This window comes from Emticicia soli (assembly GCF_037860775.1).
Lineage (GTDB): Bacteria > Bacteroidota > Bacteroidia > Cytophagales > Spirosomataceae > Emticicia > Emticicia soli.
The window spans coordinates 288,357-346,027 of sequence record NZ_JBBEWC010000004.1 but is presented as its reverse complement, the minus strand read 5'-3'; the positions used below and the strand labels follow the sequence as shown (position 1 = coordinate 346,027).

Annotated in this window: 42 protein-coding genes and 2 tRNA genes (2 of these 44 cut by a window edge); 23 read left to right on the top strand and 21 right to left on the bottom strand. The window is 38.9% G+C overall.

The genetic code is table 11. The features are described 5' to 3' along the window. From panB to WAE64_RS07205, 4 genes are all read right to left on the bottom strand, one after another. Nucleotides 1-238 carry the 5' portion of a 3-methyl-2-oxobutanoate hydroxymethyltransferase gene (gene panB, locus WAE64_RS07220; protein WP_340235580.1) on the bottom strand. The gene continues 578 nt to the left of window position 1, outside the view, so the window shows 238 of its 816 coding nt (coding positions 1-238); its start codon is at nucleotides 236-238; its stop codon lies off the left edge, out of view. A 121-nt stretch (nucleotides 239-359) separates the two neighbouring features. Then, nucleotides 360-1,637 carry a murein hydrolase activator EnvC family protein gene (locus tag WAE64_RS07215; RefSeq protein ID WP_340235579.1) on the bottom strand — a complete coding sequence of 426 codons (1,278 nt, stop codon included), beginning with the start codon at nucleotides 1,635-1,637 and terminating at the stop codon, nucleotides 360-362. Between the two features lie 32 nt (nucleotides 1,638-1,669). Beyond that, complete coding sequence (gene lolB1 / locus WAE64_RS07210; protein WP_340235578.1) at nucleotides 1,670-2,488, bottom strand: lipoprotein insertase outer membrane protein LolB1; 819 nt, start codon at nucleotides 2,486-2,488, stop codon at nucleotides 1,670-1,672. 99 nt (nucleotides 2,489-2,587) lie between these two features. Beyond that, nucleotides 2,588-4,312: a tetratricopeptide repeat protein gene (locus WAE64_RS07205; protein ID WP_340235577.1), complete on the bottom strand. Its 1,725-nt coding sequence runs from the start codon at nucleotides 4,310-4,312 to the stop codon at nucleotides 2,588-2,590. Between the two features lie 288 nt (nucleotides 4,313-4,600). On the opposite strand from WAE64_RS07205, the gene WAE64_RS07200 reads away from it, so the two are divergent. After that, nucleotides 4,601-6,652 (top strand): tetratricopeptide repeat protein, encoded by a 2,052-nt coding sequence (locus WAE64_RS07200; protein ID WP_340235576.1) that lies wholly within the window; start codon nucleotides 4,601-4,603, stop codon nucleotides 6,650-6,652. On the opposite strand, the gene WAE64_RS07195 is transcribed toward WAE64_RS07200, so the two are convergent. From WAE64_RS07195 to WAE64_RS07170, 6 genes are all read right to left on the bottom strand, one after another. After that, the gene (locus WAE64_RS07195; protein WP_340235575.1) at nucleotides 6,646-7,482 is read right to left on the bottom strand and encodes a Rossmann-fold NAD(P)-binding domain-containing protein; all 837 of its coding nucleotides are present in this window, start codon (nucleotides 7,480-7,482) and stop codon (nucleotides 6,646-6,648) included. The two genes, WAE64_RS07200 and WAE64_RS07195, sit on opposite strands and share 7 nt — an antisense overlap. A 42-nt stretch (nucleotides 7,483-7,524) precedes the next feature. Then, complete coding sequence (locus WAE64_RS07190) at nucleotides 7,525-8,133, bottom strand: Uma2 family endonuclease (protein WP_340235574.1); 609 nt, start codon at nucleotides 8,131-8,133, stop codon at nucleotides 7,525-7,527. A gap of 31 nt (nucleotides 8,134-8,164) precedes the next feature. After that, nucleotides 8,165-9,670 (bottom strand): lipopolysaccharide biosynthesis protein, encoded by a 1,506-nt coding sequence (locus WAE64_RS07185; protein WP_340235573.1) that lies wholly within the window; start codon nucleotides 9,668-9,670, stop codon nucleotides 8,165-8,167. Nucleotides 9,671-9,697: 27 nt separating this feature from the next. Further along, nucleotides 9,698-13,006, bottom strand: a complete 3,309-nt coding sequence (locus WAE64_RS07180) for a VCBS repeat-containing protein (protein ID WP_340235572.1) — start codon at nucleotides 13,004-13,006, stop codon at nucleotides 9,698-9,700. A 166-nt stretch (nucleotides 13,007-13,172) separates the two neighbouring features. Further along, on the bottom strand, nucleotides 13,173-14,048 hold the full coding sequence (locus tag WAE64_RS07175; protein ID WP_340235571.1) for a pirin family protein: 876 nt from the start codon (nucleotides 14,046-14,048) through the stop codon (nucleotides 13,173-13,175). Nucleotides 14,049-14,059: 11 nt separating this feature from the next. Continuing rightward, nucleotides 14,060-14,452, bottom strand: a complete 393-nt coding sequence (locus WAE64_RS07170; RefSeq protein ID WP_340235570.1) for a DoxX family protein — start codon at nucleotides 14,450-14,452, stop codon at nucleotides 14,060-14,062. Nucleotides 14,453-14,552: 100 nt separating this feature from the next. Between WAE64_RS07170 and WAE64_RS07165 the strand changes: the two genes are divergently transcribed. Beyond that, nucleotides 14,553-14,894, top strand: coding sequence for a winged helix-turn-helix transcriptional regulator (locus tag WAE64_RS07165; protein WP_340235569.1), 342 nt, complete (start codon nucleotides 14,553-14,555; stop codon nucleotides 14,892-14,894). An 83-nt stretch (nucleotides 14,895-14,977) separates the two neighbouring features. Here WAE64_RS07165 and WAE64_RS07160 read toward each other — a convergent pair whose 3' ends face one another. The 4 genes from WAE64_RS07160 to WAE64_RS07145 all read right to left on the bottom strand — a co-directional run bounded on the left by WAE64_RS07160 (nucleotide 14,978) and on the right by WAE64_RS07145 (nucleotide 26,288). After that, on the bottom strand, nucleotides 14,978-18,310 hold the full coding sequence (locus WAE64_RS07160) for a VCBS repeat-containing protein (RefSeq protein ID WP_340235568.1): 3,333 nt from the start codon (nucleotides 18,308-18,310) through the stop codon (nucleotides 14,978-14,980). Further along, nucleotides 18,307-21,657, bottom strand: coding sequence for a VCBS repeat-containing protein (locus tag WAE64_RS07155; protein WP_340235567.1), 3,351 nt, complete (start codon nucleotides 21,655-21,657; stop codon nucleotides 18,307-18,309). The genes WAE64_RS07160 and WAE64_RS07155 overlap by 4 nt, the downstream gene beginning before the upstream one ends. 96 nt (nucleotides 21,658-21,753) lie before the next feature. Beyond that, on the bottom strand, nucleotides 21,754-23,235 hold the full coding sequence (locus tag WAE64_RS07150; protein ID WP_340235566.1) for a RagB/SusD family nutrient uptake outer membrane protein: 1,482 nt from the start codon (nucleotides 23,233-23,235) through the stop codon (nucleotides 21,754-21,756). A gap of 38 nt (nucleotides 23,236-23,273) precedes the next feature. Next, the gene (locus WAE64_RS07145; RefSeq protein WP_340235565.1) at nucleotides 23,274-26,288 is read right to left on the bottom strand and encodes a SusC/RagA family TonB-linked outer membrane protein; all 3,015 of its coding nucleotides are present in this window, start codon (nucleotides 26,286-26,288) and stop codon (nucleotides 23,274-23,276) included. 754 nt (nucleotides 26,289-27,042) lie between these two features. Here WAE64_RS07145 and WAE64_RS07140 point away from each other — a divergent pair. The 5 genes from WAE64_RS07140 (at nucleotide 27,043) to WAE64_RS07120 (ending at nucleotide 36,472) form a co-directional block, all read left to right on the top strand. Then, nucleotides 27,043-29,973, top strand: a complete 2,931-nt coding sequence (locus tag WAE64_RS07140; RefSeq protein WP_340235564.1) for an FAD-binding and (Fe-S)-binding domain-containing protein — start codon at nucleotides 27,043-27,045, stop codon at nucleotides 29,971-29,973. 208 nt (nucleotides 29,974-30,181) lie between these two features. Continuing rightward, complete coding sequence (locus tag WAE64_RS07135; RefSeq protein ID WP_340235563.1) at nucleotides 30,182-31,273, top strand: alpha/beta hydrolase; 1,092 nt, start codon at nucleotides 30,182-30,184, stop codon at nucleotides 31,271-31,273. Nucleotides 31,274-31,364: 91 nt separating this feature from the next. Then, nucleotides 31,365-32,843: a leucyl aminopeptidase family protein gene (locus WAE64_RS07130; protein WP_340235562.1), complete on the top strand. Its 1,479-nt coding sequence runs from the start codon at nucleotides 31,365-31,367 to the stop codon at nucleotides 32,841-32,843. Nucleotides 32,844-32,939: 96 nt separating this feature from the next. After that, nucleotides 32,940-34,454: a serine hydrolase gene (locus tag WAE64_RS07125; protein WP_340235561.1), complete on the top strand. Its 1,515-nt coding sequence runs from the start codon at nucleotides 32,940-32,942 to the stop codon at nucleotides 34,452-34,454. Nucleotides 34,455-34,633: 179 nt separating this feature from the next. Next, complete coding sequence (locus tag WAE64_RS07120) at nucleotides 34,634-36,472, top strand: ATP-binding protein (RefSeq protein WP_340235560.1); 1,839 nt, start codon at nucleotides 34,634-34,636, stop codon at nucleotides 36,470-36,472. Nucleotides 36,473-36,477: 5 nt separating this feature from the next. Here WAE64_RS07120 and WAE64_RS07115 read toward each other — a convergent pair whose 3' ends face one another. Beyond that, the gene (locus WAE64_RS07115) at nucleotides 36,478-37,119 is read right to left on the bottom strand and encodes a response regulator (protein ID WP_340235559.1); all 642 of its coding nucleotides are present in this window, start codon (nucleotides 37,117-37,119) and stop codon (nucleotides 36,478-36,480) included. A gap of 452 nt (nucleotides 37,120-37,571) precedes the next feature. Between WAE64_RS07115 and WAE64_RS07110 the strand changes: the two genes are divergently transcribed. Then, the gene (locus WAE64_RS07110; protein WP_340235558.1) at nucleotides 37,572-37,958 is read left to right on the top strand and encodes a BlaI/MecI/CopY family transcriptional regulator; all 387 of its coding nucleotides are present in this window, start codon (nucleotides 37,572-37,574) and stop codon (nucleotides 37,956-37,958) included. A 30-nt stretch (nucleotides 37,959-37,988) separates the two neighbouring features. After that, nucleotides 37,989-40,337 carry a M56 family metallopeptidase gene (locus tag WAE64_RS07105; RefSeq protein ID WP_340235557.1) on the top strand — a complete coding sequence of 783 codons (2,349 nt, stop codon included), beginning with the start codon at nucleotides 37,989-37,991 and terminating at the stop codon, nucleotides 40,335-40,337. A gap of 79 nt (nucleotides 40,338-40,416) precedes the next feature. Here WAE64_RS07105 and WAE64_RS07100 read toward each other — a convergent pair whose 3' ends face one another. Continuing rightward, nucleotides 40,417-41,205, bottom strand: a complete 789-nt coding sequence (locus tag WAE64_RS07100) for a 3-keto-disaccharide hydrolase (protein WP_340235556.1) — start codon at nucleotides 41,203-41,205, stop codon at nucleotides 40,417-40,419. Between the two features lie 986 nt (nucleotides 41,206-42,191). Between WAE64_RS07100 and WAE64_RS07095 the strand changes: the two genes are divergently transcribed. The 3 genes from WAE64_RS07095 to WAE64_RS07085 all read left to right on the top strand — a co-directional run bounded on the left by WAE64_RS07095 (nucleotide 42,192) and on the right by WAE64_RS07085 (nucleotide 43,559). Continuing rightward, entirely contained in the window at nucleotides 42,192-42,566 is a 375-nt protein-coding gene (locus WAE64_RS07095; protein WP_340235555.1) for a T9SS type A sorting domain-containing protein, read from the top strand. Between the two features lie 110 nt (nucleotides 42,567-42,676). Beyond that, nucleotides 42,677-43,051: a T9SS type A sorting domain-containing protein gene (locus WAE64_RS07090; RefSeq protein ID WP_340235554.1), complete on the top strand. Its 375-nt coding sequence runs from the start codon at nucleotides 42,677-42,679 to the stop codon at nucleotides 43,049-43,051. 118 nt (nucleotides 43,052-43,169) lie between these two features. After that, nucleotides 43,170-43,559 (top strand): hypothetical protein, encoded by a 390-nt coding sequence (locus WAE64_RS07085; protein WP_340235553.1) that lies wholly within the window; start codon nucleotides 43,170-43,172, stop codon nucleotides 43,557-43,559. A gap of 168 nt (nucleotides 43,560-43,727) precedes the next feature. Here the strand turns inward: WAE64_RS07085 and WAE64_RS07080 are convergent, their stop codons facing one another. Next, nucleotides 43,728-45,002 (bottom strand): DUF349 domain-containing protein, encoded by a 1,275-nt coding sequence (locus WAE64_RS07080; protein WP_340235551.1) that lies wholly within the window; start codon nucleotides 45,000-45,002, stop codon nucleotides 43,728-43,730. A 199-nt stretch (nucleotides 45,003-45,201) separates the two neighbouring features. On the opposite strand from WAE64_RS07080, the gene ettA reads away from it, so the two are divergent. Further along, complete coding sequence (gene ettA, locus WAE64_RS07075) at nucleotides 45,202-46,866, top strand: energy-dependent translational throttle protein EttA (protein WP_340235550.1); 1,665 nt, start codon at nucleotides 45,202-45,204, stop codon at nucleotides 46,864-46,866. 68 nt (nucleotides 46,867-46,934) lie between these two features. Here ettA and der read toward each other — a convergent pair whose 3' ends face one another. The 3 genes from der to era form a co-directional block, all read right to left on the bottom strand. Next, nucleotides 46,935-48,245, bottom strand: a complete 1,311-nt coding sequence (gene der, locus WAE64_RS07070; protein ID WP_340235549.1) for a ribosome biogenesis GTPase Der — start codon at nucleotides 48,243-48,245, stop codon at nucleotides 46,935-46,937. A 201-nt stretch (nucleotides 48,246-48,446) separates the two neighbouring features. Continuing rightward, entirely contained in the window at nucleotides 48,447-49,346 is a 900-nt protein-coding gene (locus tag WAE64_RS07065) for a DMT family transporter (RefSeq protein ID WP_340235548.1), read from the bottom strand. A gap of 51 nt (nucleotides 49,347-49,397) precedes the next feature. Continuing rightward, nucleotides 49,398-50,300, bottom strand: coding sequence for a GTPase Era (gene era, locus WAE64_RS07060; protein ID WP_340235547.1), 903 nt, complete (start codon nucleotides 50,298-50,300; stop codon nucleotides 49,398-49,400). 86 nt (nucleotides 50,301-50,386) lie between these two features. Between era and WAE64_RS07055 the strand changes: the two genes are divergently transcribed. The 5 genes from WAE64_RS07055 to WAE64_RS07040 all read left to right on the top strand — a co-directional run bounded on the left by WAE64_RS07055 (nucleotide 50,387) and on the right by WAE64_RS07040 (nucleotide 51,954). Beyond that, nucleotides 50,387-50,459: transfer RNA gene (locus WAE64_RS07055), tRNA-Met, on the top strand. 288 nt (nucleotides 50,460-50,747) lie between these two features. Continuing rightward, nucleotides 50,748-50,966, top strand: a complete 219-nt coding sequence (locus tag WAE64_RS24775; protein WP_422706256.1) for an ISAon1 family transposase N-terminal region protein — start codon at nucleotides 50,748-50,750, stop codon at nucleotides 50,964-50,966. A gap of 76 nt (nucleotides 50,967-51,042) precedes the next feature. Continuing rightward, a complete protein-coding gene (locus WAE64_RS07050; RefSeq protein WP_340235718.1) occupies nucleotides 51,043-51,456 on the top strand; it encodes a transposase in 414 nt (137 codons plus the stop codon). Next, nucleotides 51,443-51,721 (top strand): transposase, encoded by a 279-nt coding sequence (locus WAE64_RS07045; protein WP_340235546.1) that lies wholly within the window; start codon nucleotides 51,443-51,445, stop codon nucleotides 51,719-51,721. The genes WAE64_RS07050 and WAE64_RS07045 overlap by 14 nt, the downstream gene beginning before the upstream one ends. Then, on the top strand, nucleotides 51,697-51,954 hold the full coding sequence (locus WAE64_RS07040; protein ID WP_340235717.1) for a transposase: 258 nt from the start codon (nucleotides 51,697-51,699) through the stop codon (nucleotides 51,952-51,954). Before WAE64_RS07045 ends, WAE64_RS07040 begins: the two co-directional genes overlap by 25 nt. A gap of 106 nt (nucleotides 51,955-52,060) precedes the next feature. Here WAE64_RS07040 and WAE64_RS07035 read toward each other — a convergent pair. Then, nucleotides 52,061-52,135, bottom strand: a tRNA-Val gene (locus WAE64_RS07035). A gap of 255 nt (nucleotides 52,136-52,390) precedes the next feature. Between WAE64_RS07035 and uxuA the strand changes: the two genes are divergently transcribed. From uxuA to WAE64_RS07010, 5 genes are all read left to right on the top strand, one after another. Beyond that, on the top strand, nucleotides 52,391-53,590 hold the full coding sequence (gene uxuA / locus WAE64_RS07030; RefSeq protein ID WP_340235545.1) for a mannonate dehydratase: 1,200 nt from the start codon (nucleotides 52,391-52,393) through the stop codon (nucleotides 53,588-53,590). Nucleotides 53,591-53,639: 49 nt separating this feature from the next. After that, nucleotides 53,640-54,647 carry a PfkB family carbohydrate kinase gene (locus tag WAE64_RS07025; RefSeq protein WP_340235544.1) on the top strand — a complete coding sequence of 336 codons (1,008 nt, stop codon included), beginning with the start codon at nucleotides 53,640-53,642 and terminating at the stop codon, nucleotides 54,645-54,647. Nucleotides 54,648-54,678: 31 nt separating this feature from the next. After that, nucleotides 54,679-55,347 (top strand): bifunctional 4-hydroxy-2-oxoglutarate aldolase/2-dehydro-3-deoxy-phosphogluconate aldolase, encoded by a 669-nt coding sequence (locus WAE64_RS07020; RefSeq protein WP_340235543.1) that lies wholly within the window; start codon nucleotides 54,679-54,681, stop codon nucleotides 55,345-55,347. Nucleotides 55,348-55,654: 307 nt separating this feature from the next. Then, a complete protein-coding gene (locus WAE64_RS07015) occupies nucleotides 55,655-57,031 on the top strand; it encodes an MATE family efflux transporter (RefSeq protein ID WP_340235542.1) in 1,377 nt (458 codons plus the stop codon). A 154-nt stretch (nucleotides 57,032-57,185) separates the two neighbouring features. Continuing rightward, nucleotides 57,186-57,671: the 5' end (the start) of an ABC transporter ATP-binding protein gene (locus WAE64_RS07010; RefSeq protein ID WP_340235541.1), read on the top strand. 1,338 nt of this gene lie beyond the right edge of the window; 486 of the gene's 1,824 nt are visible here — the first part of the coding sequence; the start codon lies at nucleotides 57,186-57,188; its stop codon lies off the right edge, out of view.

Sequence of the window (57,671 nt, the reverse complement as noted above, 5' to 3'; positions counted from 1 at the left end):
TTACCACAGCCTGTGCATGGTATATCATGTTGTCGACGGTGATAGGCAAAGTGGTTTCATGACCTGCCATAACGTTCGAAGCAGAATCGCCAACAAGTATTAGTTCTACACCGGCTCCATCAACAATTTTTGCCATTGAGTAGTCATAAGAAGTAAGACAAGCTATTTTTTCTCCTTTGCGTTTCAGTTCCTGAAGAGTATGGGTGGTTATACGCTTTATTTCAGAATGGGTAGACATATATAATTAGTAAATTAGCGATTGAGTGAATGAATGATTAAGAGTATAAGATTGCTACTTTAACATTTCTGTTACCGTATTAATTCTCAAAGCTTATTTTATTGAATAAATAATTGAAGTATTATCTTGGGACAAGCCATTTTTCTGGGTTCAGCCTTTCGGTATTATGCCATATCTGGAAGTTGATTTCGGTTGTACCGCCTGACGACCCGGCTGTGCCTATGGTTTCTTTGGCATTTATTTTTTGCCCTACTGAGGCAAAAACCTGATTAAGATTAGCATAAACAGTAAAATAGTCGCCATGCTGTACAGCAACTACTCTGCCCAGACCCGGAATCTCGGTTATATCTTTCACAACACCATTATATACCGCCCTAACAGTAGCATTTGAGGGAGTCTGAATATCAATGCCATTGTTATTGATTAGTACACCATGAAGTACAGGATGCTCTTTTACACCAAATCGGTCAGAAATGAAACCTCTTTGTACAGGCCAAGGCAAGCGTGCACGTGATGCGCCAAACGAACGGCCAAGTGTAGTTTCTTCGGCATCAAGTTCAATGATAGCTTTGTTGGGTCTCTTTGCTTTAGCAGGATTTGTTTTAGCCAGTTTAGCCTCTTTATCTTGTTTTAACTCTCTTTCTTTATTTTTCTTGGCAATTTCACGCGCTACAATATTAGTAATCAAGTTATCAAGTTTAGTAACCGAGCGATTAGTAGCTTCAATTTCACGCCTGAGGTCTTTTTCTTTTTTTGATAACTCGCCCACCATTTGGGTCTGTTGGGTTTTGAGTTGCTCAAGGTTTTTGGTCTCTACTACCTTGGCCGTAATCAACCGTTTTTTATCAGACTTTTTCCCTTCCAGATTAGTTTGTCTTTCACGAAGTAGCGCCGCTACTTTATTCATTTGTACTACCTGTGCTTTGCGGTTTTCGGTATATTGTTGCAGATATTTATACCGCATCAGCAATTGATTGAAGGAAGAAGACGAAAACAAAAAGCTAAGTTTATTTAATTTACCACTATCTTTTGATGCAGAATAAAGCATGGCTGCATACTCTTGTTGAAGCTGTTGAAGTTTGTCTTCAAGGTTATCTTTGGCAGCAACAATGTCTTTCATTTCAACATCAATCAGCTCCATGTCTTGTTCCATTAAGCCAATCTGCTCTTCCTGTGAGTTGATTTGCTCTTTAATAGCCTTGATATTACCAACTGTGAGTTCTTTTTTTGCTCTTGCGCTTTCTAGTGCCTTTTTAGTTTCAGCAATTTTTTCCAGATTTCTCTTTTTCTCGTTTTCTAACTGGGCACGTGTTTTGCGTGTGCGTTGTGCAAACGCTTGTTGGTTTATCAGTAAGCAGAAAAGAAAGCAAGTAAGAAAAAAATATGTTACACGTTTCAATGGCATTTGGTTTAGATTTTGGCTTAGCCACACTATTTAGGTGAATACCCCTTGGGAATGCTAAACGAAAAACCAGGGCTTTCGTCTAGAAACTCAATTTTATTATGCTGCAAATTTATTAAAGTCTGGCTGTTTTTATCATCTTTTGGTGCATCAATCTTAGCATTAATTGCCTGCGGGAACAAAAAACTGTTAATTGATAGAAAATTGCCGTAGTCAATTTCCATCTTGCTACCGCCTGTTGCATCAGCAGCTCGTAGTTTTTGTAACTTCAAATTGAGCTCAGCAATAATATTTTCGATTGTCACGGTACTTTCTTGTTGCTTAATCACAAAATTGTTTTCCTCCTTAGTGATAAGGTCATTTTCTCGTTTTTTTATAGGCATATTCCCAATTAGCATTGCCTGTACAAGGTCATAATTAATATTAAAATTGAACTGTCGGCTTAAAGTAGCAAAGTCAAACTTATAATAATTACGATGTAGCCTATCTAAGAAAATAATTGAATCTTGTGTAATTATGCCACGAGCTGCTTCTAAGCCTACAGCAATAGAGAGCCATATTTTTTTATCTTTTTCTATATGAACAAGTACCGGAAACGATTGTTTTACACTACCAGACGAAAAATCGACTTTTGATTTTATTTTCAAAAATTTAAAATCTATGTCAGCCGGAGTAACATCTACTTTGCTGGCAGGCGTAGTTGAAACATCATTATTAGACGCATCGGTTGGGCTAACTGCTACATTGGTAGTATCATCGCTTGATTTATGAATTTTCTGGCGCTTACACGAAGAAGTGAATAAGATTATGAGACAAGAAAAAATAAGAATACTATGGCGACTTGACATGTTTGTGTGAGTTTTTAAGTATTTGCTTAGAACGTATTTATTCCGATACAGAAGCGGAATCTTTCAGGGCAAAGTATCAACAGGTTTCAGGAAGGTGATTTATTCTATTAATTGACCAGATTGTATTTTTTTGTCTATATTAATGCTGTTTTCTCCCATCTGGCGTGCTTTTTTCCATTGTTCAATGGCTTTGTCTTTTTCGCCTAGCTGATACAATACATCGCCGTAATGTTCTACAATTGTACCACTTACACCACTTGGTAATTTAACAGCTTTCTCAAACACCTCACGGGATTTCTGATACTCTTTCATGGTATAAAGCACCCATGCATGTGTATCAAGATAAGTGGCATTGCTGGCAGCGTTTTCGGTAAGTTTGGTTGAAAGTTGCAAAGCACGGCTTAGTTTATCTTTTCTTAGTGAAAGATAATAAGCATAGTTGTTTAGCACGTGTTCGTCGTTAGGGTCAACTTTCAGTACAGCCTCATAGGCATCGTCAGATTTGCTATATTGCTTGGCTTCGTTGTAGGCATCGCCTAGCAGACCATTTACAAACTTAACCATTTCTTTGTTGTCTAATGCCAGGTTACGAGCCTCTTCGAGTGAAGAAATAGACTTTTCGAAATCTTTCTTTACAAAGTTAGCTACGCCGTTATGGTACCAGAATAAAGCCTGATTCGGGAAATACTCAATGGCTTCTTCCGAATGTTTAGCCAGACTTTCATTATCATTGAGTTTTGCATCAATTTCAACAATAGCCAGCCATACTTCAAAAACAGATTTATCAAATTCTGTTGCCTTTACATAGCTGTCACGAGCACCCTTCATGTCAGCTTTTTGTGTTAGCAAATCGCCTAATACTATATATCCTTTTGCGTCAGAAGGCGCTTGGTTAATTAATTCTTTTGTGAGACCAATAAGATTGTCAAGTGTTTTTTCGCTCTTATTGTCTTTCATCATCAGCATATAGCTCGATAAAATCTTGAACTTCACATCTGACGAAAGATTTTTATTTGTAAACGCTACTTGTAGTTCCTGGCTACATTTTTCGAAATCTCCTTTTTTGCGGTAAATCTCAGCCAGAAGTACATGAGCTTCGGCAAAATCAGGGTTACGTTTCAGCGAGGTTTCAAGCATTTTCAAGGCTTGGTCGTAGCGCTCATTCGAAATTAATATCTGGGCTTGTTGTACTACATATTCCGGCTCGGTAGGCTCCGAAGCAATCAGGCGGTCGCCTTCTTCTATGGCTTTTTCAAGCTTATTTTGTTTCAGATAAATCAATTGTTTCTGATGCGTTATTTCTTCGCTCATACCAATTGTTTTTTCTATTTTGTTATATACCTCTACAGCATCAGCGTATTTCTCCTGCATGATATATGCATTCGATAAATCGAGGTAATTGTCAACGTCTCTCGGATATTTAGAAGCTAGTTTTTCGTAAATCTGAGCCGCTTCTTTATAGCGTTTTTGTTTGGTATAAATATCACCTAGAAATTTCTTGTAGAATTTGTTTTCATCGTCTAGTTTTGATGCCTTTTCGCTGTAGAGTGTAGCATTGGCAATATCGTTGGTTGCTAAAAAAGATTTGGCAATCATAAAAAGACTACCCGAACTAGCCGGATTCATTTCTGCAGCTTTTTTGAAATGCGTAATGGCTTTGTCGTAAGTTTCGGCTATATAAAACTTCATGCCGTCGGTAAAAACTGCTTCGGCTTGTAGTTCTTTTTCAGAGATACCGCCATCGCTGGTCTTTTTATTTTTCTGCGCTACACCTACTGCAGGAAGCCAGAGAAATGCCCATAATATGATTCTTGATATTTTCATTCATCAACCGATTGTAGGTATTTTAACGCCCAAAGCCTTCAAATATTGCTTATGCACATTTTACAACATTGCTGCCAAATAATATTCAAAGTTCTTTAAATTATTCTGATATTACAAATAACAAATTTCGTACGGCTTATGGGCTTTGGCTTATTTAAGCAATCTAAGAATTTTATACGAAATTAACAAGATGGTAGAGGAGAAGTGGAAAATAAGCGACATAAAGAGCCTAAATATTGCTTTGACAAGATAATTAAAATATTTTTGTAGTCCCGACCAATCTAAAAAATGGCAAAACAAAAGTCTCAACCTAAACAAGGTACTAAAAAAGAAATAGCGCCACCGTCTTACTCTGCAAAAGCTATCGAACCCGCCGCTCCAAACAGTTTTTCGATTGACGAAAAATGGATTCCGGCCATACTAAGTGTGCTCGTATTTGTGAGTTATATACCCGTATGGAAAAACATTTTTGTGTGGGACGATAAACTCTACATCGTAACCAACGAGCTATTGAAAAACTTTGATATAAAAGGTATTTTTACTGAATATGTAGTTGGTAACTACCACCCGCTAACGGTATTGAGTCTGGCCATTGAATATGCTTTAGTAGGAGATAAAACATGGCTGTATCATCTCGACAACCTTATTTTACATATTCTGAATAGCTGGTTGGTTTTTAGAATAATTCAGAAACTGAATAGTAATGACTTAGTTTCTCTTGTTACGGCTGTTTTGTTTGCTATTCATCCGCTACACGTTGAGTCGGTAGCATGGGCGGCCGAGCGTAAAGATGTGCTCTATACATTTTTCTTACTTTTCTCACTTTGGTATTATTTGAAGTTCGACGAAACAAAGAATAAAGTGCAGTACATTGTCTCGCTGATTTTGTTTTTAGCTGCCTGTTTGTCGAAAGGTATGGCTGTTGTCTTACCTGCTCTTTTAATAATTACAGACTATTGTTTTCTGAAGAAGCCACTGAATTTTCAGTTATTAATCAATAAGATTCCTTATTTTGTTATCACAATTTTGTTTGCTTATCTGGCTACACATGCACAAAAAGATGCAGGTGCTGATGCCTCGAAGGTAATCGGGGGTGCTTACACAACGGGCGAGCGTATTTTAATGACGGCCTACGCCTTTTGTTTCTACTGGGTAAAAACCATTCTGCCATATAATCTTTATCCGTTTTATCCGTACCCAAGTAAAGAAACGGGAAGTATTCCAGCTATTTATCCATTAGCTTTTTTAGGGGCTTTGCTTTTGGTTGGTGCTATTGTATGGTTTGGCCGTAAAGACAAGCGTATCTGGTGGGCAGGGGCTTTCTTCCTGATTGCTATTTCAACCGTTTTGCAGATATTACCCGTAGGTAGTGCTTTGGTTGCCGACCGCTACTATTATTTGTCTTCGATAGGGCCATTGTTTCTGATAGGTTTATTAGTTAATAAATTTTATACGAGTTCTAAAGGTGCTTTAACAGGCTTTGGTATTATAGCATTGGTATTGTGCGTACTTACATTTGTGCAAACAGGCAAGTGGAGAAATGCACTGACGCTATTTACCGATGCCGAGAAAGCTTTTCCAAGAGATGCGATGGTTTTGAGTAATATAGGCTGGCATTACCTCGATAACAAAGATTTCCCTACAGCCAAGCAGTATTTAATTCGTGCCGATGAAGTAGGCTTTAAAAATGCTGATGTATGCCGAAGCATTGGGTCGATGTATCTGGATGAAGGAGACAATGCCACAGCCTTGAAGTATTTTCAGAAAGCTGAACAGTATTTGCCTATCTCTAACCGTACAAACTGGCTTTTTGCTACGGTTTATTACCGAATGGAAGATTATAAAAATGCTAACCGCTACTTTAAAATTACGCTCGAAAACGAGCCAGACAATGCCGAGTACTGGACTTCATACGGTTTATCGCTAATAGGCAGTGGTGATTTTGCAGAAGCCCGTAAAGCCTTTAAAAAATCAATGGAAATTAATCCTCAATATTGGGATGCTTACCTGAATCATGCTTATGCTTATAGAAAAGAGGGCAATTTCGAACAGGAGATTAAGGAGTTAAAAGAATTGATTGAGAAAGCACCACAATACTTGCCTGCGTATAAAAATCTGGGTGTAACCTATGTTGATTTGAAGCAAGATAATAATGCGGTAGAGATTTGGAAGCGTGCATCTGTAAGAGATTCTACAGGTGATTATGAATACAATATTGGCATTAACCACTCGCTTAGAAACGATATTGAAGCTGCTAAACAGTGGTATATTAAAGCCGCTCAGAAAGGAAATACCAATGCAAAGACGATACTTAAAAATAATGGCGTGCCCGGTTATTGATTAGTTTCAGGCAATTGATAGAAATAATCGAGCGGGTTTTTGAATAAAAAATGATACTCTGATTTTTCAAGCCATTTTTCGGGGCTAATAATTTTGTAAGGTTGTGGTTCGGCAGGGGCTACAAACTCTGGCATTTCAAAACCTAATTCTTCGCAGTTTCGGGTATAAATTTCTTTTCTTATGGGGTGTATCGGCGAAACAATGTTGAAAGTATCGCCCCATATATTTTGTTCTATAACGGTTTCAATGATTCTGATTACATCGTCTCTGTGTATGTAATTGACAGGAATATTTCCTGTAGTGAGGCCCTTCCAACCTGCAAAGTATTTGGCCGGAATGCGGTCATAGCCCATCAACCCTGCCGAGCGTAAGATAGTTACATCAGCAGCAAAATTTTTGAGTAGGTTTTCGGCCTTTACCATTGTTGGGCTAGCTGAGGTTTCTGGCGTTGAAACGTCTTCTTCTACTACCTCACGATTAAGCTCAGGATACACCGAGGTAGAGCTTATATAGATAATCTTTTTGATTGGATACTTTTCAACAGCCGCTAACAGATTAACTATCTGCTCTACATGCGCATCAGTTTTTTGCACACTGATTCTAGGTGGAATATTGATGATGAGAATATCAGCGTCGAGAAAGTTATCCACATATTCACATTCCAATTGTGGATTAAGTTTGAGCAAGAAAGGCTCAATGCCGTTTTCTTCCAGAATTACTAACTTATCCACATGCGTAGTACTGCCCTTGACAAGGTAGTTTTTTTCAGAAAGATACGCTCCTAAAGGAAGCCCTAACCAACCACAACCGATAATGCTTATTGTTTTCATGTTTGTGTCTATTATAATAAGGTAATTCGATTACCCTAAATATTATCCTTCAAAAACTTCTTTAACACTTATCTTGAAACCCGTTATTACTGCCGATTCTAGTATCCCATCTTTAAGTTTTTGAGACAATTCAAATTCCTTTTCCTTTAAAAGGTATTGTTCAATAGCTTGGCTATCTGTATCAACAATCCAGTATTCTTTTACATCATGCAGTGCATAATCTTGCATTTTTATTCCATAATCTCGTTCTCTGGTTGAGTCAGATAGAATTTCTATGACAAAATCAGGTGGTGGGAAGGCTGATTGCTTTTGTTCAAAATGCTGAGATTTCTCTTTTACCCAGAAACAAATATCAGGTTCATAGTCGTTTCGTGTAAGCCTAACCATTACTTTTTCATAAGCAACCTCACCTAGATTATTATCATAAACAAAAGGTATCAGATGCCGTGTGATTCGGGTAGATGCTTTCCAATGACGACCATATATAGGAGAATGATAGATGATTTCGCCTAAAATAAATTCAGCTTTTATGTTTTCGTCTACATTTGCCCAAAACTCATGCCTGCGTTTTTGCTCATCGGCCCAAATCTTTTCCAACTCGTCAAGCATTTCTCTTAGATTGGGTGCATGTAATAAATCTGTGATGCTCATGGATTTTAGAAATTATAAACGAATTTAACATTTAAAGACGAAAAAACTTACTAAGTCCCAGACTTTTACGCTCAACAAAAACAATCACAAATAAGAACATACAACTCAGTATTAACCTGAACGGAATGGCAATGTAAGGGTTCTCTATCTTGATTTGCCATGCAGCAAAAATCAGAATACCTGCACAAATAAGATACGCACTAACACTACTTAATTCGTAAGGAATAGGGTAGTACTTCTGGCCAAACCAATAGCATAGCACCATCATAACGAATGATGAAACAGCAAAGGCAAGAGCACAGCCGATGAAACCCATCTGCGGAATCAGGATTAGGTTTAGAATAACCGAAGTGAACATACCGATAAACGTCAGAATTGTACCAAAGTGTGTTCGGTTGCTAAGTTTAAACCAGATTGACATATTCTGATACACGCCAACAAACAAATTGGCTAGTAAAAGAATAGGAACTACTTCGAGGCCAAAACGGTAGTTTTTGCCCAATATAAGGCTGATTAAGTCTATATTGAGGCTTACACCTACCCAAATAAGAATACAGGCAATGGTAAACCATTTGGTAGCAAGCGCTATCATAGAAGGCGAGTTTTTGTCTTCGGCCTTTGAGAAAAAAAACGGGTCGGCAGCATAGCGGTAAGCCTGCACTACCAACAGCATGAAAATAGAAAGTTTATACACATTGGCATAAATACTATAAGCTGCATCGGTTGTTAGACCTTCGTAGAAACCGTCGGGTAAAATATCCCGAAACATAATGCGGTCGGCCAATTGATTGGTAGCTCCGGCCAAGCCCATAATTAATAGGGGATAGGCATAAATAAAAACCGGCTTGAACTTCTTGAAATCGAATGTGAATCTGAAACCGACAAATTCTCTCCATAAGAATAGCAAAGTAACTAAACTGGCAATAAAGTTGGCCCACACAATATAATCAGGCCCGATTTTCGGATTGTAGAAGAAATCGGCAAAGGGTTTCCAATCAGGTAATATAATACCCTCATGAATATATTTGCAGAACATCAGATAGAAAACATTGAGACCGATGTTAACAAAGATGTTAATCAGGCGAATGGCTACAAACTTTTTAGCTCTATTTTCGGCTCTTAGCTTGACAAAAGCAATGGCTGCCACGGCATCGGTAGCTAAAATAATAGCAAACCATACTACAAGCCGCTCTTTGCCCGGAAAATGCATGGCATTGATAATAGGCGTAGCCATGAAGTATATAATACTTGAAAAAATAACACTGGTAAGAATGACGTAAGATAAAATCAGGTTATAGTATTCTTGTCGGTTTTCTTGCTTGCTGGCATAACGGAAAAAAGCCGTTTCCATACCATAGGTATAAACTATATTCAGCAAAACGGCATATACATATAATTGGTTATTGTCGGCAAGTAAATTTTGTTGCTCAAAAACACGGGTGTGTACTGCTACTAAAAGCCAGTTAAGAAAACGCCCGACAATGCTACTAATGCCATAAAGGGCGGTATCGCTCGCTAATTTTTTTATTACGCTCATGTGTTAATTTCAGGGGAGAGGTTTTTCTCAGAATCCGATTATCTGTACCTTATCGTTATTTTTTGCCAAAATTAGTATATTTTTCTTAGCTCCTTTTACTAATTTCATTCGGCGTACTTGTCCGGTACTGAAAAAACCAGTGTCTTTTGATTTTAGCAGTTCAAACTGCCCCTTACCCTTGCCATGTAAAACCAATCCGTGATTGCTATCGTAACGACCAATTTCGGGTAATACATCGAAAAAATTACCTGTAAGAATAATATCTAATTTGCCGTCATTGTCGTAATCGCAGGTTTCGATACCATATATAGGCGAAAACTGTACTTCTATAGGAAGCGGCATGATGCTGAAATTCCCTTTCCCATCGTTGATAAAAAAAGAAGTTTGCGGCTGAACTACAGTTTTCTGTATCATTCCCTCTTTTTGCTCACTTGTAAATATTTCATCAACCGATTTGTTGGCGTAGTCTTTATGGTACACAAATCGCTCTTTGATAGATGGTATAACCCGCTGCAAGTCGGGCTTTTGCATCAGAGGCACTTGTTTGCCGTTGTTATACACACAAATGAGTTGTTCTACCAAACCGTTTTTATCAAAATCGTTTACACAAAGCATCGCTGGTTCAGCTTTTGAGGCTTTCAGTTTAGAATTGAGCCCCAGGTTACCCACTATTAAATCATCATCGCCATCGTTATCAATATCAGCTACTTTTATGGTATTCCACCAACCTTCCGAATCGGGTATTGTTAGCGGAGCAGCTAGTTTGCCTTTCTGATTTTTGAGAATCATAACGGGCATCCAGTCTCCGGCAATTACTAAATCTAGCCAGCCATCTTTGTCAATATCAGTCCATGCGGCGTCGCTTATCATGCCTAGTTCGCCTAAATCTTCGGCTGTAAATTTGCCCTTGCCATCGTTTCTTAAAATATAACTTTTGGGACTACGGCCATATTGGGCGCTAATCAAACGGGAACCCACAAATAAGTCTTCATCGCCATCTTTGTCAAAATCTCCGGCTACTACACATGAAGTATTTTCGAACAATGCAGGTAATGTACTTAATGAAAAATTACCTTTACCATCGTTTAAATATAAATAGTCACTAAGAAGCACGCTATTCTGTGGAAACTCGTTGCCGCCCGTAGCAATGTATAAATCTAGATCATTATCGCCATCAGCATCGAAAAATGTAGCTGCTACTTCGTCGGCTTGTGGCGTTATGCCAAAAGCACGTTGTTCACTTGCCCGAAAGGTGCCTGCACGGGTTTGTAAAAATAGTACGCCTTTAGCATTAGAGGCAGCTCCCAGATACACGTCTTCTAGGCCATCGCCGTTTACGTCGCCTACTGCCAGCGCAGGGCCTTGCCTTGAAAACATTTGTTTTAAAGTGGCATCTCTGTTATAATCCACAAAATCGTTTTCAACATGGGTATAGTTTATGCCCGACTGTGCGCTTATGTCTGTAAAATATCTGTTAGTAGCAGTTGGTTTTGAAATGTACGGCTGGTTTGCATTTTTTTGCTCCAATATCAGCTCTGTATCTGCTTTTGGATTTTTGATCGTCTGTTTTTTGTCGTTCTGCCATACAACAACCACAGAATCAATGCCGGGATTATTAGCTAAACCGAAAACCAATATGTGGTCGCTTGAAGACTGAAAACCATGATTTGGCATGGCTTGCAGATACTGCGTTTTGCCTTGTTGATAAAGATATACCTTTGCGCCGATGCCAAGTGTATTTTTATCGGCACCTTTTAGGTTTACTCTTAGAAAGTGCTTTTTCAGTTTTTCAGAAGTATGATTCCGATAGACCGACAATGGCATATTGTTGTTGTTGATAATCAAATCAAGGTCTCCATCATTGTCTAAATCGCCATAGGCCGCACCATTAGAAAATCCGGGTTGGCCAAGCCCCCAAACCGAGGCTTTGTTTTCAAATTTCAGATTACCCTTGTTATTAAAAGCATAGTTCGGAATAGGTTTAGATGGCATTTTCTCAACCATTTTATTGATATTGAGTTTGCCGTTCTGGTCGAGCATTTGTGGGACAGTGTTTTTATCGGCCAGAAAACTGATAAAATCCTGGTCTGTCAGGTCGTGGATAATACCATTGGCTACAAAAATATCTTTCATGCCATCATTATCCATGTCAAAGATTAGTGCGCCCCAGCTCCAATCTGTAGCATGAATACCTGAAAGCGCAGCTACTTCACTGAAAATCGGGACACCATCATGATTATCACCATTATTAAGTTGCAGGGTATTGCGTGTGTATTGGTGGTAGAAATCACGCTGAACTTTTATCTGCTCTAGTTCGTATGTTTCAAAGCTCGACGTAGTTTTTAAACGATAATCATCGTTGGGCAGCATGTCGGTGACAAAAATATCGGGATAGCCATCGTTATTAATATCACCAATATCGGCACCCATTGAGTTAAGGCTTGTATGCCCCATCGACTCTTCGATAGATTCTTTAAAAGTGCCATCTTTCTGATTGATATAGAGGTAGTCTCGCTCGTAGAAATCGTTAGAGATATAAATATCCAGCCAATTATCGTTGTTTACATCGCCAACAGTAATCCCCAACCCAAAGCCTATTAAGCTACCATAAATACCTGCTTGCTCGCTAACATCGGTAAACTTATTATTATCGTTTCTAAAGAGCTTATGCCCGCCGAAGGGGTCTCGCTGGTTGCGTAAGTTCTGATACTGAAGCTTGTTTACCTGTATAAAGCTATTGTTGAGCAGGTACATATCTAGGTCGCCGTCACGGTCAAAGTCAAAAAAGGCTGCATGAGTAGAGTAGCCCCCGTCGAAAAGCCCATATTCTTTGGCCATTTCTTTAAACGACGGAATACCATCTGACCCAATGCCCTGATTGATGAATAGCTCGTTGCCCCGTGTATCGTTGTGTAATTCGCCCGAATTACACACATAAATATCTAAAAGGCCATCGCCATTTACATCGGCAAGGGTTACACCTGTGCTCCATGCCTTTGTACCACCAACTCCGGCTTGTTTTGTTATATCTTGAAACTGAAATGACTCCCCGTTTTTAGTGCCCTTATTCAGATATAGTTTATTTTCACCCTGATTGGCCGTGAGGTAAACATCAGCAAAACCATCGTTGTTTATGTCGCCTATAGCCACGCCGGCACCATTATAAAAGTTGCGGTAGTTGATGATATTCATTTCGGGCGTGTCTTCAATCTTATTTGTAAAGTCAATACCCGTTTTTGATGCATCAAGTGCCTCAAATAAATAATCCTGCGAATCTTGTTTGCACGAAAGCAAAGAAGTAATCAATAAACAATAAAGCAGCGGTTTTGTCATCATATCAAAATAAGCTTGTAAAAATAACAATAGAAATCGGATTCTATTGTATCTAACCCACGAGCTATGCCACTGAATGATTAAAAAAATGGCAACACTATCCATTTATTAGATAATGTTGCCGTTTTTCACCGAATGAACTCTTACTGCTTGGTTGGTACCAAAAAATTTAACTAAGCTCAGCTACCTTGCGGTGCCATGTTTTTCTGCTTTCATCCAGATTGTTCAGATGCGGCATTTTTCCGACGTGGTATTCCTCATATAATCTTATGATGTCTCTATTGATATTCCCAATAAAAGGGCCATAACTTACAATAGGTGCATGATGCGGTGCGGCTGTGTACAACACAAACCTAGCGCCTTGCTCATCAGTTTTAAATACTATCTCGGTATCGCCTGTTTCTTTCGCCTCATTTAGCCAAGCCACTTGTCCGTATTTTATAGGGGTTTCGCCTATCGTTACGCTGCCTTCCAGTACATAGATAAATCCATTATAAGTAGAAGGAATCTGCTGCGTAATTGTAGCATTTTTCTCTACCCTGAAATCTACAAGCGTAAGCGGAGTATGGTTGCTAAGCGGAGAAGTAAGGTTATTGCTGCTGCCACTGTATACTCTTATTTCGGCTTTGTCGGTTTTGAGCGTTGGCACATCTTCCAGCAATATTTGTTGCCACGAGGGCTCTATCCACCTTTTTTCGGGCGGTAAAGCTAGCCATAATTGCAAAATGTGCATATTAGTTTTAGCGGCTATCTCTTCAGTATGAATAATGCCTTTTCCGGCAGTCATTATTTCAAGGCTGCCTGTGTGCCAGTCTTTCTCGTCGCCCTGTAATACAAGTGTTACAGTTTCAAAACCCGCATGAGGGTGTGCTCCTCCTACAGGTTTGCCACCCGGTAGGTTCAGTGCATCGTCCATTAATAAAATAAATGGGTCGGTATGTGCAAAATCCTTACCATCGATAAGTGCTTTTGCTGTATGTCCCACGCCTAAAAAGCCTTGGTGTCCATGAGGCGTATCAATATGTTTTATGGTTCTTTGTTCCATTGTTGTACAATTTATTGTTGTTTAACTAACTTCTGTGCAGTTGGAAACACAAACTGCAATACTTGAGGATAACGCAAAACAAAGGCTATCCAGACTAATACTTGTACACCTACCGCCATAGCAATAGACTGTTGGTGTTGTAAATGCGTGGCAATAGCACCACCCATGTAAGCAATCAATAGCAATGAACCCAATATGCCTGTGCGTGGAATCAGGAATAACACGAGTGCTATTAACTCTATAACGCCGATAAACCAATACGTTTGTGCATCAAAGCCTATTGATGCGGCTTGCGCTACGGCAGTTTCATTATATGATAGTTTCATAAATGCGCTCATAGCGAATAATAATCCTAATAAAACGGTAAGTACTATACCTGCGATTTTGTTTATTTTCTTTGGCATTGTTTTAAAATTTTAAATTGATGATGCAAATGTCTCAAATATATGCTATACATTTGTTATCTGTTACAAAAAGGATAGCGGTTACAAAAAGGATACTATTATGACAATACATACACAAGAGTCTTGCAGAAGAGCAAGGCTGGCCGTTCGGGATACACTAGATGTGGTCGGCGGCAAATGGAAATTGGTACTACTTACTGTATTAAGAGATGGTAAGAAGCGATTTAGAGAATTATCAAGAGAAGCAGATATTTCGCCCAGAATTTTGTCGAAAGAATTGCAAGAAATGGAAATGAATGGTTTAGTGAGCCGTACGGTTTGTGATACTAAGCCTATAACGGTAGAATATGCTCTAACACCCTATAGCCAAACACTCGACGAGGTTTTGAATGCGATGGAAAAATGGGGTGAACAGCACAGACGTAAAATAATGGCCGATTGAAAAGGTTTTAGTGTAAATCGGCTGTAAAAAATAAAGGATTGGCTAGAGCCAATCCTTTATTTTTTAAATAACTGAATGCTGGCTTATTGTGCCAGAAGTTTGAATACCTGCATTTTATCGTTATTCCGTAAGACAAAGTATAGCTGCCCTTTGGGTGTATTTATAACTTTTATATCACGCACATCGCCTTCTTGTAAAAAGCCTGTGTCGGTTGGCACCAAAGGCGTAAAATCTCCCTTGCCATTACCTTTCAGAATTAAACCATAAGAAGCATCGTAGCGTGCTTGATACATATTGGCACCGTAGAAATTGCCACCTATTAATACATCAAGATTACCATCTTTGTCAATATCTTCGGTTCGCAGAGCCATTATTTTTGATACTTGCGAAAGGTTTGGCAATGTTGTTAGCGTGAAAGTTTTGTTACCTTGGTTTTCGAGATATACCGACTCGAAAGTATTCACAAGTTTTTCGTCGGCATCATTCAGGTCTTTGCTGCTAAAAATCTCGTCGATGGTTTTTCCTGCAAATTCGCTGTACTCGGTGTATTTTTTGTTTATTATGTTCGGAATCTGTTTCCCCATTTCTTCCTTGCCATTCACGGGATACCATTTATCGCCTCTGCTGTATGCCAGAATATGGTCTAAGGCATCGTTTTTATCAAAATCTTTGGTGAACATTTTTAGTTGCCCACCATCATTTTTTCTGAATTTGGTATTAGTGCCCAGATTACCTACCACAAAATCAATGTCGCCATCTTTATCAAAATCTCCGGCAGTAATGCTACTCCAGAAACCCGTGAATTTGCCTAACTGATTATCTACCTGCTTAAGTTTCCCTTTATCATTTTCAAAGGTTTTAACCGGCATCCAGTCGCCTGTTACTGTTAGGTCAAGGTCACCATCTTTGTCAATGTCAGCCCATACGGCGTCTGTAATCATTCCGGCCTGGCGAAGCTCTGGTGCAATACTTGTGGTCATATCGCTGAATTTCCCTTTTCCATCATTTACAAGCAAGTAAGAATTAGGCGATTTGCCGTATTGATAAGCCACTACACGCCCACCAACAAAGAGGTCGAGGTCTCCGTCTTTGTCAAAGTCGCAAGCTCGTACACAAGATTTATTATCTAACATAGATGGCAGAGCACCAACGGCTTTTGTGAAATTGCCTTTTCCATCGTTCAGATACAGGCGGTCGAGTTGCTCAGGCATATCGCCATAAAATTCGTTTCCACCCGTAACTACGTATAAATCAAGGTCTTTGTCGCCATCAGCATCAAAAAACAGTGCATCCACATCTTCCAGCAAAGAGTCTGCTTTAAAAGCAACTTGTGGGTTTTTTATAAAACCGTTAGCTTTTTGCAGGTAGAGTTCGCCAGCCTGATATTTTGCCCCACCTACATAAAAATCTTCCAATCCATCGCCATTTACATCACCCACTGCCATTTTAGGCCCTTCGGTAGATACTTTAAACGGAATGAGCATCTCACGTGTGAAATCAAAATATACGTTTTCTTTGTGTACGAAAGGGCTATTCTGAGTACTAGTGATATTCTCAAACAATGGCTTTTGTGGGGTATAGAATTGGTAAGTACTACCATCTAGTTTGGCATTGTTCTGATTCAACACAAGCGTTTTGTTAATAGTAGGGTTAACTATTACCTCCATTTTCTGGTTTTCCCATATCACAATCAGCGAGTCTATTTGCGGTGCTTTGCCGATACCAAATAGCAAAGATGGCTCAACAGCACTCATAAAGCCCCGGGTAGGCATTAGTTGTTGCAATTGTTCGCTCTCTTTGGTTTTCAATATTACTTTTGCTCCTACACCAAAAGTATTTTTATCGTTACCTTTTAGCTGTAGCTTTATGTAGTTATTGCCTAGTGTCTCTCTACTCTGGTTCAGATAAACTCCGGCAGTTTCGTTTAGATTATTGGTAATTAAATCAAGGTCACCGTCATTATCGAGGTCTGCATAGGCACTACCATTCGATATGTTTTTCTCTTCAAAACCCCATTCCATCGATTTATCCTGAAACTTTAACTCTTTAGTGCCCTTGTATAGATAATTATGCCATTTACCGCTAGGCATCTTTTCCATTGCTTCTTTATCAAGGTTGTGCGAGGTTGGCAAATTATAATGCAGCGAGTCGCTTAGAATAAACTTCAGGTAGTCAAGGTCGTTGGGGCGTCGTAGTATTCCGTTTGTTATAAATAAGTCTTTGATGCCATCGCCATCATAATCAGCCAAAAGGGGGCTCCAGCTCCAGTCGGTAGCAGCAACACCGGCCATAGGTGCAATATCGCTGAAGCGTTTGCCAGCCATGCTTAATTGTAAACAGTTGCGGCTATATTGGTTAAAATACCCAAATTGTAATTTATACAGATAAATGTCGAGGGGGTCTTCACCAACCGACGATTTTTCTACTTTTTCATCTTCCGGGTACATATCCAGTGTGATAATATCCTGAAAACCGTCGTTGTTTATATCAGCAATATCAGAGCCCATTGAAAAGCGGCTCAAGTGTGTAAAATGTTCTTTGACACCCTCTTTAAATGTTCCGTTTTTCTGATTGATATAGTAGTAATCGTCTTCATGAAAATCATTACTTATATAAATATCAAGCCAGCCATCGTTGTCAACGTCAGCTACCGAAATACCTAAACCATAACCCATAGCTGCCTGATAAATACCTGATTCCTGACTTACATCAACAAATTTGCCACCATCGTTACGGTACAGATAATCGCCGGCTTCGTTGTCTTTAAGCATACGGGTATTTACACGGTCATAAGAGCGGGTATTATGCACAGCGTGGTTGAGCAAGTAGCAGTCAAGGTCGCCGTCTTTGTCATAATCAAAGAAAGCTGCTTGTGTAGAAAAACCAGTGAAATCTAAACCGTATTCGGCCGATTTTTCACTAAAAGTAAGGTCTCCATTATTGATGTATAGCTCGTTAGAACCTTCTAAACCTTTATAGTTGGCAACAGCACAAACATAAATATCTAATAAACCATCGCCATTTACATCGGCCATTGTTACGCCTGTTTTCCAGTCAGAGAACCCACCGATACCTGCTTTTTCTGAAATGTCTTCAAACTCAACCGGGCTATCTTTGGTTTTGCCTTTATTTAAATAAAGCTTGTTTTTGCCCTGGTTTGACACAAAAAACAGGTCAGTGAGGCCATCATTATTAATATCGCCTGCCGCTACACCACCACCATTGAAGAAATATAGATAATCAAGAATATTGAAATCTTTGGTTTCAGTAATATTGTTGGCAAAATCAATCTTAGTCTGGGTTGATGATAGTTTCTCGAAGAGTTTAAGCTCTTCGTCTTTTTTTGATTTGCTACACGAACTAAAAATTACCGTTGATAAAGTTACTACACTTAAAAACTTAACTAATAATTTCATTTTTTCTGCTTTTTAAAACTGAAAATCTGCGCTTTGTCGTTGTTTTTGGCCAGCACCAGCATTTCTTCAGTTGTATTAGGGTTGTGTATCGTTGTTTTTACTTTATACATTTTGCGAACCTGGCCCTGTGTTCTGAAACCCGAATTATTAGGGCTGATGACCTCAAACTCTCCCTTGCCTTTGCCTTGCAGCAATAAGCCATAGCTGGCATCAAAACGCCCCCATTCAGGCAAAACATCAAAGAAATTTCCGGCCAGTACAATATCCAGTATGCCATCGTTATTGAAATCACCGGTTTCTATTGCAAAAATAGGAGACAACTGCGCTTGCATAGGCAGGGCTTTTAAAGAAAAATTGCCTTTGCCATCGTTAATTAAAAACGAAGTTTGTGTGGTAACAATTTTTTTGCGTATGCCATCTTTCATCTGTTCGGCCGTAAAAATATCTGAAATCGGCTTATTGGCGTAGTCGGTGTACTTGATAAACCTCTTTTTAATCATTGGCAGGGCTTTTTGTAACTCTGCTTTCAGCACCATAGGGTAGGTGTTGCCGTCTTCTGTTACGCAAGAAATTATCTGCTCAACTGTACCGTTTTTATCAAAATCGTTCACGTCGAGGTAGGCTGGGTACTCAACAGAGGCTTTTAGTTTGGTATTTGTGCCTAAATTGCCCACTATGAAATCTATGTCTCCGTCTCCGTCTATATCGGCAGGTTTCAAGCTATTCCAGTTACTCTCTGAGTCTTTGATGGTTTCTTTTAAAGTGAGTGTACGGCCTTTTTCATTTTTAAAGATTACTATACCTCCCCAGTCCTGAGTAATTATCAGGTCTTCAAAGCCATCGTTATCAATATCCAGCCACTCAGCATCGGTTACCATACCTAACTCGTTTATTTGAGGCATAAAACGTTTAGACATATTTTTGAACTCGCCGGTACCATCATTTATATATAAATTACTCGGCGGATTCATACCATATTTGCCCGGAATCATACGTGAACCGACAAACATATCCAGGTCGCCGTCTTTGTCAAAGTCGGCTACTGATACGCATGAGCCATTTTCGTTGATTGCCGGAAACCTTAAGTCTCTTTTAAAATTACCTTTGCCGTCGTTAAGGTACAATACATCGTGCAACTCGGGAGCATTAATTTCAAACTCATTGCTACCAGTTACTACAAATAAATCGAGGTCGCCGTCTTTATCGGCGTCAAAAAATACTGCATCGGTATTTTCGGTAGTGCCATCAAAACTAAAATCTGCTTGATTGGACTCCAGGAATTTGCCATTTTTTTGCTGAATGTATAATTTCTTCGCTTGCCCGGCTGCTCCTCCAAAATACATGTCGTCGAGTCCATCATTGTTTACATCGCCCACAGCTAATGCCGGGCCTTGTGTAGAGTATTTTTGTTTTAATAATACATCACGGTCATAGTCGACAAAATTGCTTTCTTGATGCTTATAATCAAGTGTGCCATTTGTAATGTCGGTAAACAATAAGTTTTTAGAACCTGCTTCGCTAAACTTAAATACCTGATTGGCATTTTTGTAATCGAGCGTAAGACTTACATCTGTCTTTGGGTTTTGCAGCACCTGCATTTTATCGTCAGGCCATACAATTTTTAGCGAATCAATAGTGGCGTTTTGTCCCAACCCGAAAACAAGCTGGTGGTCGCTCGACGATTGAAATCCTCTGTTAGGCATTTGTTGTAATACTTTTTTTGAACCCTGCTGATATACGGTAATAGTAGCGCCGATACCGTTCAGGTTTTTAGCGGTGCCTTTCAGGTGTATTCTCAAAAAGTGATTTTTGTTTACTTCGTTGGTTTTGTTTTTGTAGACCGATAGCGGAGCGTTTACGTTGTTCACAACAAGGTCTAAATCTCCGTCATTATCAAGGTCGCCATAGGCCGCACCATTCGAAAAACCAGGGCCTTTGAGTCCCCACGAGTCAACAGTATTGGTAAATTGCAGATTACCATTGTTTTTATAAGCATAATTCGGAATAGGTACCGACGATATTTTATCGGTAAATTCTTTGTAATCAAACTTTTTGCCTTCAAGCATCTGCTGCATGGTGTTGCGGTCGCCCAGAAACTCCACAAAATCTTGGTCGGTGAGGTCTTTGGCAATGCCATTGGCTACAAAAATATCTTTTAGCCCATCGTTATCCATGTCAAAAATCAAAGCGCCCCAGCTCCAGTCGGTGGCATGTACACCCGAAAACTCACCTATCTCGCTGAATGTTCCGTCGCCATTGTTCAGGTGGAGCATATTGCGCATATATTGATGCCAGAAACCACGTTGTAGCTTCATTTCAGATAAATTGTAGCTCTCGAATGTACTGGTTGTTTTTAGGCGTCGGTCATTAGCCGGAAGCATATCTGTTACAAAAATATCCAAATTGCCATCGTTGTTAATATCGGCAATGTCGGCACCCATAGAACTCAGGCTTATATGCGGCATCTGGCTTTCGAGGTCTTCTTTAAATGTACCATCTTTCTGATTGATATAGAGGTAATCTCGCTCGTAGAAATCATTCGAAATGTAAATATCTAACCAGTTATCATTATTTACATCTCCAATGGTGATACCTAAACCAAAACCAATCAGACTACCATAAATACCTGCCTGCTCGCTTACATCAGTAAATTTCAAACTGCCGTTTTCACTATCGTTTCTGAATAATTTGTGGCCGCCAAGTTTGTCACGCTCATTGCGCAGGTTCATAAATCCTAGGCGGTCGATAGGGGTAAAGCTATTGTTTAGCAAATACATATCTAAGTCGCCATCACGGTCATAATCAAAAAAAGCGGCGTGTGTAGAAAAACCTCCGTCTTCTAGGCCTGCTTCTTTAGCCATTTCTTTGAACGACGGAATACCATTCCGTCCAACGCCCTGATTAATATATAACTGGTTGCCTCGTTGGTCTTGGCTACCCGAATTACACACATATATATCCAGCAATCCATCACCATTCACATCAGCAAACGTAGCACCTGTTGACCAGAATTTTTTGATTACAATTCCCGCTTCTTTTGATATATCTTCAAACTCAAAAGATTTTCCATCTTTTACACCCTTATTGAGGTATAATTTATTTTCTTCGAAATTAGACGTAACAAAAATATCAGCAAATCCATCGTTATTCACATCGCCTATGGCCACCCCACCACCGTTGTAGAAATTGCGGTAATTGAAAATATTAAATTCTTTTTTCTCTAAACTCCGGTTTACGAAGTCGATACCCGTTTGAGATGCCGGAAGTTCTTCAAACAGTGTATCTTGCTTTTTCTTACAAGAGAAAAGCAAGTAAGAAAAAAGAATAATAAGCAATAAATGTTTCATAAGAATAGGTTAAAATATTGCCAACAAGCTGGCTCATTGGCTTAAAATTAAAAAGGCAGACCAAGTCTGATCTGCCTTTTAGAAACTTGATTATGATTAATAACCCGGGTTTTGTTTCAATGCAGGGTTAGCATCGATACGTGGTTGAGGAATCGGGAATAATTCTCTTCTTTTATCCAGGTTTTTCATGAACTTTCTTTCTTTTGTGAAAGCATCGAAACGAATCATATCGTTACGTCTCCAGCCTTCCCAAGCAAACTCACGGCCTCTTTCTGCCAGAATTTGTTCTGCAGTTAGCGTGGTTAATGCCGGTACGCCTGAGCGTGCTCTGATTGTGTTTATATCAGCCAGAGCTTCGGCAGTTTTGCCTAATCTGAAAGCTGCTTCACCTCTCATCATGATAGCATCTGCCAAACGGAACACCACGAAGTCGTTGCTTTGGTCGCCATTCGGGTTGTTTCTCTGAATCTCATATTTCTGAGAGCGAGCACCTGCTACCTGAAACTCAGGGTCAGCGTCTGTCATCTGGTCTTTATTAAAATCAGTAATAAACGCCAGAGGTTGGTCTTTTGCATCTTTTAGAGGAGTTCCATCGGCTGCAAATTGTTGGCCTGTCAACCACATTTTGATACGAGCATCTTTAGAATCAAAAGAGTTGTAGAACTCAGCCAGGGTACAGAAGCCATTCCAAGGTGCATTACCTAAGTTATAAGTACGTTGGTTAGCATAATGCAATGTTCTCATCTGGAAGTTCATACCACCTGCCTTGAAACTATCGTAAGGAATAGTCCAGATGTTTTCAGTTGAGTTTTGGTTCTGAACAATAAAGTTTTCAAGTGTAGTTGCTGTTAAACCATAAGCGTTTTTCGACTTAATAACTTTATCAATTGTATCATAAGCTTTTTGCCATTCTGGTGAGCCTTTGTAAACAGCGGCATTCAGGTATAATTTAGCTAAAAGCATATTGGCTACGTCCTGAGTCATACGGCTGTATACTTTGTCGGCCGAAAGGTTAGGAATAACCGCTAATAATTCAGACTCAATAAAGGCATATACTTCGGCACGGCTCTTTGTTCCGGCATCTGAACTACCATCTTTTACGATAGGTACATTACCAAACAAATCTATTGCCATAAAATAATTGAAGGCACGGATAGCACGAAGCTCATCAACTGCTTTCTGGTTATCTTTTACAGTAACCATTAATTGGTTTACTTGTGAGATATTACCAAATATAAAACCCCAAACACCATTGATAGGGCCGTGTTGTGGTGTCCATGTATGGCGAGAATAAGCCAACCAGTCACCGTTATCATACCAGTCACCACCACGAGTAGGTACAATCAACTCATCAGAAGTTGCTTCACTTGGGTTAAACCAGTTGTCGGTCATGCCTCTTAAGCTACCATAGGCAGGTCCAAGTACGGCAGCAATCTGGGCATCAGTTTGAGGAAAATTACCGTCATCAATGATTGAACCATAAACAGGCTCAGTTAGGTCAGTACAAGACTGCATGCTGATTAGTCCTAAGCTAAGAGCTGATACAGAAAGTACTTTTATAATATTTTTTCTTTTCATTTTCTTGATATTTTTAATCAGTCTTTAGAATATAATAATTAGAACGTAATGTTGACACCTGCTGTAAAACCACGGGTTTTGTAGTAAGTTTCACGTACGTCGATACCCGGAGCTCTTCTGTTATCTCCATCTACTTTCAAGGCCTGACTAATTTCAGGGTCTACACCTGAGTATTTAGTAAACAATAATAGGTTGTTACCTGCAATATAAATACGGGCTCTTTTCAATACACCTAAGTTAGCAGGTAAAGTATATCCTAGTGAAGCATTATTCAGACGAAGATAATCTCCTGACTCAACATAATAATCCATCGGGATTGTCTGGTTGTCGTTAATAGGCGAAGTTAAAGCTGATTTAAGCGCACCAGACTCAGCGATACGGCCATCTTGTCTTCCAAGTAACAGTTGGTTGGTGTTCATGATTTTGGCACCTAAATTACTTGTTAACTGGAACTGGAAGTCAAATTTTTTATAAGTGATGCTATTAGTTAAACCACCTACAAAGAATGGATTCGGGTCGCCAATATAAGTTCTGTCACCAGCCTGTTGCTCTATTGTGCCATTGCCATCTACATCTTTAAATACATATTTACCGTTTTCGATCCTTTCAACAATTGCTCCGTAGAATACACCTACTGGTTGGCCTGCTTGTAGAACCGAGAAGTTTACAGCAGAAGTACCTCTTAGCGCACTACCTAAGTTAGTTGTTAAGAAGATTTGGTTTTGTGCCTGGAACAAATCGCTCGATAAGCTAAGAACTTTGTTTTTGTTGAATGAGCCTGCCAAAGTTGAGCTCCATGTGAAGTCTTTTTTATCAACCCATTGGTAAGTTGCGGTAATTTCAACCCCTCTGTTCTGGATACTTCCTACGTTGGCAAGGATACTTGGAAAGATATACCCTTTTTCTTGAGGAGCATTTACTACATATAACAAGTCTTTGGTTTGACGAGTGTACCAGTCAATCGAACCTGTTAGTCTTGATTTAAACAATGAAAAGTCTAAACCTGCGCCATAGTTTTCGTTAACCTCCCATTTCAAGTTAGGGTTAGGGTTTCCTTGGTAAGCGTATGCAGGATAGAAATCATCTGTTGTAGGATCATAATAAGTACCGCTTGGGCCATAGAATGGTTTAGAACGCAAAGGAGAAATACCTTCAGAGTTACCAGTTCTACCCCAGCTTACACGAAGTTTCAAGTTATCAACAACAGGATTGCCTTTCAAGAAAGATTCTTCGCTCAAAGCCCAACCAAATGATACAGATGGGAAGAAACCCCATTTGTTGTTATCTCCGAATTTAGTCGAACCATCACGACGCATATTAACAGTAGTAAAATATTTGTTCATTAAGCTGTATTGCACACGACCTAAGAACGAAATTAATTTATACTCGTTTTTATATGAGCCAATAAGATTTGGGTTGCTTCTGATACCAAGACCTGCACCAAGGTTGTCTGGGCCAAAAACATCAGTTAAGAAATTGTTGTTTTCTGCTCTGAAACCATCGCCTACTACATCCTGGTAAGTATAACCTGCTAATACACTCAAATTGCTATTAGAAGTAATAGCTTTGGTGTAATTTAAAGTAGCCTCTAATTGTCTGTCATTTACAGCCTCTAAAGTTCTTGCCGCAGCATTATTACCTACTAAACGAAGTAAGTTGCCAGGAGTAGAACGTGCAAAGTAGCTAGTGTTTTTATTTTGCGTACGCAAAGTTCCACTTACATTGAAGAACAAGCCATCCAGGATAGTATAACCCGCTTGTGCATTAAATAAAAAGTCTTGAAGTCTTTCTTTTTGAGAAAGGTTTTCAAGCAATGCCAATGGGTTGAAGTTACCAAATGTACCCGGTTCCTGATAGTAGCTACCATCAGGGAAATAAACAGGGTCAGTTGGGCGCATATTCATCGCAAAACCGATAGCTCTATCTTGTGCTATACCTGCATCAGCTTGTGATGCCGACATGTTGAACTTCATTAATAGTTTGCCGTTCATGCCTTTTGCATCCAAGTTCACACGGCCATTTAAACGAGATTTCTCTGAACCAATCAATGTACCTACTTGGTCTAGGTATCCAACCGAAGCTCTGTATGAGAAGTTTTCAGAACCGCCCGAAACACCAACGTTATGGTTTTGCGTTACAGCTTTGCGTGTAATTACTTTCAACCAATCAGTATCTGCACCATTGTCAGTAAATGTCTGGTTATATTTCTTAGCAGCCTCTCTGAACTCTGCGCCATTCAACAATTCAGGTCTTTGCGAGATTGTTTCTGTACCAACATATCCGTTGTAATCAACAGTAGTAACACCAGCTTTACCTCTTTTAGTGTTAATCAAGATTACACCGTTTGCACCTCTTGAACCGTAGATAGCAGCAGAAGAAGCATCTCTTAATACATCCATAGTAAGAATGTCTTCCGGAGCAACGTTTTCGATAGGTGCGCCAATTACACCGTCAATTACATATAGAGGCTCACTACCTGCACTCAACGAACCTGTACCACGTAAACGTACAGTTGGGCGCGAATTAGGGTCACCACTACTTTGTGTAATTACTAAACCAGCAACTTTACCTTGTGCCGCCGCCAATGGGTTTGTAACAACCCCCGGGTTGAAATCACGGCTTCCAAGACTTGTTACAGTACCCGAAATTTCTTTTCTCTTTTGAGTACCATACCCAACTACCACTACCTCTTCCAGGGCTTTGGTATCGTCTACTAAAGTTACATCAACAACAGTTTGGTTACCAACAACCACTTCTTTTGATTCCATACCTATAAAACTGAATACCAAAGTAGCATTTTTAGAAATGCCGGTCAGTTTATAAGTACCATCTACGTTTGTTTGAGTACCTTTAGAAGTGCCTTTTTCCTGCACAGTCACACCTGGTAAGCCAGTTCCGTCAACGCCTTTTACAGTTCCCGAAACGGAGATGTCTTGTGCCACTACCGCAAATGTGAATGAGGTGAATAACAATACAGCTAACGTGAAAACAGAATTTTTCACACAAGCCAATAGCCGCTCTGAGAAGCGACCTACTTGGTAGGAATTCATCATAGGTTGTAATTAAAGTGAGTTAAAATTTTCGTATTTTCTATGTTATCAGAAGCTAGTACTTATCTATTATTTAACCCCGATTATCGTTTGTAATTGGAGTATCTGTAGAATAGATAGAACATTACTGCTAATTAACTTTCAAAACTACAAAAAGAAATATTTAAAGTCCAAAAAAATGAGCTAAAAATTAACTCTTAAGTAGAAAAAAATTGTACAAAAAGCATAAATAGCTATTTTTTGCATATATTTTTTGAACTTCCCGATTGTGGTTTCTATGGGTATAGAAAAAAATATTCTTTTTAATACTCTTTTGCTTCATAAAGCAGGCATTCTTTTAATAAGAGTAAATAGTGAATCTGAAATTAAAAAAATACTAATCAGGCTCTCTTTATGGTTGCTACTTTTTGCTGTTTTCTGACTTCTTAAACCGTTTTATATACCTGCTTTATATCTGTATGACTTATTAGAAAAATGCTAAAAAACATTGATTCAGAAAAGCATTTCCGATGGTAAAAAAAGGAAATAATTGATTGTGTAAAAATGTGAAAAATAAATCAGTAAAAAGCTGATATTTAATAACTTGGAATGTGTAATTTTTTAATTATTTTTTTACTGTGATAGTTATACGAAGCGGTAATTATCTAAGTATAATAAAATAATTCTTTTGTACTTTTTAAATAAGTTAACAGCATATTAGTTAATTTTGAAGTCTTGTTAAAAAGAGTACCGATATACTACCTAGAATTGATAGATAATGCTTGAGGACCAATTGAAACAGCTTGCCCGCACCTTAGAAGGCGAACTTCACTACGACAAAGTTATGCGGACACTTTATGCTACTGATGCTTCGGCATACCGTGAAATGCCCTTGGCAGTAGCTATTCCCAAAAATGAATCTGACCTGAAAACACTCATATCCTTTGCCAAAGAAAATAACACATCTTTGATTCCTCGTACAGCCGGAACATCGTTGGCAGGGCAGGTAGTAGGGAGCGGCATTGTGGTTGATGTATCCAGAACTTTTACAAAAATACTTGAACTAAATAAGGAAGAAAGCTGGGTAAGAGTGCAGCCGGGTGTAGTGCGCGACGAGCTGAATATGTTTCTGAAAGAACATGGCTTATTTTTTGGCCCCGAGACCTCAACCGCCAACCGTGCCATGATAGGCGGTATGGTTGGGAATAACTCTTGTGGGTCTAATTCGGTAGTATATGGCTCAACCCGTAATCACCTGATGGAGGTTAAAGGATACTTGAGCGATGGTAGCTATGTGGAGTTTAAGGATTTAAGTACGGCCGAATTTCAGAAAAAATGCAAAGCTACTGACAACAGCCTCGAAACGAAACTCTACCAGCATATTGACCGTGTACTAAGTAATAAAGATAATCAGACAGAGATCAGAAACGAGTTTCCGAAAAGAACAATCGAACGCCGTAACACAGGTTATGCTATTGATGAACTACTGGAAACTGAAGTATTTAGTGCTGATTCAAATGAGCCTTTCAATTTCTGTAAATTGATAGCAGGTTCGGAAGGAACATTGATATTTCTGACCGAAATAAAAATACATGTTAATCCGCTACCTCCAAGAGTTACGGGGTTGGTATGTGTGCACTTTAATTCGGTTGATGAGTCGCTGAGAGCCAATCTGATTGCCCTTAAATATAAGCCTTCGGCAGTTGAGCTGATAGACCACTATATTTTAGAGTGTACCAAAGAAAACAAAGAGCAACGCCAGAACCGTTTCTTTGTACAAGGCGACCCAGGCGCAATTCTGGTTGTAGAGATAGCCCGTGACGACATAGAGGAGATTCAGCAGTTGGCAACCCAGATGGAAGCCGAAATGCGTGCTAATAATTTAGGTTATCATTTTCCGGTACTTTTCGGCGAAGACACTAAAAAGATATGGACCTTAAGAAAAGCAGGTTTGGGATTATTATCTAACCTGCCGGGCGATGAAAAAGCAGTTGCTGTAATTGAAGACACAGCCGTTGATGTAAACGATTTACCGGAGTTCATTATCGATTTCAATAAAGTATTGGCCGAAAATGGGATGTCTGCCGTACATTATGCCCATGCTGGTTCAGGAGAAATTCACCTTCGCCCAATTATTAATCTTAAAACAGAAGAAGGACACAAGCAATTTAGGTTGATTGCTGAGGAGATTTCGACTTTAGTTAAAAAGTATAAAGGCTCTTTATCAGGCGAACATGGCGATGGCCGCTTGCGTGGTGAGTTTATCCGCCAGCAAATCGGAGAGAAAAACTATCTTTTAATAAAAGAACTCAAACAAATATGGGATCCGCAGAATATCTTCAATCCTAATAAAATTGTAGATACGCCACCAATGGATAAATTTTTGCGTTATGAAGCAGGGCAGCAAACACCTGAGTTTAAGACGATATTCAAGTTTCATAACCAAGATATATTGCAACATGCCGAGCAGTGTAATGGCTCAGGCGATTGCCGCAAAACCGAATTAAGCGGCGGTACTATGTGCCCAAGTTACATGGCTACCCGCAACGAAAAAGACACAACCCGTGCCAGAGCGAATATTTTGAGAGAGGTGCTCACAAAATCGGAAAAACTAAACCGATTTGATAGCAAAGAAGTGAAAGAGGTAATGGATTTATGTCTGGTTTGTAAAGGCTGTAAATCAGAATGCCCGTCGAATGTGGATGTGGCTAAACTCAAAATGGAGTTTTTACAACATTATAACGACGAACACGGTGTGCCGGTTCGTTCGTGGTTGGTTGGCAATTACTCTAAAATGAGTACCATCGCATCTTATGTGCCTTGGGCTTATAACCTGATTTTCGATAATGCGCCGCTTCGCAAAATAGCCAACAAAGTAGTTGGTTTCCACCCCGAGCGTACTATGCCGCTTTTGCAAAAAGATACGCTTAAGAAATGGTATGATAAAAATATTGCCAAAAAGGTTGACGAGCATGCCACTAAAAAAGTGTATTTGTTTTGTGATGAGTTTACTAATTTCAACGATGTAGAAATTGGTAAAAAAACCATATTTTTATTACAGAAGTTGGGGTATCAGGTTATAATACCTACGCATGTTGATGCAGGCAGGGCCTATCTATCGAAAGGAATGTTGAAAGATGCCCAGAAACTAGCCAATAAAAATGTTAGTTTACTGAAAGACATTATCAACGAAAATACGCCTTTAATTGGCATTGAGCCATCGGCTATTCTCACATTCAGAGACGAATATCCTGACCTGGTAGCTGATGAATTGGTATCTCATGCCAAAACTCTGGCAAAAAATGCACTTATGGTTGACGAGTTTATTGCTCGTGAGATAGATAAGGGCAATATTGCCAAAAGCAGCTTTACAGAAGAGAAAAGACTCATTAAATTACATGGCCATTGCCAGCAAAAAGCTGTGGCTTCGCTAACACCTACCAAAAAGATACTTTCGTTTCCGGCCAATTATGAGGTGCACCTTATTCCGTCGGGTTGTTGTGGTATGGCGGGGTCTTTTGGCTATGAGCAAGAGCACTTTGATATTTCGATGAAAATAGGTGAACTAGTGCTTTTCCCGACAGTAAGAAAACAACCGGAAGAAGTAATCATTGCTGCACCGGGTACAAGTTGCCGTCACCAGATACATGATGGTACTGGCCGTAAGGCACTACACCCTGTAGAAATTTTATGGGAAGCATTGGCCTGATTTCATGCCAACGAAAAATGAATTTTCTAATTAAAACTATTCTTCAAAATGTATTAATCAGAAGAAATAGTAATTAATGTATCCATACAAGTCTTTGATTTTCAGTTGTTTGATAGATTAAAAATGCTATTTTTTTTGAACTCAAATATACAAAAGCAAGTTTTCTTATGTATGTTTGAAAGTTGTTTTAGAATACAAAGAGTAAGAAATGAGTAATCGTACACTATTAAATTTAGAATTGGTAACCCATACTGACGACGAAAGACCTGTTTTTTTATCCGGAAATTTTTGTGATTGGTATCCTGACTTGACTGAGTTTGAAATGGAAAAGGTAGGTAACGGAAAGTATAAATTTAGTTTTTCACCCGATAAGAGCCTTCCCGAAACAATCGAATATAAATATACCCGTGGAGGATGGGATTTTGTAGAGTTAGATTCTTACGGAAATACCCCAGCCAACCGTATTATTACAAAAAAACAAGGAAGTGTCAAAGACTTTGTGCCTTTCTGGCGTCAAGATGGCTCAACGGCTTCTGTTTCTAGCCTAATGCCTACAATAGAATTGGTATCTGAAGGTTTCACTATTCCGCAGCTAGGTAAAACCCGTGCCATTCATATTCTGCTGCCATATAATTACGAGCAGAGCCCCGAAAAGCGTTATCCGGTTTTGTATATGCAAGATGCCCAGAACCTATTTGGCGAAGGCTCAGGTTATGGCAATTGGGAAATAGACAAACGTTTATCTTTATTGGCTAAACAAGAAAAAGGCGATGTGATTATAGTGGCAATTGACCACGGCGATGGCGACCGTTTTAAAGAATATTCACCCTATACAGTCGAGAAAAAAGGCAAAGGTATGGGCATGAAATATGCCAATTTTATTGTGCGAACTTTAAAACCATATATTGACGCCAATTATAGAACCAAACCCGACGCCCAATTTACAGGTATAGGTGGTAGCTCTATGGGTGGCCTTATTAGTTTATATGCAGGTTTAATGTATCCTGAAACTATTGGCCGCTTGATGGTTTTTTCGCCGTCATTGTGGGTTTCTAACAAGATATACTTTGATATAGGCGAGTTTTTTAGTCCTATTAATACTAAAATGTATATATATGGCGGTGGAAAAGAAAGCCCAGCCATGATTCCGGGAGTAAAAAAAATCAAAGAAACCATTGATAGCCAACGTTGGAGTACCGATAAGGTAGAAGTAAGGTTATCGCTCGATTCAAGAGGAGAGCATAGAGAAAAACGTTGGGGACAGGAGTTCTCTAAGGCCATTGAATGGCTATTTTATTAAGATTTAATCAATATTCTTGTATAACCACGATTGACACTAAGCTAAAATTTGGTGTTATTCGTGGTATATTTATTTAATCAGCATCCTAAAAATGAAAATCAGTATATCTACCCAGATTAATGCATCACAAGGAATTGTTTATCCATTAATCGCTAACGAAAAATTGGCAGAAAACCTTTCGGAAATAGCTAATGAGACAGGGCTTAATGCCGAAACCTTGCAACAGGATTTTAAGGCTGGTCTGAAAGAAATAATTACTTTGTATCCCACCCAAAAAGGAAAAGAAAAAATATACCTGATTGGTTTAGGTAAAAGCCCTAAACCAATGGATGTTATCAAGGTATTCCGCTCTTTTTTCTATCACAATAAGAAAAAACTTCCGCTTTCGATAGGTATAGACCTTACAATAAGCCAGCTAGAAGAGCTTATCGAATATGTTGTGAATGGTGCTTGTCTGGCCGAATACGAGATTGGTGTATTTAAGACAGATAAAAAAGAAGCAACAGATTTCTTTGCTGCAGATGCTCAACTTAGCATATATGTATTAGAAAAAAGCTTAGAAAAAGCCCAGTCGCTGGCAAAAATTGGTGAAGAAACCGCCAAAACTCAAATCAGGATCATGACACTGGTTGATGCGCCTGCAAATAAGAAATACCCTGAGAAAATGGCCGAATATGCCCTTAAAGCGGGCGAAATGTATGGCTTTGATGTAAAGATTTTTGATGAAAAAGAATGCGAGGGTTTAGGCTTGGGTGCCTTATTGGCAGTAGGTAAAGGAAGTACCGAAAATCCACCAAGATTCATAGTATTAGAATATAACTTGTCAGCTTTGGCCGATAAACCATTGAAGAAAATAGGCTTGGTAGGTAAAGGTGTTACTTTTGATACCGGCGGGGTTTCTATCAAAGGCTCGGGAAGTATGAGTTATATGAAGTCGGACATGGGTGGAGCAGGCGCCGTATTAGGAACTATCGAATTGGCCGCCAAACTAAAACTCCCTGTGCATTTGATAGGCGTGATTCCGGTTACCGAAAACTGTGTTGATGGCAATGCCTTGAAACCAAGCGATGTAATAAATACTTACTCAGGCAAAACAATTGAAGTAATTGATACTGATGCCGAAGGTCGTATTATTCTTGCTGATGGCTTGTCTTATATAAAGAAAAACTACGAGCCAGAAATCATAATTGATTTGGCCACGCTAACAGGTAACTGTATTTCGGCCTTAGGCTACAATGCCGCAGGTTTATTATCTAATAATGATGAACTAGCGAATCAGCTATTTGATATTGGACAAACGAGCGGAGAGAAAATCTGGCGACTGCCTTTGTGGGATGATTACAAAGACATGATGAAGTCAGACATTGCCGATGTAAAAAACCTTTCTTCTTTACCAATTGCGGGGGCTATCACAGCCGCCAAGTTTCTGGAAATATTTATTGATGGGCATAGCAACTGGGCACACCTTGATATTGCCGGAATGGCCTTTGCTGATTCTGAATATGGTTCTATGAAATCAGGTACTGCCTTTGGTGTGAGGCTCTTAACTACCTGGATGCGGGGCTTATAATGCTACAATGATATTTGCTGATTTCTTATAGCCGATATATGATGTTTCTCATCAGATTTTCTTAGTTTTGGTAATAAGCTAAACTAAGAAAATCTGATGAGAAAACTTTATTTATTCTTTCTTCTTTTTACCCTATATCCGGCCCTTGCACAAAAGAAAAAAGCAAAGGTTATTGCTCCTATTGATACACTTAAAGAATTAGATACGTTTGTCAATAAAATGCTGGCGGAGTGGGCGGTGCCCGGTACTGCTTTATGTATTGTAAAAGATGGCAAACTTTTGTATGCAAAAGGTTATGGCGTAAAAGACCTTAAAACCAATGCGCCTGTTACAGCCAATACACTTTTTAGCATAGCATCTTGCTCAAAGTCTTTTACGGCAACTTGCTTGTCGATTCTAGCCGATGAGGGCAAACTAGATTGGAATAAGCCTGTAAAAGATTATATGCCCGATTTTCAGCTTCATGACGAATACGCCACTCGTACCCTCACGGCCCGTGATTTAGTCTCGCATCGCTCCGGTTTACCTCGCCACGATTACGTTTGGGTATCTGCACCACTTAACAGAAAGGAGATGTTTGACCGATTGAAATACCTGCCACTCAATAAGCCTGTTTATGCACAATATCAATACAATAACCTGATGTACATGGCGGCGGGTGTATTGATTGAGCGACTTTCTGGCAATAGCTGGGAGGAATTTATGCGTGAGAAAATCCTTGACCCAATAGGTATGAAAACCACTGTGCTCACATATCCTGAAATGTTGAAAAGTTCAGATTATTCTCTTTCATATAGCGATGAAAAAGACCCGAAAAAAGAAGCAGGTTTTGATAGCAATGTTGATGGCATTGGGCCTGCCGGAGCCGTGAAAGCGAATGTAACTGAAATGGCTAATTGGCTACTCTTGCAACTAAATAAAGGTAAAGCAGAAGGTAAAATAATTGTATCGGAGAAGAACCTTAACGAGAATCATACGCCTTTGGCCGTTGTACAACCTGCTGAGGCTAAGTACCCGGAATTAGGCTTTGGTACTTATGGCATGGGCTGGACGCTAAACACTTATCGTGGACACCAACGCCGCCAACATGGTGGCTCAATTGAGGGCTATCGCTCGCAAATGACCGTTTTTCCGAACGATAATCTGGCCATATTTATCACAACCAATACAGGCTTGGTTGGCTATAATTTTGTAAGCACCATTACCAACTATATTGCAGATACTTATCTGGAAAAGAACACAATAGATTGGAATAGCCGTTTCAGAAAAGATTTTCTTGAAGCTAAACAAAAAGCTGCTAAAGCGAAGATAGATAACCAAACCCAACGACAAAAAGATACCAAACCTACGCATACCCTTACCAGCTACACAGGTACTTACCAACACCCTGCTTATGGAGCATTAACAATCAGCTTAGAGAATGATTCTTTAAAAGCTGAGTTTCATACCGAGAAGATTGATTTAAGGCATTATCATTATGATGTTTTTGAAGCATTGGGCGACTGGGATAATATAAAGTTTAAGTTTCTGATGAATGCCAAAGGCGATATTGATCGGGTGGCGATGGAAATGCCCGCCGCATCAATGGATATTGAATTGAAAAAGAAATAATGATAAAATGCCTTCTGGAAACGGAAGGCATTTTTGTTATAAAGTCTATGAGAACCAATAGAATACTATCAATTTAAACCTTCATTCTGCTACAGGTTTTCCTGTATTTTATGGTACCTTCTTGCAAATTATGGCTTGAAACTGCTACATTTATCTCATACCTCATATTTTCGCCGCTAATGTATAAGCTTGTCTGTTGTTTGCTTTTAATTGGCTTATCTTTCAAGGGAACCGCACAGAATCCATTATTAGATTCATTGATTACTCGTATTCATATACTAAGTAAACAGCAATATTCTTTTCAAAGGGATACCCTCATTATAGAAAAACTGAGCTTATTAACTGAGCGAACCATTAACATGGTCGACAAAAGAGCTGATAGCTTGTTAGATTCGTTAAGACGTTTTACACAGAAAGCAGACTGGCTTAAAGGCAAGGGGCTGTATATAAGAGCTTTGGGCAAAAAGCAAGACCGCAACGGTAATTATACAGAAGCACTGAAACTATACGCAAAAGCCGCTGAAACACTGATAAAAGCTGGTGGCGACCCTTATGATTTATGCTATACATATATACTTACAGGTTTTGTGCTCAATAACAATGGCAGACCGGATAAGTGCCTGGAATATATGAAAAAAGCCTTGCCTCTGGCAAAAATGACTTATAACACCAATAATCTTTGTTGGATTCTGGACTATTATGGAGACTATAATTATTATGACAATTTTGGCGTACGAAACTACAAAAAAGCATTGACTTATTATTTAGAGGTCGAAAAACTGTTGTCTCGTGCTACCAGTGCTAATCTGAAAGCCGATAATTTGCATTGTATTGCTAATTGCTATACCCAATTAGGCAACGAGCACCTAGCAGCCTATTATCGGGATAAAGCCCTGAAATATGCACAAGAAACCAATAACAGAGTGGTGATTTTTGCCATCTACTCCGACCTCGCCGAAATATATCAGAACAAACGACAATTCTCTAAAGCAATAGAATACAGAAAACAGAGCCTTGATTATGCCAAAAAATCAGGGTGGATGGAAATGATTTCAAGGGCAGAAAACCAGATTTATCTTACCTATGAAATGGCTGGCGATAGTGGCAATGCTTTGAAGTATCTGAAAGATTTCAAAACCCACGAAGATAGCCTGGGCAGGGTAGCAGTAAACCAGAAATACGCCGAACTGGAAGCCGACTACAATTTTGAAAAGCAACAAACCCGCATAAAAACCCTTGAAAATGAAGCGCTCAAGCAAGCCGATGAAAAGAAAAGCCTGATAGGGATAGGCTTAATTGTTGCGCTTATGGCAGGTATTATTCTGATTGCTTATGTTTTCTGGAATAACAGGCAATTGAAGCAGATTAATGCTGAACTGGTGCAAAAAAATGAAGAAATTCAAGGTGCATTATTAAAAGGACAAGCCATTGAGCGCAAACGGGTAGCAAATGAATTGCACGATAATATTTCGGCAAAGATAGCCAGTTTACGTTGGCGTTTAGAGGCCATTAGTCCGAGTTTTCAGACCGAGAAAGAAGGGCAGATTTTTACTTCTACCGTAGAGGCACTTTCAGAAGTTTATACCGATATTCGTTTGCTTTCGCATAACCTGCTGCCTGCCGAGCTAGAGCTTCATGGCCTTGCAAAAGCACTTGATAGTATGGTGAAAGAGATTAATTCGTTGGGTAAAACGGGTTTTTCTTTAAATATTGCTACTAAACAAGAACGCTTTACGAATAAGATAGAGTATGAATTGTTCAGTATAATCCTCGAACTCTCAAATAATATTCTTCGGCATGCACAAGCTCCTGAAGCCGATATTTTCTTAACACAAGGTGAAGGTAAATTGTATCTTACAGTGAAAGACAATGGCGTAGGTATCGCTGAAAAAGCATCAAAGCATGGTATGGGGCTAGCTAATATCAAAACCCGTGTGGCATCTTTACAGGGGACTATTCAATTTGTAAGTGTGCCACAGAAAGGTACAGAAGTAGTAATAGAAGTACCAATAGGTTAAAGTCTCTATACAAGTTTATTATTAACGGCATACATCACAATACCTATCGAGTTTTTAGCACCAAGTTTTTTCAGAATATTGTGGCGGTGGGTTTCTACCGTTGCAGGGCTAATGAAGAGCTTCTCAGCAATTTGATTGGTTGACATCTCTCGGGCAATCAGGCGGATAATTTCCACTTCTCGCTCGGTCAATAAGCTTGCAGCAGTCGATTCCTGCACTAAATCTGCTATTTTTTTGTCTCTGTTTAATAATTCAAACACAACAGACTCACTATAATATTTTTCACCTGAGGCAATGGTCTGAAGTGCTCGTTGGAGTTCGGCTTTACCTGCTTTTTTCATCACATAGCCCGATACTCCTGCTTCAAAGGCTTCTTTGATGGTCTCGGCATCTTCCGATACTGTCAGTAATAATATTTTTATTTGCGGAAAACGCTGCTTAATCTGTCTGGTCATTTCAATACCATTGAGCTCGGCCATGTTATAGTCTGACAAAACCGCTTCAACATTATTAAACTCTTCCAGCGCTTTAAGTACTTCTGTTCCGCTGGTATATGTACCAAGCACTTCATGCTCTGGCATAGTAGCAATCAGAAGTTCAAGACTATCTAATATGAATTTATGGTCATCTGCAATCAATATACGCATATTACATAAGTTTGGGACAGATTTATTTCATGCATTTCTAAGCAAATATCTGTATTTTCATTTAAAACAAAGAAAGTATTGATATATATTGTTGTGTTTTTAGCAATATTGCTGAATTTCATGAAAGCAACACATTTGTATATATAACAGGTACTTTTAGTATTCATTGTCAGCTTTTGCCATAGTAATTGTAGGGCGAATTTCTGGTTTACTATCTTAAATTAATCTTTCTTCACACCTTATTTATCCTTTATAATTTCTTAGAAAACCAACAGAAATGCCATTTCGGAGGTTATTTTTGTTAAGAAATCTTAATTAATATTTATCTACGAAAATTTTCGTAATAAAATTTGGAAGTATTATTTTTTTTCTATTACATTTGTTACGAAATAATTCGTAGATGATTTGTGTCGGCTTCTGCTGACAAACAATTGCTAATAAATTTAAAAATTATGGAAAAGCAAACAAATATTAAGCCCACAGAGTCGGAACTTGAAATATTGCAGATTTTGTGGGCTTTGGGCAAAGCAACGGTTCGGCAGGTAAACGACGAACTATCAAAGACCAGAGAGGTTGGCTACACAACTACCCTAAAACTCATGCAGATTATGTTTGAGAAAAAACTTGTGAGCCGCACAGACGAAGGTCGCTACCATGTATATGAAGCCGCGGTGGGTGAGGAGCCTACCCAACATATGCTTCTCGACAAATTCATAGACAGTACTTTCAGAGGCTCTGCAACCAGAATGGTGATGCAGGCACTGGGCAACCAGCAAGTAAGTAAAGAAGAGTTAGAAGAAATCAAGAAACTGATTAATTCTATCGAAAAAGGTCAATAACCTAATTAGACTAACAATAAACTTAAAATTATGAAAAAGCTTTTTGATTTTACTGTAACAATTCCTGAAAATGTTAGCTCTGCATTGGGCTGGACTCTCATTCACTCACTATGGCAGGGCTTAGCTATTGTGCTTGCTTTTGGTATCTTACGCCAGATTTTCAGAACCTCAAATGCACGCTATTGGCAAGGCATTGGCGCACTATGTATGCAATTGGCCGCAGCCGTAGTTACTTTCGGCATTGTGTATCAACCTGCTGATACTATAGCAGATGGAAAACAGAAATTCACAGCTTTCTTTATCCAGAATGCTGCTACCAATCTTGACGAAATATCGGTATTTGGTGCTTCTAAGCTAAGCCTTATTCAACAGGCTGAGTTATTCATTCACAACAACCTCGATACCTTTGTTTTATTCTGGTTCATCGGAGCCAATCTTCTTTTGTTACGCTTAATTGTTGGGTTTGTTTATGTACAGCAACTGAAAGTACAAAAGCTTAGCCCAGTAAGAGACGAAGTACTGGGTATTATGGAAGAGCTTCAACAAAAAATACAGTTAACAATACCAATTCGCCTATTTGAATCTGCCAAAGCAGTAGTACCCATGACCATCGGCTGGATAAAACCTATCGTGTTGCTTCCGGCTGGCATTATGTCGGGGCTTACTATTACCCAATTAGAGGCCGTTTTGGCTCATGAACTGGCACATATTAAACGCTACGATTATCTGGTTAATATTTTTCAGAGTTGTATCGAAATTCTGTTCTTCTATCACCCAGCTACCTGGTATATGTCGGCACAGGTGCGTGATGAAAGAGAGAACTGCTGCGATGATTTTGCTGTAGAAATCTGTGGAGATAGACTTGTATTAGCCAAAGCACTTACGCAAGTGGCTACATTTCAGCAATCGCCACGCTTGGCCATGGCATTTGGTGCTAAACGCCAGACTTTTATGGACAGAATCAAGCGCATTGTAGGTATTAATGATACCAAACCAATGAGCTACGGCAATTGGGCGGTTTTTGTAGGCATGGTGCTGATTGCCGCTATGGGAATAGCTTATGGGCAAGATAGAATGGCTAAAAATGACCTTTTGGGAGATATACAAAAATCAGCTAAGCAAGAGGAGTTTGATTTCTACTTTTTTGAAAAAGATGATAAAAACGTAGGCGTGTATAAAAATAAAAAAGGCGAGATTGTAAAAATAGTAGAAGAAGGTAAAGAACTGGCAGGTGCAGACTTTGAAGCAATGAAAACCTACGCCATTGATTTTCTGAAAGCAAAAGATGCCAGCTTTGCTATTGTACCGGGTATTGTTGAAACCGAAATGGAAGAAGTAAAACAACAATTCTTTAACGATAAAGCTTATGCCAGAGATACCTCAAGGTTACAACAAGTTGAGCAAGAAATGGAAATGCTAAGTAAAGAAATGGAAAAATACAGCCTAGAAATAGAAAAGCATAGTAAGCAGATGGAAGACAGATACAGCAAGCAGATAGATTTGAATAGTAAGCAAATGGAACAAGTATCGCTTAGAATGCGTGTGCCTCAACGTAAACTTGAAAGTATCTCTATTGAAATGCAGGAGCTAAGCCTTACCAGACGTAAACTGGAAAACCAGTATAATGATACAAGAATGCCTGCTGAAGCAGAACAAAAGCTAAGAACACTTGAGAAAAAAGAGCGTGATTTAGAAACACAAATGCATGTAGTAGAAGAAGAAATGCGTGGCATTGAAGCTGAAATGTTGCCTCTGCAAAACAAAATGGAACGTTTACACCGACCGATAGACAGCTTGCATAGAGAAATGGAACGTTCTCACAGACCTATGGACAGCCTAGGCCGCCTGATGGAAGAGAAAGGAAAAATAATAGAAAAACTGGCGAAAGAAGAAGAAGCCCGTTTCAAGAAAGATTTTGCCGATTTTGCCGATATGCTTTATAAAGAAGGTTTGATTAAAGATAAGAAAAACTTTGAAATACGCCTGAAAGGAGAAAAACTCTTGATAAATCTTGAGTCGCAATCGCCGGCTACTTATGAAAAAGTTTGGAACTGGGTTGACAAAACATGGGGAAGCCGCATGAGAGGCATAAAAGACAAGGACTTTACGATAGAGGCTAAAGGCGAAAATATTAATTTTAGTACTCACATGAGCAATGGGCATATCTACCACCGCTATGGTAGCTCTATTACTCCGCCAAATCCACCTATTCCGGGTGGCGCTGCATTAGCTCCTACTCCACCACGTGCTATTGGCGCCATTGCCAGACCTGCAAAGGTAGATGCACCAACACCTCCGTCGCCAGTAGTAGGTATTGTAGGAACTCCAACTCCTCTGAAAGCACTAAGAGCACCCCGTGCTCCACGATTATATAATTGATTTGTATTATACAAAAACAACAATGCCATTCCGATTAAGAAATGGCATTGTTAATTATCTAAACTTACGTTGGGTCAAATCACAGTTTTCTGATCCAGATGTTTCTGAATTGTGTTTTGTTACCGTGGTCTTGCAAGTGAATTACATCGTCTCCGTGTGCTTCCGGATACAAGTGTAAACCAATATAGTTTGTAAGACCTAATATAGTGGTGTTGTTCTGAATCACAACGCCATTGTGTAATACGGTAATACGAGCAGGGTAATCTAAACGGCCATCAGCTTTGAAACGAGGCGCAGTATAGATAACATCATAAGTATTCCACTCTAATGGGCCACGAGTAACGTTTACCAATGGAGCTGCATCTTTATAGATACTACCTGCCTGTCCGTTGCGATACGTGCGGTTTTGGTAAGAGTCAAGTACTTGTAGCTCATAACGGTCTTGGAAGAAAACACCGCTATTACCACGGCCTTGGCCTGCGCTTGTTACTTCGTCTGGCGCACTCCATTCAATATGCAACTGGCAATCGCCAAATTTCATTTTAGTTTTAATGTCGCCTGAGCCTGGAGTTACCTCCATAATACCGTTTACAATTTTCCATTTCGGAGCGCCGCCATCTTTTGCACTAACCCATTGAGATAAATCTTTGCCATCAAAAAGCACAATAGCGTCCGACGGTGCATCTGAGTTGTTTTTACCTGGTGTTACCAATGCTACTTCCGGATTCCATATTTCAGTCATTTCTGGTTTCATCGGCATCGGTGAAACTTCCGGTGGGGTAGAAGGATATCTGTTTTGGGCATTGGTGTTGCAGCTAATCAAAACTGCCAGGGCAAATGTAGAGGCTAAAATCTGTATTTTTTTCATCTTGAGTAAATGAGGTTGAATGTTATTGTATCTACCAGCTACTGGTATATATTTAGCTTGCAAGCTACAAGTTTTTTTAAAAAGAATATCTTAAAAATTTGATAAAATTTATTCAACTGCTGCTTAAAAGCTAATATTTCAAGTACCAGCGCCAGTGTATTTGTATGCCAAAAATAAAATTTTTTATGTACGAGTGTACGAAAACGGAAAGAAAACGTACGGAATCGGACAAATTTTAGTGCTAATGAAATTTTTTTGGCACGCCAATTTTTATGTAAAGTATTGATAATTAGTTGTTTATGGATATTTTAACATTTATTAAATTTTTCTGGCACGAGTTTGTCATATATATATAATGTGAGCATGAGGCGAAAGGGCGAAAATGAGGTTTTATCAAAATATTATTTTGTTTGTAACCTTTTTTGAAAAGCAAAGTATATACAAATGAAATAAAATTTTGCAAAACGCCAGAATGAAGCCAAAAATTAGTTTGCCACAACCGTTTGTAACTTAGCTTTGACCATTTATAAATTATAGCTTATCTGATTCGCAAAAGCAGCATAATTTTGAAACATCAAAGCAACAACGAAAACAAAAAAAAGAGAGAGCTGAAAAATAATATTTTTAACAAAATTTAAGATTTGGCAAAATATTGTTCTGAGAAAAGTAATTAATAAGTAAAAAAATAAAATTTAACAGAATAAAATTTCGAGAAAAATGAATTTCAAGGCTATCAAATCTACTAACCGTTTATCATTTTAAAATAACCACTCAAGTAGTTTGTAATGCATAGTACCAAGTAAAACACATACCTTTGACACATCAAAACAAAAACAAAATTAGTTAAAGCAAAAATAAAAGACATAGAGAGAAGGAGTTCAAAACAAAATACTTCACTTTCATCACAAATGTCACATTGAAAAATAAAGCCGAGTTAATTTTAAACCATCAAAAACAATTAAATAAAATTTTAAAAATATACAATTATGAAAAAGATAACTTCAGCCATCGCAATAGCTTTATTAGCAACTTCAGTAGCATTCAACGCAAATGCAGACGATAAAAAAATTGAGTACAAAAGCAGCAACCTTAACGTAGGTATGTACGAAGCAGGTTACACCAACTCAATGAAATTGAACATGACCTTGACAAAAGATAAAGGTGTAGCCGCTACCATTAAATTGATGGACGCCGACGGAAGTGTATTGCACGAAGAAGTTTTAGGTAAAAAAGTTGAGTCATACAAATTGTGTTTTGATATGAACAGCGTAAAAGCCGGTAAATACTACGTAGAGGTAAAAAACGGAGACCGTATCATTACTAAAGAAATCGTAAAAAGTGCTTCTAACTTAAGTTACTAAGCACTTACCGCTCATCAGGTTTTAAAGCCGATTAGCATAAAAATTGTCACACACACGCTGTAAAAAGCATCTATTATTTGAAAAAGCTAAAATATAAAAATTATAAAATTATGAAAAAGATAACATCCGCCATCGCTATTGCTTTATTAGCAACTTCAGTAGCATTTAATGCAAATGCTGACGATAAAAAAATAGAATACAAAAGTAGCAACCTTAATGTAGGTATGTACGAAGCAGGTTACACCAACTCAATGAAGTTGAACATGAACCTGACAAAAGACAAAGGTGTAGCGGCTACCATTAAATTAATGGACGCCGACGGAAGTGTATTGCATGAAGAAACACTAGGTAAAAAAGTAGCTTCTTACAAATTGTGCTTCGACATGAGCAACGTAAAAGCAGGCAAGTACTACGTAGAGGTTAAAAACGGAGACCGCATCATTACTAAAGAAATCGTAAAAGGTTCGCATACGTTGAGTTACTAAGCTTATAACCGCTTATCAGGTTATATAGCCGATTAACTTAAAAATTGACACACACAGCTATTATAAGCATCTATTTAATTGAAAAAGCTAAAATTTAACATTTTAAAAAATCAAAATTATGAAAACGCAAGTAAGAAATTTCGCATTAGCTCTTGTAGCAGGTTTATTCACATTCTCAGCTGTTTCAGCTACCGAATTACCAGAAGGAAAAACATTTGATGTAGGCATGTATCGCGTGGTGAATACCATGAAAATCAACGTAATGATTGCGAAAGAACAAGGTAACTGGATAGAGATTCGCTTGAAAAACAAAGACAACGAAACAATCTATGTAGAGGTTGTAAATAGAAAAACAACACAGTTTGCGAAGAAATTCGATTTAGAAGGATTAGAAGATGGTGAATATCGTTTCGAGATTACAAATGGTAAAGAAACGATTGTGAAAGAGATTAACTTGCAAACAAATGTGCCAACTGTGGCATCATACAGAACTGTAGAAGTAAAATAATATATCATTAGTATTTAGTTTAGGGTAATCAGACAGCGTTGTGGTTCTTTCCGCAACGCTGTTTTTTTTGCTTACGTTTAAACATAAGGGTTCGCTGTGTTCATATAAAACAAAAGCCCCGTTTGCTAGGCAAACAGGGCTTTGATATATGGAATAGATTAATGTCTCTTATCCTGCATTTTGTGCTGCACGTCTCAATTCTTCTAAGATTACTTCTTTCATCAACAGCTTGCGTCGTTGAGTCTGAATATTAGAGTTCATGATTTTATCCATATCAGGGTTACGGGCTACGCCGTCGTAACTTTCAATGAGTTGTTTCAGTTCGCCACGTGCACGGGTTACGATGTTTTCCATCTCACGATATTTGGTTAAGACTTGTTGTCTGTCGCTCAAATAATTGTAATTTGGTAATTTTCGGGTAATTACTTTCATCAAATAACTTAACTCGAAAATTTTATCACAAGCCGCTCTGAAGCGCTCTGCTACGTTGCGTACTGCCAAATGTGTAGGTACTTTTACATTTTTCCAGTCGTTAAGCAATACTTTTGCTCTTTCGGCCGATGCAAAAATATCTCTTGCTTCTGCAAGTCTTTCGGCTTCTTCCATCATCTTTTGTTGTGCCTCTACACGAGGGTCAACTCTGGTTTTGATCTGGATACCCTTGGCGTTACAATATTTTTCGTAATAGAGAGTCGTTAGTTTTTTGAAGCGACGGAACTCGAACTTCAAACGTTTTGGAGGTACATCCCCCACGTTTTTCCATTCGTTTTGTAGTCTTTTCAACTCGGCAAAAGATAGCTCCCAGTTACCCATGCGGAACAATTGTTCGGCACCTTTCACTAGTTCTGTATATTTTTCCATACGCTCGGCAATGATTCTATTTTGCTCTTCGTAGAAAGCTTTTCTACGTTGATAGAAATCATCAAGTACCTCGCGGAAAACAGTCTCTACTTCTTCCTGATAAGGTTTGTCAACAGGGCCGGTTCTAATCCATCGAGTTTTAATATCTTGCAACTTTTCAGCTACTATACTCCAGTCAACATCTTCCTTAGCTTCTTTAGCTTCTTCAATTAAGGCTTGTTTGATTGTGAGGTTGTTGGCTTGGTTGCCTACGATAAGGCTACGAAGATACTCTTCTTGCTCGTCTAGTTTTTTGAGCAAAGGAATAAAATCGCCGATACCGTCAAAGTTCAGCAGTCTTTTGCGAAGTTGCGTGAGTTTTGTTAAGAAGGATCCCTTATTCTGGGCATCCGTGATTTCCGTTTCTAATTGATTAACCTTATTTACCGCAATCTGGTAACGGTTAATGAAGTACTGGAAAGCTTCTTCTTCTGTGCGTTTTACTTCGCCGATTTGTCGGTCGGGCATATCTAAGTAGCCCTTCAAGAATACCTTACCGTCTTTGATGTAAGCATATTCGTTATCTAATGTTACGCCGTCCATAATTAAAATCACATGGCTTGTGAGTCGAGGGTTGTGGTTTGAAAAGGTAAAATTCGCAGTTTTTTTGTATAATGCAAACTTGAATGACGATATTTGATACAAATTTTTATTTTAGGCACAAAAAAACCTGAAATATGCGATATTTTTTAAAAATTTAACATTGGAACATAAAAAACTCTCTAAGAAACCACATTAAACAATGAGTGAGCAAATTATTTTTTCGATGGAGCGAGTGAGTAAAATCATTCCTCCAAATCGTCAGATTCTCAAAAATATCTACCTTTCTTTTTTCTATGGTGCAAAAATAGGTGTCTTGGGTCTTAATGGTTCAGGTAAGTCGACCTTGCTGAGAGTTATTGCCGGCATCGATAAAAACATCAATGGTGATGTAGTTTTTTCACCGGGTTATACCGTTGGTTTACTTGAGCAAGAGCCCCAGCTAGACCCTACCAAAACCGTAAGAGAAGTAGTAGAAGAAGGTGTGCAGGAAATTGTAGATTTATTGAAAGAGTTTGATGATATCAACAATGCTTTTGCTGAACCTGATGCTGATTTTGACAAATTATTGGCCCGCCAAGGAGAGGTACAGGAAAAACTAGACCAGCTTGATGCATGGGAACTTGATACTCGTCTTGAACGTGCTATGGATGCGCTGCGTTGCCCGCCGGAAGATGCTAAAGTTGAAACATTGTCGGGTGGTGAGAAACGCCGTGTAGCACTTTGCCGCTTGCTACTTAAACAACCAGATGTATTGTTACTTGATGAGCCTACCAACCACTTAGATGCTGAGTCGGTATTGTGGTTAGAAGAGCACTTGCGCCAATACAAAGGAACTGTAATTGCCGTAACCCACGACCGCTATTTCTTAGACAATGTTGCTGGCTGGATTTTGGAATTAGATAGGGGAGAGGGTATTCCGTGGAAAGGTAACTATTCCTCTTGGTTAGAGCAAAAACAAAATCGTTTAGAAAAAGAAGAAAAAACAGAATCGAAACGCCAGAAGACTTTACAACGAGAGTTGGAATGGGTTAGAATGGCACCTAAGGCCCGTCAGGCCAAATCTAAAGCTCGTTTGGCTGCTTATGACCGTATGGTGAGCGAAGACAACAAAGAAAGAGAAGATAAACTAGAGTTGTTTATTCCGCCGGGGCCTCGTTTGGGTAACAAAGTAATTGAAGCTAAAGGCGTAAAAATGGGCTTTGGCGACAGATTGTTGTATGAAGATCTTAATTTCAGCTTGCCACAAAATGGTATTGTTGGTATTATCGGGCCTAATGGTGCGGGTAAAACCACTTTATTTAAACTGATAACTGAACAATTACAGCCATTAGAAGGTACTTTTGAAGTAGGAGAGACCGTAAAACTTTCTTATGTTGACCAGGAGCATAACCAATTAGATGCCAATAAATCGGTGTACGAAATGGTTTCGGGTGGTAATGACTGGGTGATGCTAGGCAACAAACAAGTAAATGCCCGTGGCTATGTAAGCCGTTTCAATTTTCAGGGGGCAGACCAGGAAAAGAAAATTGGAAACCTATCAGGTGGAGAAAGAAACCGTGTGCATTTGGCTATGATGTTGAAAGAGGGCGGAAACTTATTGCTGCTTGATGAACCTACCAATGATTTGGACGTAAACACATTACGTGCGCTAGAAGAGGGTCTTGAGAATTTTGCGGGTTGTGCCGTTGTGATTTCCCATGATCGTTGGTTCTTGGATAGAATTGCAACACATATTCTGGCTTTTGAAGGTAACTCACAAGTGTATTGGTTTGAAGGCAACTTCTCTGAGTATGAAGAGAACCGTCGTAAACGATTAGGTACTGATGTAACACCTAAGCGCATTAAGTATAAAAAATTGCAATAGTTATAATTAAGAAAGCCGCTCCAAGAGCGGCTTTCTTGTTAGAATTTCTTGTTTTTAGACTTTCTGCCTTATTTCTGCCTAAAAAACACCGTGATAGCTACGCCTTCGAAACCAAAGTTTTCACGTATTTTATTCTGTAAAAATCTTTCATAAGATTCTTTAACATACTGCGGTAAATTACAGAAAAATACAAACGTTGGCGAAGGGGTAGGTAACTGAATACAATACTTGATTTTGATTTGCTTACCTTTTAGCATTGGTGGTGGTGTGTTCTCAATGATTGGAAGCATAACCTCATTCAGTTTTGAGGTAGTAATTTTTTGGGTTTTGTTTTCGTGCACTTCCATCGCTTTTTCAATTACCTGAAAAATACGTTGTTTTTCTAAAACCGAAGCGAAAACAACAGGCATGTAGTTCATAGGAGCAATACGTTCCAGAATCTCCTTTTTCATGTTATCGGCAGTTTTAGAATCTTTCTCCACCAAATCCCATTTATTGATCATGAGCACAATACCTTTTTTAGAATTGTGTGCATTGGCAATAATACTAATATCTTGCGATTCTAAACCCTTTGAGGCATCTAGCAGTACAATACAAACATCAGAGTCTTCTAAGGCTTTTATAGAGCGTAAAACCGAATAAAACTCGATACTCTCGTGTACTTTGGCTTTTTTACGAATACCGGCCGTATCTGTCAGAATAAAATCTTTTCCGTACAGTTTATAGTGTGTATCAATGGCATCGCGAGTAGTACCTGCAATATCGGTTACGATACTACGGTCTTTACCTGTAAGTGCATTTAAGAATGACGACTTCCCTACATTCGGACGACCAAGAATTGCAATTCTCGGAATACCATCATTTGGGTTTTCGATACCATCATCTTCAAATTCTTTTACTACGGCATCAAGCAGGTCGCCTGTGCCACCACCATCAGCCGCCGAAATAGCATAGATTTCATCACCTAAGCCCATTTCATAAAACTCTGCTGCGGTTTGTTGACGCTCGAAAGTTTCGGCCTTATTGGCTACTACAAACACAGGTTTTTTTGAACGACGAAGAATATTAGCGAAGTCTTTGTCTAAGTCCGTCAAGCCTGTCATTGTATCAACTACAAACAAAATAAGACTTGATTCTTCAATAGCAATCTCTACCTGGTCACGGATAGCACCTTCGAAAGTATCTTCTGAGCCTACTACGTAACCCCCTGTATCAATAACTGTAAAATATTTCTCTGTCCAGACAGCTTGCCCGTAATGACGGTCGCGCGTTACGCCTGGCATATTATCTGTGATAGCCACACGGCTTTCAATAAGACGATTAAAAAGTGTAGATTTACCGACGTTCGGTCGGCCTACAATTGCAACAATATTTGCCATAAACCCCTGACCCTTAAGCGGGTATAAATTATATATGAAGACCTCTGAAAATAATAAAAAACAATTTTCCCAACGCCAATAAAGAGAGAGGTCTTTGATGTCTCTTTAAGTTTTGGGTATAAATGGGGCACAAAGATAGGGAAAACAGAGGGAATTCTGTTGAGTATCAACACAGTACAATAGCTTTGGGTTCAAAGATACTCAAAAAATTCCTTGAATATCCTGCCACGAAATCAAAGCAATTGCAACAACCGCCAATACCAGCCCGACTTTATTGAGATTACTGAGTTTTTCTTTAAAAAACAGCCATGCAATAGTAGCCGATACTATTATAACCCCTATATTATATATTGGATACACAAAAGCCCCGCTGTTACCAAAAGCCGACAAGGCCAATATCAGAAAGTAAAAAGATAAAAAATTAGGCACACCCAATGTAATACTTGCCAGTATGTTTTTGCCCGCAATTTTTTCTTTACCTCTTATCAACTGAATTATTAACGCAACTGCGCCAGCAATAACAGCACCTAGCACCATAACCAGTGTAACAGGCACAGTTCGGTCGGTAGAAGTAATGTATTTCAGATTAAGGTAATTGATAGCCGTATTGGTAATGCCATAAAGCACAAAAACCGAAATAGGCAATAGGAAATCGAGCCCTTTGCCTTTTATTTTTTCGTTGCTAGGTTTAAAGGTACTAAGCCCAACGGCTACCACGGCTAAAAATAAGCCCAGATAGTTTAGGCCATCGAACGTACGTCCATTGGCTTTGAGTACAAAAAGGCTAAAAAGAACCGGAATAACCAACGAAATATTATTAGCCAGCGAAGTAGCCGTAATGCCCATTTTTTGGGTTGACACTCCAGATAAAATAAATGTAACAATAAACCCTACGCCTAAAAACAATGCATAATAAGGCCAATCTTCCGAAAAGTTTAACTCGAAATGTTGTCCTTTAGGCATAAGTGCCAAGCCTGTGAGGAAACAAACCGGATAGTTGAACGCAATAGCCTGAAAAGTACTGATTTGGTATTTAGGATAAATACGGAAATTTATCAGCAACAATACCGAAAAAATAATACTAAGGATAAGGTAAATCATAATCTTTGTTTTTGGCAGAAATCAGACATTGTCGAATAAAACGTTTGTGGCTTATTCGTACCCAAATTTCTCTAATTTATTTCGTTTATTTCGCCAGTCAGGTTCAACTTTTATGTATTGTTCCAGAAAAATCTTTTTACCAAAAAACTTTTCCATTTCTTGTCGTGCTTCAATGCCTACTTTTTTGATTCTTTCGCCTTTGTGTCCCAACAAAATGGCCCGTTGTGTAGTACGCTCAACGTAAATTTCTGCACTTACCACAATCATGTCATCTTTTTCTTTGAAACTCGTAATGGCCACTTCGCAACTATAAGGCACCTCTTTTGTATAGTTAGTAAAGATTTTCTCCCTGATAATTTCGGCGGCAAAAAAACGCTCCGGTTTATCAGTCAACTCATCTTTCGGAAAAAACGGTGGATGCTTAGGTAAGAAATTAATGATTTTATCGAATAACTCCCCAACATTCTGCTGATGAAGCGCTGAAATAGCAATAATATCAGTCGCTTTAAAGTTCTCTCGCCAGTACGTTAGTTTTTCTTCTATCTGCTCAGGTTTGGCGAGGTCTATTTTATTGACAATTAATAAAATAGGTGTTTGGGTATGCTGTAATTTTTCGATAACATCATTTTCGTCATGTTTTTCAAAAATATCAGTTACGAACAATATTACATCGGCGTCGTCTAATGAGCCATGCACAAAATGCATCATTGATTTATGCAATTCATAAACAGGCTTTATGATGCCGGGGGTATCAGAATAAACTAATTGAAAATCGGTACCATTATGCACGCCATTTACAATACCCATAATGCGGTGGCGAGTGGTTTGTGCTTTAGATGTAATAATAGAAAGCCTTTCGCCCACTAATATGTTCATCAGGGTAGATTTACCCACGTTTGGTTTACCAACAATACTGATAAAACCAGCCTTATGATTTGGAGAAATTGTATCCACAAGAAAAAAATATTTGTTTTTTTGCAAAGATAGTTTTTTTATTTCAAAAAAAGCTCTACCTTTGCAGTCCCATTAAGGAACAACACCGCGGGATGGAGCAGTTGGTAGCTCGTTGGGCTCATAACCCAAAGGTCACAGGTTCGAGTCCTGTTCCCGCTACAAAGCAATAAAAGCACTGATAATCAGTGCTTTTCGCATTTTGATACAATCCAATTGATACTTGGTACAATGGATCAGTCCTAAAAGTTGTGGGGTAGGTAAATAATTTCGAGATTTGCATTTTAAGCAAAGAAAGATGCAAGAGAGTTATAGAGATATTTTGAAGTTGTTACTACCAGCTATTATAGTTGAGAATTTTGAGCTTACTTCCTACAATACTACCACAGAAGTAATACATTTATATCTGCAGGAAATTAATAAAATACCCAAAGAATTTGAAGGTCAAAGATTGGAATCGAAGCCTACGCGGCCCGAGGTTTCTTTGATGAGATTACGGTTCAGGATTTTCCTATCAGGGGACACAAAGTTTTTCTTCATATCAAGCGCCGTAGATGGTATAGTCATACACAGCAAAAAGTAGTGTATCGGAATTGGGATTTAGTAGCAGACGGCACTCGAATGACAAACGAATTTGCCGTTTTTTTAAAAGCTATCAATCGATTCTAATGCAGATGCTACTCAATCCATCGCTGGTTATTATGGAGTCAATGGTAAGAGACTGTAGGAGCAATATAAGAATTATCTGAGTGATTTTAAGAGTTGGTCTCAACGAAATCATGCTAAGAAATGGCTTCTTTTTCCACAGAATATAGGTAAGTATCTGTCTATTGACGAGACTAGTTTATCAGAAGGAGAACTATATACAATCCTGACCAATAAAGCAGCTAAAGGTAAAAAAGGTAGTATTGTTGCCATTGTAGCAGGTACTAAGGCAGAAACAGTGATTGATGTGTTACAGAAAATCCATGTTAATCTTCGTAAGAAAGTTAGAGAAATTACCTTAGATATGGCTGCTAATATGGAATTAATTGCCAAAAGAGCTTTCCCAAATGCAACAAGGGTCACAGACCGCTTTCACGTACAAAAACTAGCCACAGAAGCTTTACAGGAAATCAGGATAAAGCATAGATGGGAAGCATTAGATGCTGAAAAATGAAGCCATTGAACTAGCTAAGAAAAACAATACTGAATATCAACCAAAAATACTTCCAAATGGAGATATTGTTAAACAGTTACTAGCCAGGAGCAGATATGTGTTATACAAAAAAGAGAAAGACTGGACAGAAAATCAGAAACAAAGAGCCACATTATTGTTCGAGTTATATCCTGATATTAAGCAAGCCTATGACTTAACGATGAATCTTTCTTATATCTTTGAAGATACCAATGACAAGTTATATGCCGCAATGGAATTGGCCTAACAAGACTGGCTAAATGGCATGAGAAAGTAAGACAGGCTGGGTTTAAAGCGTTTAATACAGTTGCCCGCTCAATACAAAATTATTATAAAACCATTGTAAACTTCTTTGAGAATAGAAGCACTAATGCCTCAGCTGAATCTTTTAATGCAAAGGTCAAGGCACTAAGAAACCAGTTTAGAGGGGTAAGAAATATTACTTTCTTCCTATTCAGGCTTACGAAAATTTATGCTTAGTCCACAGCTTTTTCGCTTGAGCCCTTATAGTTAATTCTTGTGCAAATCTTGTGCAAATAAAAAAAGCACTTACAAGAAAAACCTCGTAAGTGCTTGATTATCAGTGTGGGAGTTACAGGATTCGAACCTGTGACCCTCTGCTTGTAAGGCAGATGCTCTGAACCAGCTGAGCTAAACTCCCTTTCGTTGTCGTCGTTCGGGAGTGCAAAGGTGCAGGATTATTTTTTTATTTCCAAATATCACAAAAAAAAAAGTTGAATATTTTTAAAATTCTTTATAAATTAATATTTTGAGTTTGTTAAGTACAATAAACAAGGTGGTTTCTTGTAATTTGCCATTGAGGGTGTCAAAATAATATTTATTCTTATCAAAATATTATTTGAAGACTTAGGCGCTAAAACCTAACTTTGCAAAGTATCATTTCAACCTTATACTTATGGCTCTTGAGCAAACCTGGCGTTGGTTTGGCCCAAACGACCCTGTGAGTTTATCTGATGTAAAACAAGCAGGTGCTACAGGAATAGTTTCGGCTCTGCATCATATACCAAACGGACAAGTCTGGACAAAATCTGAAATAGAAATCCGTAAAGCAGAAATAGAAAAACACGGCCTTGTGTGGTCGGTAGTAGAAAGTGTGCCTGTGCATGAAGATATAAAAAAGGCCTCGGGCAACTACAAACAGTATATCGAAAACTACAAAGAAAGCTTAGCTAACTTGGCAGCTTGTGGTATTGATACGGTATGCTACAATTTCATGCCTATACTGGACTGGACACGTACTGACTTAGATTATCCAATGCCCGATGGCTCTACCGCACTCAGATTCGATATGAACGAGTTTTGCGCTTTTGAGGTGTACATTCTAAAAAGAGCAGGTGCCGAGAAATCGTATTCAGAAAGCCAACTTGCTAAAGCTAAAAGTTGGTTTGAGAATGCCAGCGATGCAGATATTCATAGATTAACCAGAAATATTATTGCGGGTTTGCCGGGCAGCGAAGAGAGTTTCACGATAGAGGCTTTCCGTGATATGCTTGATACCTACAAACACATTGGAGATAAAGAACTTCGTCAGAATCTATATGCTTTTATTAAGGCTATTACGCCCGTAGCAGAAGAAAACGGCGTTTTGTTATCGATACACCCTGATGATCCTCCTTATCCGATTTTAGGTTTGCCTCGTGTAGTAAGCACAGAAGCTGATGCTAAATTGTTATTAGAGGCCGCCGAAAGTAAGTTCAATGGTTTGTGCTATTGCACAGGTAGCTATGGTGTAAGAGCCGATAACGATTTAGTGAGCATGGTAGAAAGGCTGGGTAACAGAATCAATTTTATTCATCTACGTGCTACTAAGCGAGATGCTGAAGGCAATTTTCATGAAGCTGACCACCTAACGGGTGATGTAGATATGTATGGTGTAATGAAAGCCTTGCTTATTGAGCAAAAAAGAAGGATAGACGAAGGCAGAAAAGATATAAGATTGCCTTTCAGACCTGACCACGGCCATAAAATGCTTGACGACCTGAATGCAGGCAAGCGAACAAACCCTGGCTATACTGCCATCGGTCGTTTGCGTGGTTTGGCCGAATTAAGAGGCCTTGAATTAGGTATTATTCGTTCTGCATTCCAGAATCAGTAATAATACCGTAACTTTATCAGAATAAAAATTAATTTCAGCACATAAGAAAATGCCTAAAATAGTAACCTTTGGCGAGATATTACTTCGTCTGTCAACACCTAATTTTCAGAAAATTGAGCAGGCACAATCGTTTAATGCTACCTTTGGTGGTACCGAAATGAATGTGGGCGCATCGTTGGTAAAATTTGGTTTTGATGCTACACACGTAACCTGCTTCCCCGATAACCTGATGGGACAAAAAGCCAAGGCTAATTTAAGGTTTTTGGGCATTGATACTTCTTATGTAAAATTACAAGGCGATAGAGTAGGGGTTTTCTTTCTGGAAACAGGTGCGGTAATGCGTGCCAGCCAGATTGTATACGACCGCATGGATTCGGCCTTTGCCAACCTTGATCCATCGTGGTTTAACTGGGAAGAAATTCTTCAAGGAGCCGACTGGTTTCATTGGTGTGGTATCACACCGGCTTTGTCGGCAGGTGCCGCTGCTGCTTGTTTAGATGCCGTAAAAACGGCTAAAAAACTGGGTATTACGGTATCATCAGATATTTATTACCGCAGTAACCTATGGAAGTACGGCAAAACCCCACAAGATATTTTACCAGAATTAGCGTCTTATTCTGACATTATATTGGCAAGCAGAAAGAACATTGAAGAAATATTCTCTTTGAAAGTAACAGCCGAAAAAGGTAAATTTGTAGAAGCCTGTAAATTGCTGATGGAGAAGTACCCGAATGTAAAAAAAGTAATAGATACCGACCGTGTACAGGTAAGCGCCTCACATAATCAGTATAACGCTAAAATGTGGAACGGTGATGTATTACTAGAAACCGAGTATCAGGATATTACACATATTGTGGATAGAATCGGTACAGGAGATGCTTTTCTAGGTGGATTCATTTATGGGCAAGTTGTTTTACAAGACGATATGAAGTCTTTACAGTTTGGCGTAGCAGCAGGCGCATTAAAACACACCATTGAAGGCGATCAGAATCTGGTAACTGTACCAGAGGTTGAATCGGTGATGGGAGGCGACAAATCGGGTCGTCTGAAACGTTAATTAATTAAAGAATTTTTCAAAAGAAACAATTATGGCACGATTCGATAAAAATACAACCTTAGCACAGGTAAGCAAAACAGGCTTAGTACCTTTATTTACACACAACGACCTCGACATTTGTCTGGGTGTATTACGTGCTTGCTACGAGGCAGGTGTGCGGGTATTTGAGTTTACAAATCGTACCGAAAACTCTTTCAATAACTTTACGCAGTTAATCAGCATAGCAGAAACCGAAATGCCCGAAATGATTCTGGGTATTGGTACTATTTATGACGCAGATACTGCAAGAAAATATATTAAAATAGGAGCCAATTTTATTGTAGCACCTATCATGAATCCCGAAGTAGGCGCTGTTTGTCAGGAAGCAGGTATTCCGTGGATGCCGGGTGTAATGACCGTAACCGAAATCTATAATGCCCGTTTGGCTGGTGCCGAGTTTATTAAGATATTTCCGGGTGAGGTACTAGGGCCGGGCTTCGTAAAAGCACTTAAAGCCCCAATGCCTGATGTGCAGGTAATGGTAACAGGTGGCGTATCGCCAACTGTCGAAAGCCTTAAAACATGGTTTGGCGCAGGTGCTAATGCCGTAGGTATTGGTTCACAATTAGTTCCGAAAGATGTATTAGCCGTTCAGGATTTTGCACAGGTTACAAGCATTGTTGCTAATGCCCTGAAAATCATTCAAGAGGTAAAAGCATAATAAAATACTGTTTGAGGTAATATTTGTTGCCTCAAACAGTTTTTTGAACAAAAACTTTATTTTCTAAACATTTTGCTTGAAAAAAGCAAAACTATATCTTTGTGGCACAAAACTAAAAAATACCCATGTTCGTGACCGCTTCAGTCCGTATCCGCTAGGGTGCGGAAAACCTTCTTTCTCTTTTTTATCGAGCCTTATTAATTGGCCCTGGTAAAACTATTCCTTATATCCTTTCATTATACGCAGTTTATACCTCCCAATGGGTTGGTGTTGTTTGTGTTTTATTTGTTATAAACATTAAAATTTCATGCGGAATTTTTTCAAATTACTGCTGCAGGCTATTCGTGGCGAAGAGCAGAATTATACAGAATTAAATCTTAATCGGGCTATTTTCCTTTTATCAGTGCCCATGATATTAGAGATGGTGGGTGAATCTCTGTTTGCCATTATTGATGCATTTTTTGTGGCACGTTATGTAGGTATTGAGGGTGTTGCTACGGTTGGTCTTACAGAGTCAGTACTTACACTGATATACTCAGTAGCTATTGGTTTAAGCACAGCAGCTACGGCCATTGTGTCTCGCCGAGTAGGAGAAGGCAACAAAAAAGAAGCCGGACAAGCCTTGGCACAGGTAATACTTATCTCGTTGATTTTTGGAATAATTGTAGGTATTTCAGGCTATGTATTTGCCGAAGATATTCTGCGTTTAATGGGTGGCGACGACCACCTGATTGCAAGCGGTGCTAATTTTACCCGTATTGTATTTGTCAGTAGCCCGTCTATTATTTTGCTTTATACACTCAGTGGTGCTTTGCGGGGGGCAGGCGATGCCTCAACAGCCATGCGGTCTATTATTCTGGCCAATTTTATCAATATAGGCATGGACTTTATCCTGATTCCGGTAATGGGAATGGGCGTAGAAGGTGCCGCTATTGCTACTAGCATTGGGCGCACAATTGGGGTTTTGTATCAGTTATATGCCATATTGCGTGGAAACGGTAATATGCAGATTGAAAGAAGCCAGTTTGCTCCTAATAAAGAGGTTATCAAAAGCCTCATCAATATTTCGGCAGGTGGAACAGGTCAATTCCTGATTCAATCAGCAAGCTGGATTTTCTTGACTCGGATTTTGTCGAATTTTGGTAGTGATGTAGTAGCTGGCTATACCATTGCAATCAGAATTATTGTCTTTACTATTCTACCATCGTGGGGGCTATCAAATGCTGCATCAACATTGGTTGGTCAGAATCTGGGAGCAGGTAAACCCGAGCGGGCAGAGGCTTCTGTCTGGAGAGTGGGTCTTTATAATATGGGTTTCTTACTCTTGGTTGGTATTATATTCTCGGTGTTTGCAAAAGATTTTATCAGTATTTTCAACGATAGCCCAAAAGTAGTTGATATAGGGGTATTATGTTTGCAGATTATTTGTTTAGGTTATGTTTTCTTTGGTTACGGCATGGTAATCGGGCAATCGTTAAATGGTGCAGGTGATACCAAAACGCCTACTATCATGAACCTGATTTGCTTCTGGGCACTCGAAATACCATTGGCTTATCTTTTTGCTAATGTGTTTAAGTGGGGGCCATCAGGTGTTTTCTGGTCAATTGCCATCAGCGAATCCATTCTGGCAGTAATTGCCATTTTCGTATTCCGAAGAGGTAAATGGAAAAATATGCAGGTATAAAATAGAGCCTATCGAAAGATAGGCTTGCTTTTTGGTAGGTGTAAAGCATAATTTTTGAACCTGCTGTTAGTAATATCATTACATCTTTTCGAACTTTGCACCTTTTAAAATTGTAGTATTTAGAAACTCGAAAAAAGAGTTTATGTGAGCCTCAATGAAGAATTACCTCAGATTACTTTCGTATGCCAAACCCCTTGGGAGTTTTATTGTTCCTTTTGTTCTAACCTCTTTAGTGGCTAGTATTTTTGGCGTACTGAATTTTACTTTATTAATCCCCGTATTAAGAGTACTTTTCGACCAAGTTGATGCGCAACAGTTAAGTGAAATGCTCTCGCCGGGGTCTGGCCTTAATGTTGTTAAGCAGTTTAATTTTTACTTTGCCAAATTCCTGAGCGAGCAGGGTAAACAAGGCGCATTAATATTTGTGTGTGGTGTTTTGGCTTTTACAATTATTACCTCAAATGTATTCAAATATATAAGTGTAAGACTTCTGGAGAATTTTAAGTCGAACATGGTGGCTAATCTCCGTCAAGAAGTATTCAATAAAGCCATTCATCTGCACTTGGGCTTTTTTAGCAATGAGCGTAAAGGGAATCTGATTTCTCGCATTGTAACCGATGTGCAAGAGGTCGAAAACTCT

Excerpts from the sequence above, each read along its gene's own strand:
- WAE64_RS07105 (WP_340235557.1), top strand. The coding sequence starts at position 37,989 with ATGAAAAAGCTTTTTGATTTTACTGTAACAATTCCTGAAAATGTTAGC.
- WAE64_RS07065 (WP_340235548.1), bottom strand. The coding sequence starts at position 49,346 with ATGATTTACCTTATCCTTAGTATTATTTTTTCGGTATTGTTGCTGATA.
- WAE64_RS07130 (WP_340235562.1), top strand. The coding sequence starts at position 31,365 with ATGAAAATCAGTATATCTACCCAGATTAATGCATCACAAGGAATTGTT.
- WAE64_RS07110 (WP_340235558.1), top strand. The coding sequence starts at position 37,572 with ATGGAAAAGCAAACAAATATTAAGCCCACAGAGTCGGAACTTGAAATA.
- WAE64_RS07185 (WP_340235573.1), bottom strand. The coding sequence starts at position 9,670 with ATGAGCGTAATAAAAAAATTAGCGAGCGATACCGCCCTTTATGGCATT.
- WAE64_RS07025 (WP_340235544.1), top strand. The coding sequence starts at position 53,640 with ATGCCTAAAATAGTAACCTTTGGCGAGATATTACTTCGTCTGTCAACA.
- WAE64_RS07205 (WP_340235577.1), bottom strand. The coding sequence starts at position 4,312 with ATGAAAATATCAAGAATCATATTATGGGCATTTCTCTGGCTTCCTGCA.
- WAE64_RS07080 (WP_340235551.1), bottom strand. The coding sequence starts at position 45,002 with ATGGACGGCGTAACATTAGATAACGAATATGCTTACATCAAAGACGGT.
- WAE64_RS07095 (WP_340235555.1), top strand. The coding sequence starts at position 42,192 with ATGAAAAAGATAACTTCAGCCATCGCAATAGCTTTATTAGCAACTTCA.
- uxuA (WP_340235545.1), top strand. The coding sequence starts at position 52,391 with ATGGCTCTTGAGCAAACCTGGCGTTGGTTTGGCCCAAACGACCCTGTG.
- WAE64_RS07120 (WP_340235560.1), top strand. The coding sequence starts at position 34,634 with ATGTATAAGCTTGTCTGTTGTTTGCTTTTAATTGGCTTATCTTTCAAG.
- WAE64_RS07115 (WP_340235559.1), bottom strand. The coding sequence starts at position 37,119 with ATGCGTATATTGATTGCAGATGACCATAAATTCATATTAGATAGTCTT.
- lolB1 (WP_340235578.1), bottom strand. The coding sequence starts at position 2,488 with ATGTCAAGTCGCCATAGTATTCTTATTTTTTCTTGTCTCATAATCTTA.
- WAE64_RS07155 (WP_340235567.1), bottom strand. The coding sequence starts at position 21,657 with ATGAAACATTTATTGCTTATTATTCTTTTTTCTTACTTGCTTTTCTCT.
- WAE64_RS07165 (WP_340235569.1), top strand. The coding sequence starts at position 14,553 with ATGACAATACATACACAAGAGTCTTGCAGAAGAGCAAGGCTGGCCGTT.
- WAE64_RS07015 (WP_340235542.1), top strand. The coding sequence starts at position 55,655 with ATGCGGAATTTTTTCAAATTACTGCTGCAGGCTATTCGTGGCGAAGAG.
- WAE64_RS07145 (WP_340235565.1), bottom strand. The coding sequence starts at position 26,288 with ATGATGAATTCCTACCAAGTAGGTCGCTTCTCAGAGCGGCTATTGGCT.
- WAE64_RS07045 (WP_340235546.1), top strand. The coding sequence starts at position 51,443 with ATGCTGAAAAATGAAGCCATTGAACTAGCTAAGAAAAACAATACTGAA.
- WAE64_RS07150 (WP_340235566.1), bottom strand. The coding sequence starts at position 23,235 with ATGAAAAGAAAAAATATTATAAAAGTACTTTCTGTATCAGCTCTTAGC.
- ettA (WP_340235550.1), top strand. The coding sequence starts at position 45,202 with ATGAGTGAGCAAATTATTTTTTCGATGGAGCGAGTGAGTAAAATCATT.
- WAE64_RS07135 (WP_340235563.1), top strand. The coding sequence starts at position 30,182 with ATGAGTAATCGTACACTATTAAATTTAGAATTGGTAACCCATACTGAC.
- WAE64_RS07180 (WP_340235572.1), bottom strand. The coding sequence starts at position 13,006 with ATGATGACAAAACCGCTGCTTTATTGTTTATTGATTACTTCTTTGCTT.
- WAE64_RS07190 (WP_340235574.1), bottom strand. The coding sequence starts at position 8,133 with ATGAGCATCACAGATTTATTACATGCACCCAATCTAAGAGAAATGCTT.
- WAE64_RS07170 (WP_340235570.1), bottom strand. The coding sequence starts at position 14,452 with ATGCCAAAGAAAATAAACAAAATCGCAGGTATAGTACTTACCGTTTTA.
- WAE64_RS07020 (WP_340235543.1), top strand. The coding sequence starts at position 54,679 with ATGGCACGATTCGATAAAAATACAACCTTAGCACAGGTAAGCAAAACA.
- WAE64_RS07090 (WP_340235554.1), top strand. The coding sequence starts at position 42,677 with ATGAAAAAGATAACATCCGCCATCGCTATTGCTTTATTAGCAACTTCA.
- WAE64_RS07200 (WP_340235576.1), top strand. The coding sequence starts at position 4,601 with ATGGCAAAACAAAAGTCTCAACCTAAACAAGGTACTAAAAAAGAAATA.
- WAE64_RS07085 (WP_340235553.1), top strand. The coding sequence starts at position 43,170 with ATGAAAACGCAAGTAAGAAATTTCGCATTAGCTCTTGTAGCAGGTTTA.
- WAE64_RS07160 (WP_340235568.1), bottom strand. The coding sequence starts at position 18,310 with ATGAAATTATTAGTTAAGTTTTTAAGTGTAGTAACTTTATCAACGGTA.
- WAE64_RS07100 (WP_340235556.1), bottom strand. The coding sequence starts at position 41,205 with ATGAAAAAAATACAGATTTTAGCCTCTACATTTGCCCTGGCAGTTTTG.
- WAE64_RS07195 (WP_340235575.1), bottom strand. The coding sequence starts at position 7,482 with ATGAAAACAATAAGCATTATCGGTTGTGGTTGGTTAGGGCTTCCTTTA.
- WAE64_RS07175 (WP_340235571.1), bottom strand. The coding sequence starts at position 14,048 with ATGGAACAAAGAACCATAAAACATATTGATACGCCTCATGGACACCAA.
- WAE64_RS07140 (WP_340235564.1), top strand. The coding sequence starts at position 27,043 with ATGCTTGAGGACCAATTGAAACAGCTTGCCCGCACCTTAGAAGGCGAA.
- WAE64_RS07125 (WP_340235561.1), top strand. The coding sequence starts at position 32,940 with ATGAGAAAACTTTATTTATTCTTTCTTCTTTTTACCCTATATCCGGCC.
- der (WP_340235549.1), bottom strand. The coding sequence starts at position 48,245 with ATGGCAAATATTGTTGCAATTGTAGGCCGACCGAACGTCGGTAAATCT.